General features: G+C 72.0%; 54 protein-coding genes and 1 pseudogene (1 of these 55 cut by a window edge). 32 read left to right on the top strand and 23 right to left on the bottom strand.

Annotated features, from left to right (window positions below; all coding sequences use genetic code 11):
- The 5 genes in view from alr to EWH70_RS08655 are tightly spaced (at most 38 nt apart) and all read left to right on the top strand, a layout consistent with a single transcriptional unit that may run on beyond the window.
- Positions 1-77, top strand: partial view of an alanine racemase gene (alr, locus tag EWH70_RS08675; RefSeq protein ID WP_130474783.1) — the 3' end only. The gene continues 1051 nt to the left of window position 1, outside the view; only the last 77 of its 1128 coding nucleotides appear in the window; the start codon falls outside the window, past its left edge; it ends in the stop codon at positions 75-77.
- A gap of 38 nt (positions 78-115) precedes the next feature.
- Positions 116-1201 (top strand): alpha/beta fold hydrolase, encoded by a 1086-nt coding sequence (locus tag EWH70_RS08670; protein WP_130475148.1) that lies wholly within the window; start codon positions 116-118, stop codon positions 1199-1201.
- Positions 1198-1677 carry a tRNA (adenosine(37)-N6)-threonylcarbamoyltransferase complex ATPase subunit type 1 TsaE gene (gene tsaE, locus EWH70_RS08665; protein ID WP_165436209.1) on the top strand — a complete coding sequence of 160 codons (480 nt, stop codon included), beginning with the start codon at positions 1198-1200 and terminating at the stop codon, positions 1675-1677. Before EWH70_RS08670 ends, tsaE begins: the two co-directional genes overlap by 4 nt.
- 9 nt (positions 1678-1686) lie before the next feature.
- Positions 1687-2379, top strand: a complete 693-nt coding sequence (locus EWH70_RS08660; RefSeq protein ID WP_130474781.1) for an HAD family hydrolase — start codon at positions 1687-1689, stop codon at positions 2377-2379.
- Positions 2379-2774, top strand: a complete 396-nt coding sequence (locus EWH70_RS08655; protein WP_130474780.1) for an NUDIX domain-containing protein — start codon at positions 2379-2381, stop codon at positions 2772-2774. Before EWH70_RS08660 ends, EWH70_RS08655 begins: the two co-directional genes overlap by 1 nt.
- Positions 2775-2815: 41 nt before the next feature.
- On the opposite strand, the gene EWH70_RS08650 is transcribed toward EWH70_RS08655, so the two are convergent.
- Genes EWH70_RS08650 through EWH70_RS08635 form a run of 4 tightly spaced genes read right to left on the bottom strand, consistent with a single transcriptional unit; the run spans position 2816 to position 8225 of the window.
- Positions 2816-4231 (bottom strand): amidase, encoded by a 1416-nt coding sequence (locus EWH70_RS08650; protein WP_240686881.1) that lies wholly within the window; start codon positions 4229-4231, stop codon positions 2816-2818.
- Complete coding sequence (locus EWH70_RS08645; RefSeq protein WP_130474778.1) at positions 4228-5526, bottom strand: carboxyl transferase domain-containing protein; 1299 nt, start codon at positions 5524-5526, stop codon at positions 4228-4230. The genes EWH70_RS08650 and EWH70_RS08645 overlap by 4 nt, the downstream gene beginning before the upstream one ends.
- Positions 5519-6958: an acyl-CoA synthetase gene (locus tag EWH70_RS08640; RefSeq protein WP_130474777.1), complete on the bottom strand. Its 1440-nt coding sequence runs from the start codon at positions 6956-6958 to the stop codon at positions 5519-5521. Before EWH70_RS08640 ends, EWH70_RS08645 begins: the two co-directional genes overlap by 8 nt.
- A 22-nt stretch (positions 6959-6980) precedes the next feature.
- Complete coding sequence (locus tag EWH70_RS08635) at positions 6981-8225, bottom strand: SLC13 family permease (RefSeq protein ID WP_130474776.1); 1245 nt, start codon at positions 8223-8225, stop codon at positions 6981-6983.
- A gap of 136 nt (positions 8226-8361) precedes the next feature.
- On the opposite strand from EWH70_RS08635, the gene EWH70_RS08630 reads away from it, so the two are divergent.
- The 4 genes from EWH70_RS08630 to tsaD are packed head-to-tail and all read left to right on the top strand — an operon-like array spanning position 8362 to position 11278.
- The gene (locus EWH70_RS08630) at positions 8362-9072 is read left to right on the top strand and encodes a FadR/GntR family transcriptional regulator (RefSeq protein ID WP_130474775.1); all 711 of its coding nucleotides are present in this window, start codon (positions 8362-8364) and stop codon (positions 9070-9072) included.
- 30 nt (positions 9073-9102) lie between these two features.
- On the top strand, positions 9103-9753 hold the full coding sequence (gene tsaB / locus EWH70_RS08625) for a tRNA (adenosine(37)-N6)-threonylcarbamoyltransferase complex dimerization subunit type 1 TsaB (RefSeq protein ID WP_130474774.1): 651 nt from the start codon (positions 9103-9105) through the stop codon (positions 9751-9753).
- Positions 9750-10235, top strand: a complete 486-nt coding sequence (gene rimI / locus EWH70_RS08620) for a ribosomal protein S18-alanine N-acetyltransferase (RefSeq protein WP_130474773.1) — start codon at positions 9750-9752, stop codon at positions 10233-10235. The genes tsaB and rimI overlap by 4 nt, the downstream gene beginning before the upstream one ends.
- On the top strand, positions 10232-11278 hold the full coding sequence (tsaD, locus tag EWH70_RS08615) for a tRNA (adenosine(37)-N6)-threonylcarbamoyltransferase complex transferase subunit TsaD (RefSeq protein ID WP_130474772.1): 1047 nt from the start codon (positions 10232-10234) through the stop codon (positions 11276-11278). The genes rimI and tsaD overlap by 4 nt, the downstream gene beginning before the upstream one ends.
- Here the strand turns inward: tsaD and EWH70_RS08610 are convergent.
- The 3 genes from EWH70_RS08610 to EWH70_RS08600 form a co-directional block, all read right to left on the bottom strand.
- Positions 11275-13188, bottom strand: coding sequence for an N-acetylmuramoyl-L-alanine amidase (locus tag EWH70_RS08610; protein ID WP_130474771.1), 1914 nt, complete (start codon positions 13186-13188; stop codon positions 11275-11277). The two genes, tsaD and EWH70_RS08610, sit on opposite strands and share 4 nt — an antisense overlap.
- Positions 13189-13258: 70 nt before the next feature.
- Positions 13259-14827, bottom strand: a complete 1569-nt coding sequence (locus EWH70_RS08605) for an alkaline phosphatase D family protein (protein ID WP_130474770.1) — start codon at positions 14825-14827, stop codon at positions 13259-13261.
- Between the two features lie 94 nt (positions 14828-14921).
- Positions 14922-15320 carry a KOW domain-containing RNA-binding protein gene (locus EWH70_RS08600; RefSeq protein WP_130474769.1) on the bottom strand — a complete coding sequence of 133 codons (399 nt, stop codon included), beginning with the start codon at positions 15318-15320 and terminating at the stop codon, positions 14922-14924.
- A gap of 200 nt (positions 15321-15520) precedes the next feature.
- Between EWH70_RS08600 and groES the strand changes: the two genes are divergently transcribed.
- A complete protein-coding gene (gene groES, locus EWH70_RS08595) occupies positions 15521-15814 on the top strand; it encodes a co-chaperone GroES (protein WP_026360373.1) in 294 nt (97 codons plus the stop codon).
- Positions 15815-15900: 86 nt separating this feature from the next.
- Positions 15901-17508: a chaperonin GroEL gene (gene groL / locus EWH70_RS08590; protein WP_130474768.1), complete on the top strand. Its 1608-nt coding sequence runs from the start codon at positions 15901-15903 to the stop codon at positions 17506-17508.
- A 186-nt stretch (positions 17509-17694) separates the two neighbouring features.
- On the opposite strand, the gene EWH70_RS08585 is transcribed toward groL, so the two are convergent.
- Positions 17695-18471 (bottom strand): SDR family oxidoreductase, encoded by a 777-nt coding sequence (locus EWH70_RS08585; RefSeq protein ID WP_130474767.1) that lies wholly within the window; start codon positions 18469-18471, stop codon positions 17695-17697.
- A gap of 102 nt (positions 18472-18573) precedes the next feature.
- Here EWH70_RS08585 and EWH70_RS08580 point away from each other — a divergent pair, with 102 nt between their 5' ends.
- Positions 18574-19419 carry a helix-turn-helix transcriptional regulator gene (locus tag EWH70_RS08580; RefSeq protein ID WP_130474766.1) on the top strand — a complete coding sequence of 282 codons (846 nt, stop codon included), beginning with the start codon at positions 18574-18576 and terminating at the stop codon, positions 19417-19419.
- A 16-nt stretch (positions 19420-19435) separates the two neighbouring features.
- Here EWH70_RS08580 and EWH70_RS08575 read toward each other — a convergent pair whose 3' ends face one another.
- The gene (locus EWH70_RS08575; protein WP_130474765.1) at positions 19436-20176 is read right to left on the bottom strand and encodes an SDR family NAD(P)-dependent oxidoreductase; all 741 of its coding nucleotides are present in this window, start codon (positions 20174-20176) and stop codon (positions 19436-19438) included.
- Between the two features lie 92 nt (positions 20177-20268).
- Between EWH70_RS08575 and EWH70_RS08570 the strand changes: the two genes are divergently transcribed.
- On the top strand, positions 20269-20874 hold the full coding sequence (locus EWH70_RS08570; RefSeq protein ID WP_130474764.1) for a TetR/AcrR family transcriptional regulator: 606 nt from the start codon (positions 20269-20271) through the stop codon (positions 20872-20874).
- Between the two features lie 77 nt (positions 20875-20951).
- Here EWH70_RS08570 and EWH70_RS08565 read toward each other — a convergent pair whose 3' ends face one another.
- On the bottom strand, positions 20952-21260 hold the full coding sequence (locus EWH70_RS08565; protein WP_130474763.1) for a WhiB family transcriptional regulator: 309 nt from the start codon (positions 21258-21260) through the stop codon (positions 20952-20954).
- Between the two features lie 327 nt (positions 21261-21587).
- Between EWH70_RS08565 and EWH70_RS08560 the strand changes: the two genes are divergently transcribed.
- The 5 genes and pseudogenes from EWH70_RS08560 to EWH70_RS08540 all read left to right on the top strand — a co-directional run bounded on the left by EWH70_RS08560 (position 21588) and on the right by EWH70_RS08540 (position 25823).
- Positions 21588-22526: a MerR family transcriptional regulator gene (locus EWH70_RS08560; RefSeq protein ID WP_240686911.1), complete on the top strand. Its 939-nt coding sequence runs from the start codon at positions 21588-21590 to the stop codon at positions 22524-22526.
- A gap of 4 nt (positions 22527-22530) precedes the next feature.
- Positions 22531-23475 carry a hypothetical protein gene (locus tag EWH70_RS08555; protein WP_240686880.1) on the top strand — a complete coding sequence of 315 codons (945 nt, stop codon included), beginning with the start codon at positions 22531-22533 and terminating at the stop codon, positions 23473-23475.
- Positions 23472-24068, top strand: a pseudogene (locus tag EWH70_RS08550) (response regulator transcription factor). Before EWH70_RS08555 ends, EWH70_RS08550 begins: the two are co-directional and overlap by 4 nt.
- 333 nt (positions 24069-24401) lie before the next feature.
- Positions 24402-24974, top strand: a complete 573-nt coding sequence (locus EWH70_RS08545; RefSeq protein WP_130474761.1) for a sigma-70 family RNA polymerase sigma factor — start codon at positions 24402-24404, stop codon at positions 24972-24974.
- Positions 24975-25823 (top strand): anti-sigma-D factor RsdA, encoded by an 849-nt coding sequence (locus EWH70_RS08540; protein ID WP_130474760.1) that lies wholly within the window; start codon positions 24975-24977, stop codon positions 25821-25823.
- Between the two features lie 53 nt (positions 25824-25876).
- Here the strand turns inward: EWH70_RS08540 and EWH70_RS08535 are convergent, their stop codons facing one another.
- Positions 25877-26308, bottom strand: a complete 432-nt coding sequence (locus tag EWH70_RS08535) for a DUF5319 domain-containing protein (protein WP_130474759.1) — start codon at positions 26306-26308, stop codon at positions 25877-25879.
- Positions 26309-26364: 56 nt separating this feature from the next.
- Between EWH70_RS08535 and guaB the strand changes: the two genes are divergently transcribed.
- The 5 genes from guaB (at position 26365) to EWH70_RS08510 (ending at position 33340) form a co-directional block, all read left to right on the top strand.
- On the top strand, positions 26365-27873 hold the full coding sequence (gene guaB, locus EWH70_RS08530) for an IMP dehydrogenase (protein WP_130474758.1): 1509 nt from the start codon (positions 26365-26367) through the stop codon (positions 27871-27873).
- Between the two features lie 116 nt (positions 27874-27989).
- On the top strand, positions 27990-29123 hold the full coding sequence (locus EWH70_RS08525; protein WP_130474757.1) for a GuaB3 family IMP dehydrogenase-related protein: 1134 nt from the start codon (positions 27990-27992) through the stop codon (positions 29121-29123).
- Between the two features lie 54 nt (positions 29124-29177).
- Complete coding sequence (locus tag EWH70_RS08520; protein WP_130474756.1) at positions 29178-30890, top strand: FAD-dependent oxidoreductase; 1713 nt, start codon at positions 29178-29180, stop codon at positions 30888-30890.
- A 4-nt stretch (positions 30891-30894) separates the two neighbouring features.
- Positions 30895-31851: an MBL fold metallo-hydrolase gene (locus EWH70_RS36115; protein WP_130474755.1), complete on the top strand. Its 957-nt coding sequence runs from the start codon at positions 30895-30897 to the stop codon at positions 31849-31851.
- Positions 31844-33340: an FAD-dependent monooxygenase gene (locus tag EWH70_RS08510; RefSeq protein ID WP_240686879.1), complete on the top strand. Its 1497-nt coding sequence runs from the start codon at positions 31844-31846 to the stop codon at positions 33338-33340. The genes EWH70_RS36115 and EWH70_RS08510 overlap by 8 nt, the downstream gene beginning before the upstream one ends.
- A 64-nt stretch (positions 33341-33404) precedes the next feature.
- On the opposite strand, the gene EWH70_RS08505 is transcribed toward EWH70_RS08510, so the two are convergent.
- A complete protein-coding gene (locus EWH70_RS08505; RefSeq protein ID WP_130475147.1) occupies positions 33405-34844 on the bottom strand; it encodes an aldehyde dehydrogenase family protein in 1440 nt (479 codons plus the stop codon).
- A gap of 72 nt (positions 34845-34916) precedes the next feature.
- Between EWH70_RS08505 and guaA the strand changes: the two genes are divergently transcribed.
- Positions 34917-36464: a glutamine-hydrolyzing GMP synthase gene (gene guaA / locus EWH70_RS08500; protein WP_130474753.1), complete on the top strand. Its 1548-nt coding sequence runs from the start codon at positions 34917-34919 to the stop codon at positions 36462-36464.
- Between the two features lie 24 nt (positions 36465-36488).
- Here the strand turns inward: guaA and EWH70_RS08495 are convergent, their stop codons facing one another.
- Together EWH70_RS08495 and EWH70_RS08490 are read right to left on the bottom strand one after the other, a co-directional pair.
- Positions 36489-36683, bottom strand: coding sequence for a hypothetical protein (locus tag EWH70_RS08495; protein ID WP_130474752.1), 195 nt, complete (start codon positions 36681-36683; stop codon positions 36489-36491).
- Positions 36676-37941 (bottom strand): PspC domain-containing protein, encoded by a 1266-nt coding sequence (locus tag EWH70_RS08490; protein WP_130474751.1) that lies wholly within the window; start codon positions 37939-37941, stop codon positions 36676-36678. Before EWH70_RS08490 ends, EWH70_RS08495 begins: the two co-directional genes overlap by 8 nt.
- Positions 37942-38111: 170 nt before the next feature.
- Here EWH70_RS08490 and EWH70_RS08485 point away from each other — a divergent pair, with 170 nt between their 5' ends.
- A complete protein-coding gene (locus EWH70_RS08485; protein ID WP_240686910.1) occupies positions 38112-39404 on the top strand; it encodes an ATP-binding protein in 1293 nt (430 codons plus the stop codon).
- A 40-nt stretch (positions 39405-39444) separates the two neighbouring features.
- Complete coding sequence (locus EWH70_RS08480) at positions 39445-40119, top strand: response regulator (RefSeq protein WP_130474749.1); 675 nt, start codon at positions 39445-39447, stop codon at positions 40117-40119.
- Positions 40120-40149: 30 nt separating this feature from the next.
- Here EWH70_RS08480 and EWH70_RS08475 read toward each other — a convergent pair whose 3' ends face one another.
- Complete coding sequence (locus EWH70_RS08475) at positions 40150-41061, bottom strand: DMT family transporter (protein WP_130474748.1); 912 nt, start codon at positions 41059-41061, stop codon at positions 40150-40152.
- 82 nt (positions 41062-41143) lie between these two features.
- On the opposite strand from EWH70_RS08475, the gene EWH70_RS08470 reads away from it, so the two are divergent.
- On the top strand, positions 41144-42061 hold the full coding sequence (locus tag EWH70_RS08470) for a LysR family transcriptional regulator (protein ID WP_130474747.1): 918 nt from the start codon (positions 41144-41146) through the stop codon (positions 42059-42061).
- A gap of 8 nt (positions 42062-42069) precedes the next feature.
- On the opposite strand, the gene EWH70_RS08465 is transcribed toward EWH70_RS08470, so the two are convergent.
- The 7 genes from EWH70_RS08465 to EWH70_RS08435 form a co-directional block, all read right to left on the bottom strand.
- On the bottom strand, positions 42070-43089 hold the full coding sequence (locus tag EWH70_RS08465; RefSeq protein ID WP_240686878.1) for a serine/threonine-protein kinase: 1020 nt from the start codon (positions 43087-43089) through the stop codon (positions 42070-42072).
- Between the two features lie 96 nt (positions 43090-43185).
- Positions 43186-44769, bottom strand: coding sequence for a serine/threonine-protein kinase (locus EWH70_RS08460; protein ID WP_130474746.1), 1584 nt, complete (start codon positions 44767-44769; stop codon positions 43186-43188).
- A gap of 156 nt (positions 44770-44925) precedes the next feature.
- The gene (locus tag EWH70_RS08455) at positions 44926-45807 is read right to left on the bottom strand and encodes a hypothetical protein (RefSeq protein ID WP_130474745.1); all 882 of its coding nucleotides are present in this window, start codon (positions 45805-45807) and stop codon (positions 44926-44928) included.
- A 163-nt stretch (positions 45808-45970) separates the two neighbouring features.
- The gene (locus EWH70_RS08450; RefSeq protein WP_130474744.1) at positions 45971-47125 is read right to left on the bottom strand and encodes a hypothetical protein; all 1155 of its coding nucleotides are present in this window, start codon (positions 47123-47125) and stop codon (positions 45971-45973) included.
- Positions 47126-47424: 299 nt separating this feature from the next.
- A complete protein-coding gene (locus EWH70_RS08445; RefSeq protein ID WP_205669069.1) occupies positions 47425-47742 on the bottom strand; it encodes a hypothetical protein in 318 nt (105 codons plus the stop codon).
- Positions 47743-47946: 204 nt separating this feature from the next.
- Positions 47947-48216 carry a chorismate mutase gene (locus tag EWH70_RS08440; protein ID WP_130474743.1) on the bottom strand — a complete coding sequence of 90 codons (270 nt, stop codon included), beginning with the start codon at positions 48214-48216 and terminating at the stop codon, positions 47947-47949.
- Between the two features lie 171 nt (positions 48217-48387).
- Complete coding sequence (locus EWH70_RS08435) at positions 48388-48807, bottom strand: DUF1707 SHOCT-like domain-containing protein (RefSeq protein ID WP_130474742.1); 420 nt, start codon at positions 48805-48807, stop codon at positions 48388-48390.
- Positions 48808-48918: 111 nt separating this feature from the next.
- Between EWH70_RS08435 and pcrA the strand changes: the two genes are divergently transcribed.
- Positions 48919-51297: a DNA helicase PcrA gene (pcrA, locus tag EWH70_RS08430; RefSeq protein WP_130474741.1), complete on the top strand. Its 2379-nt coding sequence runs from the start codon at positions 48919-48921 to the stop codon at positions 51295-51297.
- A gap of 272 nt (positions 51298-51569) precedes the next feature.
- Here pcrA and EWH70_RS08425 read toward each other — a convergent pair whose 3' ends face one another.
- Entirely contained in the window at positions 51570-52400 is an 831-nt protein-coding gene (locus tag EWH70_RS08425) for a M23 family metallopeptidase (RefSeq protein ID WP_130474740.1), read from the bottom strand.
- Positions 52401-52802: 402 nt separating this feature from the next.
- Here EWH70_RS08425 and EWH70_RS08420 point away from each other — a divergent pair, with 402 nt between their 5' ends.
- From EWH70_RS08420 to EWH70_RS08405, 4 genes are all read left to right on the top strand, one after another.
- Positions 52803-54620 (top strand): hypothetical protein, encoded by a 1818-nt coding sequence (locus EWH70_RS08420; protein WP_130474739.1) that lies wholly within the window; start codon positions 52803-52805, stop codon positions 54618-54620.
- A complete protein-coding gene (locus EWH70_RS08415; RefSeq protein ID WP_130474738.1) occupies positions 54617-54973 on the top strand; it encodes an ANTAR domain-containing protein in 357 nt (118 codons plus the stop codon). Before EWH70_RS08420 ends, EWH70_RS08415 begins: the two co-directional genes overlap by 4 nt.
- Before the next feature lie 129 nt (positions 54974-55102).
- The gene (gene sucC, locus EWH70_RS08410) at positions 55103-56269 is read left to right on the top strand and encodes an ADP-forming succinate--CoA ligase subunit beta (protein ID WP_130474737.1); all 1167 of its coding nucleotides are present in this window, start codon (positions 55103-55105) and stop codon (positions 56267-56269) included.
- Position 56270: 1 nt separating this feature from the next.
- The coding region (locus tag EWH70_RS08405) for a CoA-binding protein (protein ID WP_205669068.1) at positions 56271-56740 on the top strand (470 nt) is incomplete at its 3' end.

The raw sequence follows: 56740 nt of genomic DNA, 5'->3' as shown, positions 1-56740 counted from the left end.
GCACCATCGACTACGAGATCGTCACCGGCATGTACCGGCCGCGCGTCGCCCGCCGGTACGTCGGGGGTACCCCGTGACCGAGCCACCGCAGGCAGGCTGGCGCCCGTCGCGGCGGCTGCTCGCGATCGCCGGCGGAGTGGGTGCCGTCGTCACCGGAACCGCGGCAGCGGCCATCGCGGTCGCCACCCAGCAGCGGCACAAGCGCGAGGACCCCTACGTCGACGAACCGCTGGGCAACCTGAAGGCCGACCGGGTGTCCACTGTGGCCGCCGACGACGGAACCCCGCTCGCGGTGTCCGAAGTGGACCCGGCCGGTGGTGGCAAGCCGGCGCTCACCGTCGTCGGCGTGCACGGGTTCGCGTTGTCCCAGCGATGTTTCCACTTCCAGCGGCGCGACCTGGCGGCGCTGCGGCTGCCCCGGGTGCGGCAGGTGTACTTCGACCACCGCGGCCACGGACTGTCCGGTGCCGCGTCGAAGGAGACCAGCACGATCGAGCAGCTGGCCGAGGACACCCACGCCGTGGTGCGGGCGGTCGCGCCGGACGGGCCGATCGTCCTCATCGGACACTCCATGGGTGGCATGGTGATCATGGAGCTGGCGCAGCGGCACCCGGAGCTGTTCGCCGACCGCGTTCCCGGTGTCGCGTTGATCGCCACGGCCGCGGGCGAGGTCGGCGCGCGGGGGCTGCCGCGCAGCCTGCTGTCGAAGTACAACCCGCTGACCCGCGGGGTGGGGGAACTGGCCGAGTGGCAGCCGGGCCTGGTCGAGTTCGTCCGTGCCGCCGGTGGGCAGCTGACCCGGCAGGCGGTGCGGCGGCTGGCGTTCGGCAACCGCGACGTGAGCCCCCGCATCGTGGACTTCATGCTGGAGATGCTGGAGGTCACGCCGGTGTCCGGGCTGGTCAACTTCGTCGACACGCTGGGCAGCCACAACCGGTACGCGGCGCTGGCCGGGCTCAAGCACGCGCAGGTGCTGGTCGTCGGCGGTGACACCGACCGGATCACGCCGCTGTCGCACGCCGAGCGGATCGCCGCCGAGCTTCCCGACGCCGAGTTCCTGCGGGTGCGCGGCGCCGGTCACATGGTGCAGCTTGAGCAGCCGGAGCTGGTCAACAGTCACCTGATCGATTTATTGCAACGGTGCGCCGGCGTGGACGGTGACACCTCGTCCCGACGACGCTGGCGGTGGTTCACCCGATGACGTTGCTGCTGTCCACCCCCGAGGAGACCGTCGAGTTCGGCAGGCGGCTCGGCACGCTGCTGCGGGCGGGCGACCTGGTGTTGCTCGCCGGTCCGCTCGGGGCCGGTAAGACCGTGCTGACCAGGGGGATCGCGGCCGGGCTCGGCGTGTCCGGGCGGGTCAGCTCGCCGACGTTCGTGCTGGCGCGGACGCACCCGGCCGGGGAGCGTGGTGTACCGCTGGTGCACGTCGACGCGTACCGGCTGGGCGGCGACCTGGCGCAGCTGGACGACCTGGACCTGGACACCGACCTGGAGGCGGCGGCCGTCGTCGTCGAGTGGGGCGAGGGCAGCGCCGAGCGGCTGTCGCCGGATCACCTGGTCGTGCGGCTGGACCGGCGGGAGGACGACGTGCGGGAGGTCCGGCTGGAGCCGCACGGTTCGTGGGTTTCGCGGGTTCAGGAAATCCAGTCGGCATCGGGCCGTTCGGGTGGTTAGCCTGCGGCCGTGAGGCGAGACGCGCAGGTTCTGATCTTCGACGCCGACGACACGCTCTGGGAGAACAACATCCTGTTCGAGCGGGTCATCGACGACTTCCTGGACTGGATGGCCGACCCCACGCTGGGCCGCGCCGGGGTGCGGGCGATCCTGGACGACATCGAGCGCGCCAACGCGGTCACGCACGGTTACGGCAGCGTGATGTTCCTGCGGAGCCTGCGTGACTGTGTCGAGCGGCTGCGGAACCGGCCTGCCAACGCGGAGGAGATCGCGCGGCTGGACCAGCTGGCGGCGGCGCTGATCACCGACCGGCCGGAGCTGATCCCCGGCGTCGCCGAGACGCTGGCCGAGCTGGCCGCGCGGCACCGGCTGCTGGTGCTGACCAAGGGGGCGGTGGACGAGCAGCGGCGCAAGCTGGCGGCGTCCGGCCTGGAGGTCCACTTCGGCGGGGTGCACATCGTCGCGGAGAAGCACGTGGAGGTGTACCGGGATCTGGCCGCCTCGTTGGACCTGCCGCTTGCGTCGACGTGGATGATCGGCAACTCGCCGAAGTCGGACATCCTGCCGGCGCGGGCGGCCGGGCTGGGGGCGGTGTTCATCCCGAACGCCAACACCTGGGTGCTGGAGTCGGACGAGCTGGACGCCGGCGACACCGGGGTGCTGACGCTGGCGAAGTTCCCCGAGCTGCTGGAGCACTTCTGATGAACGGTCCGTCGGTGTCGGTGGTGTTCGTGTGCCACGACGGTGCCGGCCGGGTGCTGCTGGCGCGGCGGGCGGCCGGGGCGCGGGACGAGCCGGGGACGTGGGACTGCGGCGCCGGGGCGCTGGAGTTCGGGGAGACGTTCGAGGCGGCCGTCGCGCGCGAGGTGCGGGAGGAGTACCGCGCCGAGGCGCTCGAGGTGGAGACCGCCGGGGTGCGCAACGTGCTGCGGCCGGGGTCGCACTGGGTGGCGGTGGTGTTCCGGGTCCGGGTGGACCCGGCCGCCGTCGCCATCGGGGAGCCGCACAAGTTCGACCGCCTGGACTGGTTCACCCCCGACGCCCTCCCCACGCCGCAGCACTCCCAGCTGGCCCCCACGCTGGCTTTAGCGCGCTAAAGACGCCTCCCGCCGGGTCCTGACCCCGCCCCGGACCGGCTTTAGCCCGCTAAAGACGGCTCCGGGGGGTGGGCGGTGGGGTAGTGGGTGACCTGCTCGTAGGCGTGGGCCAGGCGCAGGACGGCCTGGTCGGCGCGGGGCGGACCGATCAGCTGGACGCCCATCGGCAGCCCGCGGGCGTCGAAGCCGGCGGGCATGCCGAGTGCCGGGACACCGGCCAGCGACCAGGGCGCGACCGTCTCCATCCACCGGTGGTAGGTGTCCATCGCACGGCCGCCGACCTCCCTCGGCCAGGTCAGCTCGACGTCGAACGGGAACACCTGCGCGCTCGGCGCCAGCACGAAGTCGTAGCGTTCGAACAGCTCGAGCACCGCCGCGTACCAGGCGTCGCGCTCGGCCACGGCCAGCGTCAGCTCGTCGACCGTCAGCTCCCGGCCCCGGTCCAGCTCCCAGCGAAGCTCCGGCTTGAGCTGGTCCACCTGCGCCGCGGTCAGCGACCCCAGCTTGCTGACGGCGTTCCACGCCCGCCACGCCAGCACCGACCGCCACACGCGTTCGGGTGCGAAGTCCGGCAGGGCGTCCTCGACGACGCAGCCCAGCCCGGCGAGCACGTCACACGCCCGGCGGCAGACGTCCAGCACGCCCGGTTCGGTCGCCAGATAACCGCGCCAGTCGCCCACCCACGCCACCCGTGTGCCGCGAACGTCCCGCTCGCCGGTCTCCGCGGGCGCGGACTCCAGCGACAGCGGATCCTCCAGGGCCGGCCCGGCCAGCACGCCGAGGAACGCCGCGACGTCGGCCACCGTCCGGCCCATCGGCCCGGCCGTGCTCAGTTGCGGCAACCAGCCCGGCGACGGGACCCGGCCCGCCGACGGCCGCAGTCCGAGCACGTTGCAGAACGCGGCCGGGTTACGCAGCGACCCGAGGTAGTCCGACCCGTCGGCCACCGGCAGCAGCCGCAGCGCGACGGCGGCCGCCGCGCCGCCGCTGCTGCCGCCCGCGGTCCGGGAAAGGTCGTACGGGTTGCGGGTCACGCCGTACACCGGGTTGTAGGTGTGCGAGCCGAAGCCGAACTCCGGCACGTTGGTCTTGCCGATGACGATCGCGCCGGCGTCGCGCATCCGCCGGACGAACAGGTCGTCGGCCTCGGCTACCTGGTCGGCGAACACCGGCGAGCCGTGGGTGAGCGGGAACCCCGCCGCCGCGGCGAGGTCCTTGACCGCCAGTGGAAAGCCGTGCATCCAGCCGCGGTAGCGGCCGTCGCGCAGCTCGTCGTCCCGTTCGCGGGCCTGGGCCAGCAGAACGGACCGCTCGCGCAACGCGACGATGGCGTTGACGGCGGGGTTGTACGCCTCGATCCGGTCGAGGTAGGCCGTCATCACCTCGGCACAGGACACCTCGCGGCCACGGATCAGCCGGGCCAGCTCCGTGGCGTCGACATCGACGATCCCGCTCACACGATCCCCTCCGCGACACCGAGTTCCACCACGTCCCACGGCCGCAGCCGCAGCCGGTCTGCCACCGACGGCACGTCGGCCGGGTCGAGCTTCAGGATCGCGGCGACGGCCTCCGGCGAGGTCACCGAGAAGTAGCTGTCCGCCGTCATCCAGGTCCGTCCCGGGGCGGCGAACGCGAGCGCGCCGCCGGACCCGCCCTCTCCGATCACCAGGCTGGTCACCGGCACCCGCGCGGCCGCGATCGCGCCGAACAGCTGCCCGATCGCGGGGCCGATGCCGGCCCGCTCGGCGGCCGCGTCGTTGGCCGCGCCCGGCGTGTCCACCAGGGTCAGCACCGGGATCCCCAGCCGGTCGGCGAGCCCGACCAGGCGCGCCGCGGTGCGGAACCCGGCGGCCGTCGTGGGAGTGCCGCACTGCGCGGCGAACGCCACCGTCGCCCCCTCCCGGGTGCCGAACCCGCACAGCACGCCGTCGTCGACGCCACCACAACGGTCGCCGCTGACCAGGCGGTACGAGTCGAGGTAGGCGTCCAGGTAGGCCCTCGCCCTCGGCCGGTCCGGAGCACGGGCGGCCTGTACCGAGGCCCAGCCGGAAACCGGCTTTAGCCCGCTAAAGCCGCCGGGCGGCGGGACGTGGGCGGCGGGAGTGGTCAGCAGGGTCAGCCAGTGGGCCAGCACCGACGGCAGGTCGGCCTCGGTGACCAGCTCGTCGGCCGATCCGCAGGCCACCTGGGCGGCGGCGGTGTAGGCCGAGTGGTCGCCGTGCGGGCGCACCCGCGACCCGGCGAACCCGACCTGCGCGCCCTCCAGTGCGACGACCACGTCACCACCCGAACCGAGCGTGGCCCAGCCGCCGCCGGTCGTCGGGTTCCGCAGCACCGACAGCTGCGCCAGCCCGGCCGCCCGGTGCCGCGTGCTCGCCCCGGCGATCCGCTGCAGCTGCGACAGCGCCCGCATGCCCTCCTGCATCCGGCTCCCGCCGGTCGCCACCAGGGACACCACCGGCAACCGCCGCCGGACGGCCTCGTCGAACGCCGCCTCGATCCGCGCACCGGTCCGGCCGCCGACCGATCCGCCGAGGAAGCCGAACTCGAACGCCACCAGCATCGCGGCCGTCCCGCCGACCGTGCCGGTGCCACACAGGACAGACTCGGTCTCACCGGTCGCCCGGACGGCCCGTTCGCGCGACTCGGGGTAGCCCGGCCAGCCGATCGGATCGTCCGGTGCGGAGTCGTCGGGCAGGCCGGCGAAGTCCGCGGCCAGGCCGGTCAGCAGGCTCCGCGCGGACTCACCCACCGAGTGCTCGCTTCATCACCTTGCCCATGTCGTTGCGGGGCAGGGCGTCCAGGAACCGGACCACCCGGGGCCGCTTGTGCGGTGACAGCAGCCCGGCGACGTGGTCGGCCAGCTCCCGCTCCTCGGGCAGCGGCGCCCCGGCCGCCGGCACCACCCAGGCGACGATGCGTTCGCCCAGGTCGGGGTCGGGTTCGCCGGTTACCGCCACCTCGGCGACGCCGGGGTGGTCCAGCAGCGCGTTCTCGATCTCGCCGGCGCCGATCTTGTACCCGCCGCTCTTGATCAGGTCGGTGGCCTTGCGCCCGACGATGCGGACGTAACCGTCGGCGTCGCGGGTGGCCACGTCGCCGGTCCGGAACCAGCTTTCGCCCGCTAAAGCCGCCGCGGTGGCGTCGGGGCGGTTGAGGTACTCGGTGAACAGGTTGGGGCCGCGGACCTGGATCTCGCCCACCGCGTCGGGGCCCTCGACGGGCTCACCGTCGTCGCCCACCAGACGCAACTCGACGCCCGGCAGCGGCACGCCGACCGTGCCCGGCCTGCGTTCGCCGTCGGCCCGGACGCTGGTGTTCATCAGGGTCTCGGTCATGCCGTACCGCTCCACCACCTGCTGGCCGGTGGCCGCGGAGATGCGCTGGTGGTCGTGGACGGGCAGCGCCGCCGAACCGGACACCAGCAGCCGTGCCCGGCCCAGCGCGGACGCCAGCTCCGGGTCGCCGCCGTCGAGCCGTTCGGCGATGCGGTGGTACATGGTGGGGACGCCGAACATCATCGTCGCGCCGCCGTTCAGCTCGGCGGCCAGTGCGCCGGTGTCGAACCGGCCGAGGTGACGCAGGGTGCCGCCGCGGCGCAGCGGGCCGAGCACTCCCAGGATCAGGCCGTGCACGTGGAACAGCGGCAGGCCGTGCACCAGCACGTCCTCGCCGGTCCATTGCCAGGCGTCCTCCAGTGCGTCCAAAGTGGACGAGATGGCACGACGGGGGAGCACGACGCCCTTGGGCGGGCCGGTGGTGCCCGAGGTGTAGACGATCAGCGCGGGCGCCTCGGGGTCCGGCTCCGGCAGCGGCTCGGCCGGGCCGCGGGTCAGGTCGACGTCGAGCCGCGGCACCGTGGCCAGCGCGGCAGGCACCTCGGTACCCGCCGCGGCGAGCAGCAGCGCGGGCTCGCTGTCGGACAGGATGTGCTCCAGTTCACGGGCGCCGACCTTCGGGTTCAGCGGCACGGCCGGGACACCGGCGAGCAGCGCCGCGACGACCGCCACGCACGTCTCCAGTTCCGCCGCCGCCCACACCGCCACCCGGGCGCCCCGGGGAAGCTCCCTGGCCAGCCGGCCGGCCACCTCGGCGAGCCCGGCGTAGTCAAGGGACCGTTCGCCGAAGCGGATGGCCTCTTTGTCCGGCGGCGCGGCGAGCGCGGGGAACAGTCGTTCGGGCACCAGTTACCTCCTCGGGTTCCGGTCAGCCCCAGCCGGGGACGACCAGGGCCAGCCAGACGGCGACGGGGACGACGGCCACCATGATGCCGCCGTAGACCATGAGCTGCCGGAAGAACGTGTCGCGGTCCACGTCCTTGGCGTTGGCGAGCACGAGCGCGCCGTTGGTGGAGAACGGGCTGACGTCGACGACCGTCGCGGCGACCGCGAGCGCCGCGATCATGCCGACCGGCCCGACCGTGCCCTGCGCGAGGAACGGGACGGCCAGCGGGATGAGCGCGCCCATGATGCCCACCGAGGACGCGAACGCCGACACGATCGCGCCGATGTAGCACAGCAGCAGCGCGGCGAGCAGCGGAACGCCGACGCCGGTGACCGCGTTGCCCGCGTAGTCGATGGTGCCCATCTCCTGCAGCACGCCGACGTAGGTCAGCACACCGCAGATCAGCAGCACCGTCGGCCAGGTGACCTCGCCGACCGCTGCCCGGCCGGTGTCCGGCCAGACGACGCTGAGCAGCACGGCGAGCGTGATGGCGGTGAGCCCGACGTCCAGGTCGAACACCAGCGCGGCGACCACCAGCACCACGAGCGCGGCCAGCACCGCCACCCGCGGTGCGGTCAGCCGGGGCACCTCGGCCTGCTCGGCGTCGGTGTGCGCGGTGGTGCGGCTCAGCCGCAGCCCGCCGAGCACGACGAACAGGATCGCGGCGATCACCAGGTTGACGCCGAGGCTGGCCAGGAACAGCACCAGCTCGTTGCCAGCCAGGTGCTCGCGGTCGACGATGCTGTTGACCGTCGATCCGTAGATGCTGATCGGGGAGAACCCGCCGGCCTGCGCGCCGTGCACCACCATGGCGCCCATCAGCAGCGGCTTGATGTCGTAGCGGGCGGCGAACCCCAGCGCGAGCGGGGCGACGATGGCGACCGCGGCGGGACTGACCGCGCCGATCGCCGTGAGCACCCCGGTCACCCCGAACATCACCCACGGGATGAGCGCGACCCGGCCGCGGACCAGCCGGATCGACGCGTGGACCAGCCACTCGGTGGTCCCGGTCGCCCTGGCGATGGCGAACAGGTAGGTGACGCCCACCAGCACGACGAACAGGTCGCCGGGGAACCCTTCGAAGATCCCTTTCGCGTCCATCCCGGCCACCAGCGTCCCGACACCGAACGCCCCGGCGAACGCCAGCACGCCCATGTTGATCGACCGGGTGGTGGCGAGCACGAAGATCACCACGAGAACGAGGATCGAGATCAGCTCGGCCGACATGGGCGGCTCCCGTCGTTGGTTGCCCCGGCAGTGGACTACTGGCCTAGTGGATGAGTGGATCAGTGGACTAGTGGCTGAGTGGCTAGTCCACTTTGCGGGCCGGTGTGACGTGTGTCAACCCTGTTAGTCTCGACCGGTGTCCGACGCACTGCGCCCCGTGGCCCGGCCCCGGCTGTACGAGCAGGTTGTCGAGCGAATCCGCGAGTACGTCGCCGACAGTGGCCTCGAGGTGGGCGACAAGTTGCCCGCCGAACGTGACCTGGCCCAGCGGCTCGGGGTGAGCCGGGCGTCGGTCAAGCAGGCGATCGTGGTGCTGGACGTCCAGGGCATCGTCGAGGTCCGCCACGGCGGCGGCACCTACCTGGCCAGCGCCAGCCTGGACGCCGAGCCGGTCGAACAGCTCGTGGAGCGCCGTCGCAGGCTGCCCGACGTGCTGGAGGCCCGCGAGGCGGTGGAGACCAAGCTCGCCGAGCTGGCCGCGCAGCGCCGCACCCGCGAGGACCTGCGTGCCATGGAGGCGGCGCTGGAGCACATGGCCGAGGAGGTCGCCACCGGCGGGCACGGCGAGGAAGGGGACCGCCGGTTCCACGCCGCGATCACCGCCGCCGCACGCAACCCGCTGCTGGCCGAGTTCATGACCTCGATCGCCACGCAGATCGCTGAGAGCCGCGCCGAGTCGCTGCACCAGCCCGGCAGGCCTAGCCGCTCACTGGCCCAGCACCACAGCATCCTGGAGGCCATCCTGCGCGGTGACCCCAGGGCGGCGTCCGCGGCCATGCGCCGTCACCTGCGCACCGTCGCCAAGGTGCGGCTGCTCTCGTGGGATCCGGAGAACCCGGAGGAGTAGCCCGCACGCCGGGTCGTAGGCTGGACAACCGTGCTGGTCCTGGCTCTAGACACCTCGACTCCCGCGGTCACCGCGGGGGTGGTCACCGTGTCCGCCGACGGCGTCACCGTGCTCGCCGAGCGGGTGACGATCGACGCGCGGGCCCACGGTGAGCTGCTCACCCCGCACCTGCTGGCCGCCACCGAGTCGGCCGGGGTGACGCTGCGCGAGCTCGACGCGCTGGTGTGCGGCGTCGGCCCCGGGCCGTTCACCGGCCTGCGTGCCGGAATGGCGACGGCCGCCGCGCTCGGGCACAGCCTCGGCATCCCGGTCCACCCGGTGTGCAGCCTGGACGCCATCGCCGCCGAGGTCACCGCCGGCGAGCCGTTCCTGGTGGTCACCGACGCCCGCCGCCGCGAGGTCTACTGGGCCGCCTACGACGCAGGCGGCACGCGGACCCGCGGCCCCGAGGTGTCGCCGCCCGCCGACGTCGACGACCCCGCCCGCGTCGCCGCCGGGCAGCAGGCACCGGCCGTCGGCCGCACGGTCGCCGAGCCCGCCTACCCGACTCCGGCCGGCCTGGCCCGCGCCGCTGCCGGCCGGCTCCTGTCCGGCGCGACGCCGGACCTGCTCACCCCGCTCTACCTGCGCAGGCCCGACGCCGTCGAGCCGGGCGCCCCGAAACGGGTGACCACGCCGTGACCGAGCAGGTCGAGCTGAAACCCTTGCGGCACCGCGACATCCGCCGCTGCGTGGAGATCGAGAAGGTGCTCTTCCCCGGCGACAGCCCGTGGAGCGCGGCGGCGTTCCGTGCCGAACTGGACTCCGGCGCCTACTACGTCGGCGCGTTCACCATGTCCGGTCTCGTCGGCTACGCCGGGCTCGCTGTCGTGGGCAGGCCGGGTGAGTACGAGGCCAGCCTGCACACCATCGGCGTCGACCCGCGCCACCAGGGCAACGGCATCGGCACGTTGCTGCTGGAGGCGATCCTGGACCGGGCCGACGAGCTACGCGCGCCGGTCTTCCTGGAGGTCCGCACGGACAACGCGGTCGCGCTGGCGCTGTACGAGAAGTACGGCTTCAGCAAGCTCGGCGTACGCCGCCGTTACTACCAACCCTCCGGTGCCGACGCCTACACCATGGGCAGGCCACCGGTCGCCGTCGCCGGGGAGGCCGCCCGATGAGCCGCATCGTGCTGGGTATCGAGAGTTCCTGCGACGAGACCGGCGTCGGCCTCGTCCGCCTGGCCGACGACGGCACCGTCGAGCTGCTGGCCGACGAGGTCGCCTCCAGCGTCGAGCAGCACGCCCGCTTCGGCGGTGTCGTGCCCGAGGTAGCCAGCCGCGCGCACCTGGAGGCCATGGTCCCGACGGCCGAGCGGGCGTTCGCCAAGGCCGGGCTGACGCTGTCCGATGTGGACGCCATCGCGGTCACCGCCGGCCCTGGCCTGGCGGGGGCGCTGCTGGTCGGCGTCGCGGCTGCCAAGGCCTACGCCGCGGCGCTGGACGTGCCGCTGTACGGCGTAAACCACCTCGCCGGGCACATCGCCGTGGACACCCTGCAGCACGGCCCGCTGCCCAAGCCGTGCCTGGCGCTGCTGGTGTCCGGCGGGCACTCGCAGCTGCTGCGGGTGGACGACGTCGCGTCCGGAATCGTCGAACTCGGGTCCACTGTGGACGACGCGGCCGGTGAGGCGTACGACAAGGTGGCCCGGCTGCTCGGCCTGCCCTACCCCGGTGGCCCGCCGATCGACAAGGCGGCGGCCGACGGTAACCCGGAGGCCATCGCGTTCCCGCGCGGCATGACCGGGCCGAGGGATGCCAAGTTCGACTTCTCCTTCTCCGGCCTCAAGACCGCCGTCGCCCGCTGGGTGGAGGGCGCGCGCCGGCGTGGCGAGGAGATCCCGGTCGCCGACGTCGCCGCCTCGTTCCAGGAGGCCGTCGCCGACGTGCTGACCGCCAAGGCCGTCCGCGCCGCCACCGAGTCCGGGATCGGCACGCTGGTCATCTCCGGCGGTGTCGCGGCCAACTCGCGGCTGTCGGCACTGGCCGCCCAGCGTTGTGCCGAGGCCGGTATCGAGCTGCGTGTGCCCCGGCCCCGGCTGTGCACCGACAACGGCGCGATGATCGCCGCGCTCGGTGCCCACGTGGTGGCGGCGGGCCGCAAACCGTCCGGTTTGGACATCTCGGCGAACCCGGCGCTACCCGTGGACACGATCGTCGTCTAGGGAGCGAACGACGGTATTACCCGCACGTCGTCGGCGTTGACGAACGCCACCCGGTGCCCGAACTGCACCTGCAGGTACCGGGTCTTGCCCTTGATCACCCGGTGGTTCGCCGGGTCGAACGTGGTCGCCGAGAAGTACTCCGAGCCGGTGGACAGCCCCGCGGCGTAGCGCTGGCCCGCCGGCAGTGTGTACTGCAGCGGCACGATGTCCTGCGGCTTGATCTCCGGCGGGTAGGCCGCTGCCTCCGGGTAGGCCCTGCCGTACACCGGCACCGACGCCTTGCCCGGCTTCGGCGTGACCACCATGCCGCGCGCGGGCTTGGCGGTCGCGCCGCCGGGGTTGTGGAACCAGCCCTTCTGGCCCAGGTACCACACGGCCGTCCAGTCACCGCGAACCTCGGCGACGGCGTACTGCTGCCCGGTGTCGACACGGCTGCCGATGTCGGAGACGTGCATGGTCGACGGTGAACCGTCCGGCCGCAGCCCGATGTCGGCCAGCAGCGGCGCGTCCGGCCGCGGCTCGGATCGCAGGATCACCGACGTCGACCCGCGCGATGGGCACAGCGGCACGCCCTGCTCGCAGCCGGTGAACGTCGGCCGGTTGGTGGCGAAGTCCGGCGAGATCGTCACCATGCCGGTGTTCGGCCGCGACGGCGGCTCCTCCGCACGGCCGAGCGGGGCGCCGAGCAGGTCGAAGTAGTGCGCCCAGTCCCAGTACGGGCCCGGGTCCCAGTGCATGTTCTTGACGGTCGGCGGCGTGGTGCCGGGCACGTTGTCGTGGCCGAGGATGTGCTGGCGGTCCAGCGGGATGCGGTACTTCGCCGCGAGATGCCGCACCAGCTTCGCCGACGTGCGGTACATCGCCTCGGTGTACCAGGTGCCCTTGGCCGCGAAGCCCTCGTGCTCCAGCCCGATCGACTTCGAGTTGACGTACCAGTTGCCCGCGTGCCACGCGACGTCCTTGGTCGGCACGTGCTGCGCGATGTGCCCGTCGGCGGAGCGCAGCGTGTAGTGCCAGCTGACATAGGTCGGGTCCTGGACGAGCTTCAGCACGCCGTCCCAGTAGCCCTCGGTGTCGTGGATGATGATGTAGTCGATCTTCTGGTCCCGCGGCCGGTTGGCCTTGTCGTGGTTGCCGTACTCGTTGTCCGGCAACTGCTGGTACGGCGCGGGAATCCACTCGCAGGAGATCCCCGAGGGGCACTCGACCGGGCCGGTGCCGGTGTCGCGCAGGCCCAGCCGGGCAAGCTGGTCCCGTCGCGGCGCGACGGGCGTCGGCGCGAGCCGCACCCGCATGCCGTCGTCGGTGACGCGGTCCGCGCCGGTGCCGATGGTGGCGAACACCTCGTCGGCGAACGCGGCGGCCGCAGCGGTGTCGGTGGCGCCGCTGTACCGTGCCACCGCGCCGTACCAGGCGGCCGGGTCCGAACCGCTCCCGCCCAGATCCCGCTGGTAGCGAGCCAGCAACGCGGCCCCGCCGCGGATGTTCTGCGCCGGGTCGGCGCGCAGTGCCGCGGTATCCGTGCCGGTCAGCCGGGCCGCCTCGTCCAGCGTCTGCAGGTTCGGCACGTCCGGCGGCGCGGCTGGGGCCTCGGGCCGCAGGGGTTTGCGGGCGTCGTCGCCACGCGGGTCCTCGGCGCCCTCGTCGTGATGGCTTCCGGAACCCGCCGTGCGCAGGTCGGTCAGGTGCATCGGCCCGTAACCCGCCGCCGTGCTCGGGGTCGCGCCGTTGACGTCCCAGCGCGACTGCAGGTACGACACGCCGAGCAGGACCGGCTCCGGGACGCCGAACTCCCGCGCCGCCTCGGCGAACGCGCGTTGCCGGTCGGACGTCTCGGCGACGGCTGGTGCCTGGACCAGCCCTGCCGCGGCGAGCGCGGCGGCGAGCAGAACCACGGGACGACGGGCCATGTGACCTACCCCCAGGGATGTCGGCAGGGTTGTGGACTCCTACCTAACACCCCTGGAGGCCAGGAACCAACTAGACGGGATTCAGGGTCGGGTCACGGTCCTCGACGACGAAGCTGGCCGCCGTCGACGCCGGGGCGTCCGGCTTGGTGACGAACGGCAGCACCCGGAAGTCGGCCTTCATCTCCTTGGCGCTGAACCGGGTACGCACGTAGCCGCGCCGGTTGCGGTGGAACTTCACGTGCGGGTTCTCGTCCAGCACGGCCTGGTTGGGGTCGTCGTTGCCGTCGCGGCCACTGGTGATCGACGTGGTGACCAGCTCGGTGCCGACCCCCTTGGAGTCCGGCTGCCCGTAGGTCCGCTTGACCTCGGCCGCCCAGTGGCGGTGGACGTCGCCGGTGAGCACGACGCCGTTGCGCACCGCCGACGAACCCATCGCCTCGGCGATGCGGTCCCGGTTGACCTTGTAGCCGTCCCAGGCGTCCATGTTGAAGCCCTCGGCGGCACCCGGCGTCAGGTCGATCTGGGAGAAGAACACCTGCTGGCCCAGTACGTCCCAGCGGGCGCGGGAGCGGTGGAAGCCGTCGACGAGCCAGCGTTCCTGCTCCTCGCCGGTGATCGAGCGGGTCGGCGTGAGCCGCTCCGCGCAGTTGGCCTTGACGCCGTCGCCGCACGCCTGGTTGTCGCGGTACTGCCGGGTGTCGAGCATGTGGAACGTCGCCAGCGCGCCCCAGCCGAGCCGCCGGTACAGGCGCATGTCCGCCCCGTGCGGCCGGGCCGTGCGGCGCAGCGGCATGTTCTCGTAGTACGCCTGGAACGCGGCCTTGCGCCGCTCCATGAACGCGGCGCCCGGGGTCTGCGAGGAGTCCTCGGGGATCTCGTCGGCCCAGTTGTTCTCGGTCTCGTGGTCGTCCCAGACGACCAGCCAGGGCGCGGTCGCGTGCGCGAGCTGCAGGTCCGGGTCGGTCTTGTACTGGGCGTGCCGCAGCCGGTAGTCGGCCAGCCGGATGGTCTCCGGGCCGACGACCTTGCGGACCTCGTTCGCGCCGGCGGCGTACTCGTACTGGTAGTCGCCCAGGTGCAGGATCAGGCCGGGCTCGTCCTCGGCCAGCCTGCGGTAGGCGGTGAAGTAGCCCTGGCCGTAGTGCGAGCAGGACGCGAAGCACATGGTCAGCTCGCCGAGCTGGTGCGGGGCGGGCGCGGTCCGGGTGCGGCCGACCGGGGAAATGTCGTCCCCGGTGCGGAAGCGGTAGAAGTACTCGGTGCCCGGGCGAAGGCCTGCCGCCTCGATGTGGACGCTGTGTGCCTCGCGGGGCGTGGCCCAGGTCTGGCCGCTGCGCACGACCTTGGTGAACCGCTCGTCGGTGGCGACCTGCCAGCGCACCGGGACGCCGCGCGCGGGCATGCCGCCCAGGCCGTCCTCGGCGAGCGGGTCGGTGGCGAGCCGGGTCCACAGGACCACACTGTCGGGGTACGGGTCGCCGGAGGCGACACCGAGGGTGAACGGGCTGCGGACCGGCTTGGCCAGCCCGGCGCCCCGCGCCGACTCTGCGCGGGCCAGGGTGCTGCCACCAGCGGCGATGGCAATCGCGCCGGCGCCGCCGAGCAGGACTGCGCGCCGGTTGAGATGACTTTCGGGCACGGTGAACTCCTCGTGGTGGGGTCGGGAGTTCGATCGCACTCCGGCGCTCGGAAACGAGACAACCTGATCGAGTGACGGCGGAGTGAACTTCTGGCTATCGCGTGTCCGGCAGGAGTTTCCCCGTCGGGATGTAGCGCTTCGCGCCCTCCTGGGCCAGCTGGACGCACACGTAACCCGGCTGCAGCCCGATGTCCGGCGCGACGATCGTGCCGTGGTCGCCCGCGTGCGTGCCCTCCAGCACGACCACGCGGTCGCCCAGCCGGAACTCCGGCTCGGATTCGGGCTCGCGCTCGGCACGCAGGTTCGCGACCTCGGAACGCAGCTCGGTGATCAGCTCCGTCTGCTGCCGTTGCCTGCGAAACGTGGCCCGCACCAGCATGGCCACCGCCACCAGGAACAGCACCAGCAGCAGGGCGCTGAACCACACCGCGGAGCCGAGCCAGTCGAACAGCTCGGCATCCGGCCGCTCATCGGTCGGTGGCGATGCCTGCACTCTCGGTAGCGTAACCCCGGTCACACTGTTTCGGCACGTCCCGCCGGGTGACGACCCTCCTTGCATCGCTGGCACTCGCGTGGCTAGAGTGCTAATTGCACGGCACCGCACACGCCCCGGCACCCGCGACGGCGGGGGTGGTAGGAGTCGTAAACCAAACAACCTGCCAACGCTTTCGACGACCCGTGGAGGTCAACCCGGTGAGCGTGAACATCAAACCGCTCGAGGACAAGATCGTTGTCCAGACGAGCGAGGCCGAGGAGACGACCGCTTCCGGCCTCGTCATTCCTGACACCGCGAAGGAGAAGCCCCAGGAGGGCAAGGTCCTGGCCGTCGGCCCGGGCCGGATCGACGACAAGGGCAACCGCGTCCCGGTGGACGTCAAGGAAGGCGACGTCGTCATCTACTCCAAGTACGGCGGCACCGAGGTCAAGTACAACGGTGAGGACTACCTGATCCTGTCCGCCCGCGACGTGCTGGCCGTCATCAACTGACGACCCGCTCCAGCGTGTAACGCCCCGGGCCCCGCTCATGCCGGGGTGCCGGGGCGTTTCGCTTGCTGAGCCTAGGAAGGTTATCCATGCCCAAGCAGATCAACTTCGACGAGGACGCTCGTCGGGCGCTGGAACGCGGGGTGAACAAGCTGGCCGACGCGGTGAAGGTCACCCTCGGCCCGCGTGGCCGCCACGTCGTGCTGGACAAGAAGTTCGGCGGCCCCACCATCACCCTCGACGGCGTGACCGTCGCCAGGGAGATCGAACTGGACGACCCGTTCGAGAACCTCGGCGCGCAGCTGGCCAAGAACGTCGCCACCAAGACCAACGACGTCGCCGGTGACGGCACGACGACCGCGACCGTGCTCGCCCAGTCGCTGGTGCGCGTGGGCCTGCGCAACGTGGCCGCCGGCGCCAACCCGACGGCCGTCGGCCGCGGCATCGAGGCCGCGGCGGAGAAGGTCGTCGAGGTGCTCAAGGCCAAGGCGACCCCGGTCAAGGGCCGCGACAACATCGCCCAGGTCGGCACCGTGACCTCGCGTGACGCCAACATCGGCGCGCTGCTCGGCGAGGCCGTCGAGCGGGTCGGTGAGGACGGCGTGATCACCGTGGAGGAGTCCTCCACGCTGGCCACCGAGCTGGAGATCACCGAGGGTGTCCAGTTCGACAAGGGCTTCATCTCGGCGCACTTCGCCACCAACCCGGAGGACCAGCGGGCGATCCTCGAGGACGCCTTCGTCCTGCTGCACCGGGAGAAGATCTCGTCGCTGGCCGACCTGCTGCCGCTGCTGGAGAAGGTCGTCGAGGCCAAGAAGCCGCTGCTGATCATCGCCGAGGACGTCGAGGGCGAGGCGCTGTCCACGCTCATCGTCAACTCGCTGCGCAAGACGATCACCGCGGTCGCGGTCAAGGCGCCGTTCTTCGGTGACCGGCGCAAGGCGTTCCTGGACGACCTCGGCGTCGTCACCGGTGCGCGGGTCATCTCGGCCGAGATCGGGCAGAAGCTGTCCGAGGTCGGCGTCGACGCGCTGGGCAAGGCCCGTCGCATCGAGGTCACCAAGGACACGACGACGATCGTCGACGGTGCCGGCACCAAGGCCGACATCGAGGCGCGGATCGCGCAGATCCGCAAGGAGATCACCACCACCGACTCCGACTGGGACCGGGAGAAGCTGCAGGAGCGGCTGGCCAAGCTCGGCGGCGGCGTCGCGGTGATCAAGGTCGGCGCGGCCACCGAGACCGAGCTGAACGAGCGCAAGCACCGCATCGAGGACGCGGTGGCCTCCACCAAGGCCGCCGTGGAGGAGGGCATCCTGCCCGGCGGTGGCTCGGCGCTGGTGCACGCGGTCAAGGAGCTGGGCGACCTCGGCCTGACCGGCGACGAGGCGACCGGTGTGGCGATCGTGCGCGACGCGCTGACCGCGCCGCTGTTCTGGATCGCCACCAACGCGGGCCACGAGGGTGCCGTCGTGGTGAACAAGGTGCAGGAGCAGGGCTGGGGGCAGGGCTTCAACGCCGCCACCGGTGAGCTGACCGACCTGATCGCCGCGGGCATCGTCGACCCGGTGAAGGTCACCCGCTCGGCGGTGGCCAACGCCGCGTCGATCGCCCGGCTGGTGCTGACCACGGAGAGCTCCGTGGTCGAGAAGCCGGAGGAGAAGGAGGCGGGCCAGGGGCACGGTCACGCCCACTGACCTCGCTCGAACGCCGGAACGGGGCGGTACCGCACACGCGGTGCCGCCCCGTTCTCGTGTTTTCTGCCCTTGCTTCGCTGCGGGCGCGGTCGGGCCCTTCAGTCGGCGTCTTCCCTCCTCGCCGTCGCTCGCTGCGCGAGCTTTGGGCTCGTCAGTCCAGACGCCGACGGCCCGACCGGTGCGGCTTTAGCGGGCTAAAGACGCGTCCCGGGAATGCGGGTCGGCGCCGTTGAGTGCCGCGACCACCTGGTCGTAGTCGCCGCGCGCCTCGCCGAAGCGGAGGAACTTCACCCGCTCGACGAGGACCTCCTCGGCTTCCGGGTCGGCTTCGAGCAAGGCGACGACTTCGTCGGCGAACTCGTCGAGCGGCATGGCGAAGTCGGAGGTCTCCTGGCCGGGAAGCAACGCGGTGCGGACCGACGGCGGGACCAGCTCGACCACCCGCACCCCGGTGTCCGCCAGCTGCAGGCGCAGTGTCTCGCTGAGCATGTGGATGGCGGCCTTGGTCGCGTTGTAGGTGGGCGTGACCCGCAGCGGGGCGTGTGCCAGGCCGGACGAGACGGTGACGATCGCGGCGTCCGGCCGCGTCCGCAGGTGCTCGATGAGTGCGGCGATCAGCCGGATCGGGCCGAGCAGGTTGGTGGTGACGACCTCTTCCGCGTCGGCGAGAAATCCCGAGGTGCGCCAGTCCTCGACGCGCATGATGCCTGCCATGGCGATCAGCACGTTCAGCTCTGGATGGCGGTCGAGGACCTCCCGGGTGGCCGCGGTGACCGAGACGGGATCGGCGGTATCGATGTACACAGTGGCCAGACCGTGCTCGGCGGACAGCTTCTCCAGCAGCCCGGTGCGCCGGCCGCCGACGACCACCGTGTTGCCCTTCGCCCGCAACCGCAGGGCGAGGGCGAGGCCGATCCCGGACGTGGCGCCGGGGATGAAGATCGTGTTACCCGTGATGTTCATGCCGCCAGCCTGTGCGCGACAGGGGAGGAACGGGAGAGACCTGGTGATCGGGGGACCGGCGGTCCCTGGTTGAGCGGCGCCGCGGGGCGCACCATGGACATCATGAACCGTGCCGCGCTCGCGGACTTCCTGCGCCGACGCCGGGAAGGACTGCGCCCGTCCGACGTCGGCCTGGTGCCGGGAGCACGCCGCCGTACCCCTGGTCTGCGCCGTGAGGAAGTGGCCGCGCTCACCGGTATGTCCGCCGACTACTACACCCGGATCGAGCAGCAACGCGGCCCGCAGCCGTCGGAGCAGATGCTGGCCGCGCTCGCACGGGCACTGCGGCTGACGGCTGACGAGCGTGACCACCTGTACCGGCTGGCGGGGCAGAACGTGCCGCGGCGCACGCCCGTGGACTCGCACGTGGCACCCGCCCTGCTGCGGGTCCTGGACCGGCTCGAGGACAGTCCGGCGCTGATCCTGTCGGCCCTCGGCGAGACGCTCGTGGCGAACCGGCTGGCGACAGCGATCTTCGGCGAGCATTCGCGGCTCACCGGCTGGGCGCGATACGACACGTACCGATGGTTCACCGACCCGGCGTCCCGCGCGATCTACCCGGCCGAGGATCACGAGCGTCAGGCGCGCAGCCTGGTCGCCTCGCTGCGTGTGGTGCACGGCGCGTCGGGACCGCGTTCCCGGGCGGGCGAACTGGTGCGAGTGCTGCTCGCGGAGTCGGACGAGTTCCGCGACCTGTGGGAACGGCACGAGGTGGCCCGCCGGTTCGCCGACCACAAGGTGCTGGTGCACCCCGAGGTGGGCCCGATCGAGGTGGACTGCCAGGCGTTGTTCACCGAGGACCAGTCCCAGGCGCTGCTGGTCCTCACTCCCGCTCCGGGCAGCCCGGCCGAGGACAAGATCCGCCTGCTCGCCGTGCTGGGCCCCCACGCGGCGGCTTTAGCCCGCTAAAGCCGCCCACGCTGGGTCAGGCGTTCAGGCCGCCGTCGACGGTGACCGCGCTGCCGGTGATGAACCGGCCCGCCGGGCCGGCGAGGTGGGCGACCGTGGCTGCGATGTCGTCGGCGTTCGCGTAGCGGCCCACGGCGCTGGCCGCGATCGAGGCCGCCGCCCGCTGTCCGTCCGCGGGGTTCATGTCGGTGTCGGTCGGGCCGGGCTGGACGACCACCGAGGTGATCCCGCGCGGGCCGAGGTCGCGGGCCAGCCCGCGGTTCAGTCCCAGCAGTGCCGCCTTGCTGGCCGCGTACCCGGCCAGCCCGGGCCGGTTCGCCCGCTCGGCCAGGTTCGAGCCGATGGAGATGATCCGGCCGCCCTCGCCCAGGTGCGGCAACGCGGCCCGCACCGCCGCGAACACCGCGCGGACGTGCACCGCGTACAGGTCGTCGAGGTCCTCGACACTGAACTCGTCGACCGGCCCGGCGCGGAAGATGCCCGCGTTGTTGACCAGGACGTCCAGCCTGCCCAGCGTGGCCGCCGCCTGGTCCACGGCGGCGGCCACCGCCGCGGTGTCGGCGCTGTCGGCCCTGATGGCCAGCGCCTTGCGGCCGTGTCCCTCGATCGCCGCGACCACCTCGGCCGCGCGGTCCTCGCGGCTGACGTAGGTCAGCGCGACGTCCGCCCCTTCGGCCGCGAGCCGGGTGGCGATGGCCGCCCCGATTCCCCTGCTGCCCCCGGTGACCAGCGCGACCCTGCCGTCCAGCGTGCCCATGTCAGTCCTTTCTTTAGTGATTGCTACATAAAAGGGCGACGTAGGATGTGGCGTCAAGAGTTTGTATATCGATCGCTACAAAAAGGTGGGCCATGTCACCACGGGGCAGGCCGCGCGCCTTCGACCGGGACGCGGCGCTGGACAGCGCCATGCGCGTGTTCTGGGAGCACGGCTACGACGGCACGTCACTGGCCGAGCTGACGGCGGCCATGGGGATCGCGCCACCGAGCCTGTACGCCGCGTTCGGCAGTAAGGAGGGCCTGTTCCGGGCGGCGCTGGAGCGGTACGGGCAGCTGCACGGGGGCTACCGCGCACTGCTGGACCGGGCTTCGGCGCGGGAGAGCATCGAGGCGATGCTGCGGGCGAAGGTCGACGAGTTCACCGAACCGGATCATCCGGCCGGGTGCCTGGTGGTGCTCGCGGCGACGACCTGCACCTCCGCCAATCGCGCCGTGTGGGACGAGCTGGCCGCGAGGCGGAAGCAGACCGCCGCGATGATCGCCGTCCGGCTGCGCCGGGGGAGTACCGACGGCGACGTCCCGCCCGGGACCGACTTCGACGCGCTCGCGCACTTCTACAACACCGTCCTGCACGGCCTGTCCGTGCAGGCCCGCGACGGTGCCGACCGCGCCACCCTGCACGGTGTCGTCGACCTGGCGATGGCGGCATGGCCCACCGAGGCGTCTTTAGCCCGCTAAAGCCGCCTCCCGGCACCGGACAGCACAGAGGGCGCCCCGCGGTGGGACGCCCTCTGTGGGTGACGGTCTCGAAAAGTTCAGCTCGCCGAGCCGGACAGGCTCAACGTCCGTTTGCTCGCCTTGATGATGTTCTCCCGCTCCGACTCCGACAGTCCGCCCCAGATGCCGTAGGGCTCGTGGACCGCCAGCGCGTGCCGCCTGCACATCTCCAGAACCGGACATGCCTGGCAGATCGCCTTGGCCTTCGCCTCCCGCCTCGCTCTTGCCGGACCCCTCTCCCCGTCGGGGTGGAAGAAGGACCCACTGTCCATCCCCCGGCACGACCCCTCCAGTTGCCAGTCCCACACATCGGCGTTGGGACCAGGGAGCCTGCGCGTGTCTGCCATATGACCGCCTCCGACTACCGGACTTTCGCAGTTCTCGCTACTCCATTCGGTGCAACGGCGGTAACGTTAGAAGCGCGCCAATACTTGTTCAAGAGATCCGGCCCAATTCAGCCGTTAGGCATCCCCCGGCTGTGTGAGGTGGCTCACCGCCTCCGGTTGCCGTCACCAGGGGTGGCCGGGATATTGGGTCGAGTGGGATCGGAGTCCGGCTCAGCTCCACCAGCCGACGCGCAGGCGCCGGCCGTATCACGGCATTCAGCCGACGGCGGTGAACCCACCCTCCCGGTCGCGTCCGTCGCCCGGCGGCTCGGCGTCGCCCCGTCCACGTTGCGCACCTGGGACCGCCGGTACGGCCTCGGACCCAGCAGGCACACCGACGGCAGGCACCGCCGCTACGGCCCGTCCGACATCGGCAGGCTCGAACTCATGCAGCAGGCGCTGCTGCGGGGCTGCTCCACGGCCGAGGCCGCCCGCTACGCGCTGGACCGCATGCCCAAACGCGACACCCCGCCCGTACCGGTGGACCGTTCGCGCAGGCAGGCAAGGCAGGCGCCGCCGCCACACACCTCCGTCCGGGTCGACACCCCGGACGGCGCGGTGCTGCTGCCCGCCGAGGAGGACCAGTCCGCCGGGCATTCCCGCCTCGCCCGCCGCCTCAGCACGGCCGCGCTGGCCATGGACTCCCGCGCGGTGCAGCGCATCCTCACCGAGACGATCGAGTCGGCCGGGGTGCTCACCGGCTGGGAGGAGGTCGTCGCGCCGGTCCTGTCCGCGCTCGGCACCCATCGCCGCGGCGGCGTCGTGCCCGCCGGGGGCGCCGAGGTCGAGCACCTGCTCGGCGAGGCCGTGCTGTCCGCCCTGATCCGCTCGACCCCGCCACCCGCCGAACCCCGCAACCACCGGCCGGTGCTGCTGGGCCAGGTGCCCGAGGAACGCGACGGCCTTCCGCTCTACGCCTTCGCCGCCGGCCTGGCCGAACGCGGCATCCACGCCCAGCTGTTCGGCAACCCGCTGCCACCCGACGTCCTCGCCGTGGCCGTGCGCCGCAGCTCGCCGGCGGCCGTCGTGCTGTGGGCACGCCGCCCCGGAGCCGACCCCCGGCTGTTCGCCAGGGTCTCCCGCGGCCGCCAGCGCGGGCGGCTGTTCGCCTGCGGCCCCGGCTGGGATCCGGCCGCCCTGCCGGCGAAGGTCGAGCTGCTCGGCGACCTGCGGGCGGCGGTGGACCGCGTGGAGTACGTCCTGCTCGGCGGCTCCCGGACAGAATGAGCGGGTGAGCGACGAGCAGCTGCGCCGCGCCGCCTTCGGCGACGACCCCGGTCACGACCCCGGCCTCGGCCGGCGTACGCCGAGGGCGCGCTGGCTCGCCGCGGTGGTCCTCGGCGCCCAGGGGCGGTACGCGGCCGCCGCGACGGCACTGCACGACCTGCTCCGCGACCCGGTGTTCGCCGCGCACGCCGCGGCCACCCTGGCCGCTCACCGCCGCCAGCTCGGCGGGCACGCCGCCGCACTCCGCTGGGACGCCCTCGCGCTCCGGCTCGCCGACGGCACCGAGGCCACCGACCCGGACGGCGCCGACGCCACCGGGGCGCGGTGCGACGCCCTGCTCGGCCTGGCCGCCGACAACCTGGGCGTCGGGAGGCTGACCGCGGCGAGACGCCTGCTCGACGCCGCCGCGGCGGCCGACGACCGCTGGCGTGCCCGGGTCCGCCACGGCTGGGTCACCGCCGAGGTCGCGCTGGCCTCCGGCGACGCGGCGGCGGCCGTCGGGCCCGCCGAGCGGGCGGTCGCCGAGGCGGCTGGCCGGGGCGCCGTCCGGCACCTGGTGAAGTCCCGGCTGGTCCTGGCGGCGGCACTGGCGGCGACGGGGGAAACCCGGAAAGCTCACGAGATGACCGTTGACGCGTACGGGGTAGCCGAAGAGCACGGTCTGCGGTCCCTGGAGTGGCCCGCCGCGCTCATCGCGGCCGACACCAGCCCCGGACACGCCGGACGGTATCGATCCAGAGCAGTGGCCACCTTGCACGCACTGTTACCACACGCGGACCCTGTGGGAAGGTGGCTGGCCAGCGAGTCGCCTTGGCTGCCGGTTTCCCGCCATACCGACATCTGGGCGAGGCTTTCTCAAAAAAAGCCACCGGATCGTGTCAAGGTCGGGCCTAAAGCGTCCGATAGGGGAAGTGGAATGTCACCCGGCTGCAGGAAGGAAACCCCGTGACGACGGTCTTGATCTGCGACGACCGACGCAGTGTCCGCGAAGGGCTCACCCGCGTGATGTCTGCTGTTCCAGGGGTCAGTCGCATCGACTGCGTAGCGCACGGTGACGAGTTGCTTGCCCGGTACTCCCGGCAGCCGGTCGACGTCGTGCTCGTCGGCACCCAGCGCGCGGTGCCGACCGGGGTGGAGGCGACCCGACGGTTGGTCTCCGCGAACCCCCAGGCGAACGTGATCGTGTTCGGCGCTCCCGACGACGCCGGCAGCATCGCGGCCGCCATCGCCGGCGGTGCCCGTGGCTACCTGCGCTGGGACGCCTCCCGGCCGGAGCTGGTCGCCGCGCTGGCGCACACGCTGGCCAGCACCTCGGTGCCGGCGCCGCGGCAGCCGTCCGACCCGGGCGTCCAGCTCACCGAGCGCTAGCTGCAGGTGCTGCGTGGGATGAGCCAGGGCAAGAGCAACGGTCAGATCGGGCGTGAGCTCTATCTCTCCGAGGACACGGTGAAGACCCACGCCCGCAGGCTGTTCCGCAAGCTCGGCGTGCGTGACCGCGCCCAGGCGGTGGCGCACGGCTTCCGCCGCGGTCTGGTTTCCTGAGCCCGTCCGGCGGCCGGGCGACTCGCCGTCAGGTCGCCGCTTCCCTTCCCCACCGGGTCTTTCCGAGCCTGACCTGCGCAAGCCTTGAATATTTCGCCCGAGTGGCCCAATCATGGCCACTCGGCGTATCCATCCGCCCGGAGCGTCGTTGATGCCGTTCAGGAGAGGTGGGAGGCTGCCGTTGGCGCGGTTCGCGTGGCGCGCCGTTGGCGACCGTGAGCGAACGCCCGCTGTGTCGGGCGGTACGGTGGGTATCACCGGCGTGAGGGATGTTCCAAGTCGCACGCCGTCATTTGTGCACACCTAGACGTAACACCGGGACTGTTGTCTGCGATGGCCACTGTGGGGGATGGACTGGACGAGCCAGTTGCCGCCGCTGTTGAGGGAGACCCCCAAGCGGTCGAGCGGCTGCTGGCCGCTATCCGTCCCCTTGTGGTGCGGTACTGCCGCGCCCGAGTAGGTAGACAAGAACGTTCGTTCGCTTCGGCAGACGATGTCGCGCAGGAGGTGTGTCTCGCGGTGCTCACGGCCCTGCCTTCGTACCGTGATCAAGGCCGCCCGTTCCTGGCCTTCGTCTACGGCATTGCCCAGCACAAGGTGGCCGACGCGCACCGCGCGGCGGCTCGCAACCGCGCCGAACCGGTCGCCGAGGTCCCCGACGAGGTCGAGGGCGGCGTCGGTCCCGAGCAGCGGGCGTTGCAGGGTGAGCTGAACGAGCGGATGGCCCAGTTGCTGCAGGTCCTGCCGGACAAGCAGCGCGAGATCGTCGTGCTGCGGGTGGTCGTGGGCCTGTCCGCCGAGGAGACAGCCGAAGCCGTGGGGTCGACACCGGGTGCGGTTCGGGTGGCGCAGCATCGTGCGCTGGCCCGGCTCCGCAAGGTTCTGGCCGCTGAGGAGGTGGTCTGAGTGACCGATCACGACAGCAGAAGCAGACGCGCGCAGGACGACAACGGCACACCGGACCTTTCCGCGGTCCAGGCCGACGACGCTCTGCTGGACGCCCTGGGCGGGCCCGACCCCAAGGTCGCGGACGCACTCGGTGACCACGAACTCAACGCACTGCTGCTGGCGTGGCGGCGTGACATCGACAGCGAGCCCATGGGCGAGCTGCTCGACACCCCGACCGCTGTCGCCACCGTGAAGACCGCCGCGCAGACCCACCGCAACGGTGGCCGCGCCCGCAAGCGCAGGCTCCTCGTCCCGGTGGCCGCCGCCGCTGCCGTGCTGGCCATCGCCTTCGCCGGCACCGGCATCGCGGCCCGCGACGCCCAGCCCGGCGACCCCCTCTGGGGCCTGACCAAGGTCCTCTACGCCGACCACGCCCGGTCCGTCCAGGCTGCCGCCACCGTGCGGCTCGACCTGGAGAAGGCCAACCTGGCGATCTCCGAGGGCAGGCTCGACGACGCCCGCCGCGCACTGGAGGAGGCCCAGCGAGCCCTGGAGGCCGCCGGTGCGTCGGAGGATTACCAGCAGCTCAAGGCCGAGCACAAGCACCTGACCGAGCTGCTGACGCCGCCCAGCCCCGGCGGCAACAACCCGCCGACCGGTCCGGGTACCGGCACCACGCTGAGCCCGACGCAGTCGCAGGGGCCGACCAGCTCGCCGGACCCGAGGACGACGACCACGTCCAGCCCGACGCCCCCGACCTCGTCGACGACCACCGCTCCCACCACGACGCCGTCGAACTCGTCGTCGGGTGGCGAGGAGACCAGCGGTGGCAGCAAGCAGCCTGCCGGTGTCGGCGAGACCCCCTGATCCGGACAGACGAAAGAGGCCCAGCCGGTCGGCTGGGCCTCTTTCGTCTGGACTCAGTAAGCGTTCTCGGTCGCGGTGACGCCGTCGGCGTAGCCGCGGCAGTAGTCCCAGCTGACGTAGTCGGCCGGGTTCGGGTCGTAGGCGGGCTCGTGCGGGCGCATCCGCCCGTCGGAGAGCAGCTGCTCGAGACTGGCCCTGAGCAGGTGCCAGTCGTGGTAGTGCGGCTCGTCACACTCGCCGCAGTCCACGACGATCCCGCGGACCCCCCGCGGCGCGAGCAACGCCTGGTAGACGGCGAGGTCGGAGAGGTCGGCGAGCAGCTCGGTGCGTTCCTCGGCGCTGATGGGCTCGCCGGGGTCGTCGTCGAAGCTGCCGATCTCCCTGGCCGGGTCGTCCGGGTCGTCGGCGAACGGATCTGGGGGCAACACGTCGTGCGGCACCCTGGCACGGTACCGGGCGGGCTCCGGCCACTGTCCAGATACCATCGTTTGAAGGGCCACCACCACTCGTTCACCCCGTTCAGGAAGGTCGCCAACCCGCTATGACCAGCGAGCTCTCCGCCGCCGTCCCCGACAAGTTCGCCATGCTCGGATTGACCTTCGACGACGTGCTCCTGCTGCCCGCCGAGTCGGACGTGGTGCCCAGCGCCGTGGATACCAGCACCCGCCTCTCGCGCAACGTCACGCTGCGGATCCCGCTGGTCTCCGCCGCCATGGACACGGTGACCGAGGCGCGGATGGCCATCGCCATGGCCCGGCTCGGCGGCATGGGCGTGCTGCAGCGCAACCTGCCCATCGAGGACCAGGCCACCGCCGTCGAGGTGGTCAAGCGGTCCGAGGCAGGCATGGTGACCGACCCGGTGACCTGCTCGCCCGAGGACACGCTGTCCGAGGTGGACGCGCTGTGTGCCCGCTACCGCATCTCCGGCGTGCCGGTCACCGACGCCGCCGGGACCCTGGTGGGCATCATCACCAACCGCGACATGCGCTTCGAGGTCGACCACAGCCGCCCGGTCAGCGAGGTGATGACCAAGGCGCCGCTGGTCACCGCCCAGGTCGGGGTCACCGCGGACGCCGCGTTGGGGCTGCTGCGCAGGCACAAGATCGAGAAGCTGCCGATCGTCGACGGTGCGGGCAAGCTGCGCGGCCTGATCACGGTCAAGGACTTCGTCAAGACCGAGCAGTACCCGAACGCCACCAAGGACCCCGACGGCCGCCTGCTGGTCGGCGCGGCGGTCGGCGTGGGCCCCGACGGTCACCAGCGCGCGATGGCGCTGGCCGACGCGGGCGTCGACGTGCTGATGGTCGACACCGCGCACGGCCACTCCCAGGCCGTGCTGGAAACGGTCTCCACCCTGAAGAAGGAGCTGGGGGACACCGTTGACGTGGTCGGCGGCAACGTCGCCACGCGCGCGGGTGCCCAGGCGCTGGTCGACGCCGGGGCCGACGGCGTCAAGGTCGGGGTCGGGCCGGGCTCGATCTGCACCACGCGGGTCGTCGCCGGTGTCGGTGTGCCGCAGATCTCGGCCATCTACGAGGCCGACCAGGCGTGCCGGCCCGCTGGTGTCCCGGTGATCGGCGACGGCGGCATCCAGTACTCCGGCGACATCGTCAAGGCCATCGCGTCCGGTGCGTCGACGGTCATGCTGGGCAGCCTGCTGGCCGGGACGGCCGAGTCGCCGGGTGAGCTGATCCTGGTCAACGGCAAGCAGTTCAAGACCTACCGCGGCATGGGGTCGCTGGCGGCCATGCAGTCGCGCGGGCAGGGCAAGTCCTACTCCAAGGACCGCTACGCGCAGGACGACGTGCTGTCCGAGGACAAGCTGGTCCCGGAGGGCATCGAGGGCCGCATCCCGTTCCGTGGTCCGCTGTCCACCGTGGTGCACCAGCTCGTCGGCGGGCTGCGGTCGGGTATGGGCTACGCGGGCGCGCAGACGGTCCCCGAGCTGCAGAAGGCGCAGCTGGTGCGGATCACCGCCGCCGGGCTGAAGGAGAGCCACCCGCACGACATCACCATGACGGTCGAGGCACCGAACTACACGACGCGCTAGCCCCCGCGCGCCGTCTTTAGCGGGCTAAAGACGGCGCGCGGTGGACCCGGGGGTGGGCGGCGAGGTCGCGGCGGCGAGAATGAGGCCGCAACGACGGTGGTGAGAAGGGACCTCACGTGCGCGACCTGGTCGAGATCGGCATGGGGCGTACCGCCAGGCGGGCGTACGACCTGGATGACATCGAGATCGTGCCCTCACGGCGCACACGCTCGTCGAAGGTGGTGTCGACTGCCTGGAAGATCGACGCCTACCAGTTCGACCTGCCGCTGGTGACGCACCCGACCGACGCGATCGTCTCGCCGGGCACCGCCGTCGCCGTCGGCGAGCTGGGCGGACTCGGCGTGCTCAACGCCGAGGGCCTGTGGGCGCGGCACTCGAACGTCGAAGAGGCGATGTTCCGTATCCTGCGCACGGCCGAGGACACCGACGACCCGGGCGCGCTGGTCCGCCTGCTGCAGGAGCTGCACTCCGCGCCCATCCGCGTCGACCTGCTCAAGGACGCCATCCGCACGGTGCGGGAGGCCGGGGTGACGGTCGCGGCGCGGGTCAGCCCGCAGCACGCCGCCGAGCTGACGCCGGACCTGCTCGCCGCCGGCGTCGAGATCCTCGTCGTGCAGGGCACGATGATCTCCGCGGAGCACGTCGCGCGCGACGACCACCCGCTCAACCTCAAGGACTTCATCGCCGACCTGGACGTCCCGGTGATCGCGGGCGGCGTCGCCGACTACCGCACCGCCATGCACCTGATGCGCACCGGTGCGGCGGGCGTCATCGTCGGCCACGGGTACACGCCGGGCGTGACCAGCACCGACCGCGTGCTCGGCATCGGCGTGCCGATGGCCACGGCCATCATCGACGCGGCTGCAGCCCGCCGCGACTACCTGGACGAGACCGGCGGCCGCTACGTGCACGTCCTCGCCGACGGCGGCATGAACGCCTCCGGCGACATCGCCAAGGCCATCGCCTGCGGCGCGGACGCGGTCATGCTCGGCGCGCCGCTGGCCGCCGCGGCCGAGGCGCCCGGCCAGGGCCTGTACTGGACGGCCGCCGCCGCGCACCCGTCGCTGCCCCGCTCGCGGGTCGCCGCCGGGCCGGAGTACGAGGTGGACCTGAAGACGCTGCTGTTCGGGCCGTCGTCGGACGCCGAGGGCGTGGTCAACCTGTTCGGCGCGCTGCGCAGGGCCATGGCCAAGACGGGGTACTCCGACCTCAAAGAGTTCCAGAAGGTCAACCTGACCATCCGACGATAACCCGCCAGTAACTTACTGGTAGTCAGGACGCGTGGCGCGGGTTACAGTTTTGGTGTGACTGCTCGTAACACCACCACTGAGCCGGACTACGACGTCATCGTGGTCGGATCGGGGTTCGGCGGCAGCGTCGCCGCGCTCCGGCTGACCGAGAAGGGCTACCGGGTCGCCGTCATCGAGGCCGGCCGCCGGTTCGCCGACGACGAGTTCGCCAAGACCTCGTGGGACCTGCGCCGCTACCTGTGGGCGCCGCAGGTCGGGTGCTTCGGCATCCAGCGCATTCACCTGCTCAACGACGTCATGGTGCTGGCCGGCGCGGGCGTCGGCGGTGGGTCGCTGGTGTACGCGAACACGCTGTACCGGCCGCTGAAGCCGTTCTACCGCGACCGGCAGTGGGCGCACATCACCGACTGGGAGTCCGAACTCGCGCCGCACTACGACCAGGCCAGCCGCATGCTCGGCGTGGTCACCAACCCGAGCGTCACGCCTGCCGACGAGGTGATGCGCAAGGTCGCGGCGGACATGGGTGTCACCGAGTCGTTCCACCCGACGCCCGTCGGCGTGTACTTCGGCGAGCCAGGCAAGCGGGTGGCCGACCCGTACTTCGGCGGCGCCGGGCCCGCGCGCACCGGCTGCACCGAGTGCGGTTCGTGCATGACCGGCTGCCGCGTCGGCGCGAAGAACACGCTGGTGAAGAACTACCTGTACCTGGCAGAACAGGGCGGCGCGAAGGTCATCCCGCTGACCACGGTGACCGGGCTGAGCGAGCGGCCGGACGGCACGTTCGCCGTCGACATCCGCAAGACCGGGACGACGTCGCGGCACTTCCGGCATACGCTGACCGCGTCGAAGGTGGTGCTGGCCGCGGGGACCTGGGGCACGCAGAACCTGCTGCACCGCATGCGCGACACCGGCGCGCTGCCCCGGCTCTCCCGCAGGCTCGGCGAGCTGACCAGGACCAACTCCGAGGCGATCATTGGCGCCGCGCGGTCGGCCGTCGACCCGGAACGCGACTTCAGCAGGGGAGTGGCGATCACGTCGTCCATCCATCCCGACGAGATCACCCACATCGAGCCGGTGCGTTACGGCAAGGGCAGCAACGCGATGAGCCTGCTGCAGACCATCGCCACCGACGGTTCGCTGCCGGTGCCGCGCTGGCGGCAGGCGGTGCGGTTCATGCTGCGGCACCCGATTCAGGCGGCGAAGCTGCTCAACGGTTACCGGTGGAGCGAGCGGACCGTGATCCTGCTGGTGATGCAGAGCCTGGACAACTCGATCACCACCTACACCCGGCGCGGGCTGTTCGGCCGCCGGAAGTACACCTCCAAGCAGGGGCACGGCGAGCCGAACCCGAGCTTCATCAAGGCGGGTCACGAGGCGAACCTGCGCACGGCCGAGCACATCGGCGGCACGGCGGGCGGCAGCTGGGGCGAGATCTTCGACATCCCGCTCACCGCGCACTTCATTGGTGGCGCACCCATCGGCACGGACACCGAGCACGGCGTGATCGACCCCTACCACCGGGTTTTCGGCCATCCCGGTCTGTCCATCGTGGACGGTACGGCGATCACCGCGAACCTGGGCGTGAACCCGTCGCTGACCATCACCGCGCAGGCCGAGCGGGCGTTCTCGTTCTGGCCGAACAAGGGCGAGGCCGACCCGCGGCCGGACCAGTCCCTGCCGTACCGGCGGCTGGATCCGGTCGCTCCGCGGCGGCCCGCGGTTCCGGCTTCGGCACCTGCCGCGCTGAGGCTCGACCTGGCACAGTGAGGGCGTGGCTTTCGCGTCGAGTGGTGACACCGCTGCCAAGCAGGAATCGTTCGTCGAACTGGCCGACGGCGTCTACGCGCTGACCGCCGAGGGCGACCCCAACGTCGGGGCCGTCGAGGCGGAGGACTTCCTGGTCTGCTTCGAGGCCAGGGCCACCCCGGTGGCGGCGCGGCGCTGGCTGGACCGGTTACGCGAGCGGACGTCGAAACCCGTGCGCTACCTGGTGTTGTCGCACTACCACGCGGTGCGGGTGCTGGGGGCCAGCGCGTTCGGCGCGCAGGAGGTCATCACGCACAGCGCGACCGCTGAGCTGATCGAGGAGCGTGGCGAGGCCGACTGGCTGTCCGAGTACGGCCGGATGCCGCGGCTGTTCGAGGAACCGGACTCGATCCCCGGGCTGACCCGGCCGACCCTGACGTTCACCGACCGGCTGACCATTCCGCTGGGCGGTGACCGGGGAGAGCTGGTGCTGGCGCACTGCGGGCGTGGCCACACCAGCGGTGACCTGGTGGCCTGGCTGCCGCGGCAGCGGGTGCTGTTCGCCGGTGACCTGGTGGAGGCCCAGGCCGCGCTGTACACCGGCGACGCGCACCACGACGAGTGGGCGACCACCACGCTGGACGCCGTCGCCGCCTTCGGCGCCGAGGCTTTGGTGGGCGGGCGGGGCGACGTCGCCCGCGGCAGGGATGCCGTCGGCGCGGCCATCGCGCAGACCCGGCACTTCCTGGACGGACTGCGGTCGGCCGTCGCGGGCGTGCACGGCGCCGGTGGTTCGGTCGCCGAGGCGTTCCGGGCGGCACACGCGCGGCTGGAACCGGAGTACGGGCGGTGGCCGATCTTCGAGCACTGCCTGCCCTTCGACGTGCAGCGGTACTGGGACGAACTGGACGGCGTCGACACGCCCCGGGTGTGGACCGCGGAGCGGGACCGGCAGGTGTGGGCGGAGTTGCGGGGTGAGTGATCGCCCCGTCGTCGTGGTCGGCGCCGGGCCGGTCGGGATGGCGGCGGCGTTGTTCCTGGCACGGCACGGGGTTGCGTCGGTCGTGCTGGAGGCCGCCGCACGGCGGGAGACGGTCGGCAGCCGGTCCATCTGCGTGCAACGTGACGTGCTGGACCTGCTGGAGCGGATCGGCGTCGGTGCCCGGCTGGCTCGGGCGGGCGTGACGTGGACGACCGGGCGGATCTTCTACCGCGAGCACGAGGTGGTGACGATGCGGCTGCCCGCGAGCGAGCCGGGGGCGTTCCCGCCGTTCGTCAACATCGGGCAGACCGAGGTCGAGCGTGAGCTGGAGGCCCGGGTACGTGCCGAGCCGCTGGTGGACCTGCGGTACGGGCAGCGGGTCGTCTGCCTGGAGCAGGACGGTTCCGGGGTGCGGGTGGAGACTCCCGGTGGGGTGGTGGCGGGCAGCCACTGCGTCGCTGCCGACGGGCACCGGTCGGCGGTGCGCGGGCTGCTCGGGCTGGAGTTCGCCGGGCGGTCGTTCGGCGACCGGTTCCTGATCAGCGACATCCGCGCCGACCTGGGGTTCGACGTGCCGGAGCGGCGGTTCTACTTCGACCCGCCGTGGAACCCGGGGCGGCAGGTGCTGCTGCATCCGCAGCCGGACTCGGTGTGGCGCATCGACTGGCAGGTGGCCGACGACGTCACGCTGGACCTGGACGCGATGGTGCGCAGGATCGTGCCGGGGCCGTACGAGGCGGTGTGGTCGTCGGTGTACCGGTTCCACCAGCGGCTGGCGGAGCGGTTCGTCGTCGGCAGGACGCTGCTGGCGGGCGACGCGGCACACGTGATGAGCCCGTTCGGGGCGCGCGGGATGAACTCCGGGCTGTTCGACGCGGAGAACGCGGCGTGGAAGATCGCGCTGGACCGGTGTGGCCGTGGCGGTCCCGGGCTGCTGGAGTCCTACGACGCCGAGCGGCGGGCGGCGGCCGTGGAGAACCTGCGTGTCACCGGGCGGACGATGCGGTTCCTGGTGCCGGCCACCGACGAGGAGCACGCTCACCGGCGGTCGGTGCTCGAACGGGCCGTCCGCGACGAGTCGGTCCGCGACCGGATCGACTCGGGCAGGCTGAGCGAGCCGTTCTGGTACGTCGACTCCCCGCTGACGACGGTGGCCGGTCCGCTGGACGACTTCCCCCGCGAGGCCGGCGCGGTGCGGCCGCCGGTGCCGGGCGTGTTGTGCCCGGACGCGGCGCTGCCGGACGGCACGCGGTTGCGTTCCCGCTTCGGCCCGTCGTTCACGCTGCTCACCGCGTCCGAGTCGGCGGTGCCGGGGATGTCCGTGCTGCGCCCGCCGGGGACGCTGGCGGCCGCCCTCGGCATCGGCGCCGAGGGCGCGGCGCTGGTCCGCCCCGACGGCTACCTGGCCGCGGTGTTCCCGTCCGCGCCGTCCCCGGCGGCCCTCACCGCCGCCGCCCGCCGCGCCAGCGGTTACGTCCCAAGCACGTGAAGGCCACCTTCATTACGTCTCGCGTGGTGAAGGTGGCCTTCACGAGCCCTGTGACGACACCCGCTCACCGGGCCGGCAGCACGGTCGTGCGCACGGCTGTGAAGTCGGCCATGGCCGAGCGGACCCCCTCGCGGCCCACCCCGGAGTCCTTCACCCCGCCGTAGGGCATGGCGTCGGCCCGGTAGGACGGGACGTCGCCGATGATCACGCCGCCCACCTCCAGTTCCTCCGACGCCCGCATCGCCAGCGGCAGGTCGCGGGTGAACACCCCCGCCTGCAGGCCGTAGCGGGAGTCGTTGACCGCCGCGAAGGCCTCGTCCGCGGAGTCGGCCACCGACACCGCCAGCACCGGCCCGAACACCTCCTCGGCCCAGACCTTCGCCGTCGGCGGGACGTCGGCCAGCAGCGTCGGCTCGACGGTGGTGCCCGACCGGGACCCGCCACACAGCACCCGCGCGCCCGCCGACACCGCCTCCTCGATCCAGGCGACGATCCGCTCCGCGGCCGCCTCGTCCACGACCGGCCCGACCGTCACCGTGTCGTCGTACGGATCGCCCGTTCGCAGCTCCCGCATCGCCTGCTCCAGCAGTGGCAGGAACCGCGACGCGACCGCACGCTCGACGATCACCCGCTGCACCGCGATGCACGACTGCCCGCCCTGGTAGGTCCCGAACGTGGCGATCCGCCGCGCGGCCCCGGCCAGGTCCGGCCAGTCGGCCAGCACGACCGCGGCCGCGTTGCCGCCCAGTTCCAGCACGACCTGCTTGCGTGGCACCGACTCCGCGATCGACCAGCCGACCGGCACCGACCCGGTGAACGACACGACCGGCAGCCGGGGGTCGGCCACCAGTGCCGAGGTGGCCTCGTTGCCCAGCGGCAGCACCGAGAACGAGCCGTCCGGCAGGTCGGTCTCGGCCAGGATCTCGCCGAGCACCAGCGCGGACAACGGCGTCCGGGGCGCGGGCTTGACGACGATCGGCGCGCCGACCGCCAGCGCCGGTGCGACCTTGTGCGCCACCAGGTTCAGCGGGAAGTTGAACGGCGCGATGCCCAGCACCGGCCCGTGCGGCACCCGCCGCACCATCGCCATCCGGCCCTCGCCCGCCTCGGTGGAGTCCAGCCGCCGCAGCTCGCCGTCGAACCGCACGGCCTCCTCTGCCGCGATCCGGAACACCGACACCGCGCGTTCCACCTCGACCGCCGACCAGGCCAGCGGCTTGCCGCTCTCCGCGGTGATGATCTCGGCCACTTCCTCGGCCCGCTCGGCCAGCGCCCGCGACACGTGGTCCAGCACGGCCGCGTGCTGGTGTGCCGGCCGCCGCCGGAACTCGCGCGCGACCGCCGCCGCGGTCGCCACGGCCCGTTCCACCTGCTCCGGCCCGGGCACGGCGACGGTGGCCACCTCGCTGCCGTCGTAGGGGTGGTGCACCACGAGCGTGTCGGTGCCCTGCTCGGGAAGACCGGCGACCCAGGCCGGCCGCGGCCGCGGGGTGAAGGAGTCCATACCCGCACCGTAGACGTCGTTGTTCACCTGCGACGATGGTGTCGTCGCAGGTGTACCCAGGAGGTTGGTTCGGTGGCTCGACCGGTGCTCGTCGTGGATTTCGGGGCGCAGTACGCGCAGCTGATCGCCCGCCGCGTTCGGGAGGCCCAGGTGTACTCGGAGGTCGTGCCGCACGACACCCCGGTCGCCGACCTGATGGCCAAGGACCCCGCGGCGATCATCCTGTCCGGCGGCCCGTCCAGCGTCTACGCCGAGGGCGCCCCGGGCATGGATCCCGCCCTGGTCGACACGGGCGTGCCGATCTTCGGCATCTGCTACGGCCACCAGCTGCTGGTGCAGGCGCTCGGCGGCACGGTCGAGCACACCGGCTCCCGTGAGTACGGCCGCACCGAGGTCACCGTCACCGACGACGCCGGGGTGCTGCACAACGAGCTGCCGCGCAGGCACCCGGCCTGGATGAGCCACGGCGACAGCGTCACCAAGGCCCCCGAGGGCGCCACGGTCACCGCCACGTCCGAGGGTGCGCCGGTCGCCGCGTTCGAGGACACCGGGCGCCGCTTCGCCGGGGTCCAGTACCACCCCGAGGTCGGGCATTCGCCGCACGGTCAGGAGGTGCTGCGCCGCTTCCTGCACGACATCGCCGGTATCCGTCCACAGTGGACCACGTCGTCCATTGTGGAGGAGCAGGTCGCGGCGATCCGGCGGCAGGTGGGCGACGGCCGCGCGATCTGCGGCCTGTCCGGCGGGGTCGACTCCGCCGTGGCCGCCGCGCTGGTGCAGCGCGCCATCGGTGACCGGCTGACCTGCGTGTTCGTCGACCACGGGCTGCTGCGTGCCGGTGAGCGTTCCCAGGTCGAGCGGGACTTCGTCGCCGCGACCGGGGTGAACCTGGTCACCGTCGACGCCCGCGAGCGGTTCCTCTCGGCACTGGCCGGGGTCACCGACCCCGAGCAGAAGCGCAAGATCATCGGCCGGGAGTTCATCCGCGTCTTCGAGCAGGCCGAACGCGACCTGAAGGCCCAGGGCGACTACCGCTTCCTGGTCCAGGGCACGCTCTACCCCGACGTCGTCGAGTCCGGCGGCGGCGCGGGCACCGCGAACATCAAGAGCCACCACAACGTCGGCGGGCTGCCCGAGGACCTGCAGTTCGAGCTGGTCGAGCCGCTGCGGCTGCTGTTCAAGGACGAGGTCCGCCGGGTCGGCCTGGAACTCGGCCTGCCGGAGACCATCGTGCACCGCCAGCCGTTCCCGGGCCCCGGCCTGGGCATCCGCATCATCGGCGCGGTCGACGCCGCCAGGCTGGAGACCCTGCGTGCCGCCGACGCGATCGCCCGCGAGGAACTGACCGCCGCCGGGCTGGACCGCGACATCTGGCAGTGCCCGGTGGTGCTGCTCGCCGACGTCCGCAGCGTCGGCGTGCAGGGCGACGGCCGCACCTACGGTCACCCGGTGGTGCTGCGCCCGGTGTCAAGTGAGGACGCGATGACCGCGGACTGGACCCGGCTGCCCTACGACGTGCTGGAGCGGATCTCCACCCGCATCACCAACGAGGTGCCGGAGGTCAACCGGGTCGTCCTGGACGTGACCAGCAAGCCCCCGGGCACCATCGAGTGGGAGTGACCCCCGGACGCCGTCCTTAGCGCGCTAAAGACGCTTCCCGCGGACGGACGCGACCAGCATCAGGACCCCGACCAGGACCGCGCCGACGGCGAGGATCCAGCGCAGGTCGAGCCCGCCGAACCAGCTCCCGCCGGACAGCACGAACCCGGCCACGCCCAGGGTCACGATCCCGCCGACCAGGCTCACGCCGTCGAACCTGCGGATTTCGTTGTCAGCCACGTCGCACCTGCACACTTCCCGCCGAACTGGACACATCCACGGTGATGACCGGGCCGCCGGGCTCACCGGCGTCGAACCCGGTCACCGGGTCGTTGCCGACGCCCGAGGTCTCCCTGCCGAGGCACTCGACGTCGCCCACCTTGCTCTCGCAGGTGAACGTCACGTCGGCGGTGGCGGGCACGATCACCGTGTTGGACCCGGCACCGGAGTGGACCCGGGTGCTGACGACGGCATCCGCCGGCAGCGCGGTCAGGTCGACGTCGATGTCGCCGAAGGCGTGCTCGTACACCGGCCGCACCTCGGCGGCGGTCAGCGGCCGGGCGTCCAGGTTGCCGACGCCACCGGGGATCTCGTGGAACGGGATGGCGGTGAGCGCCACACCGGCGATCGACAGCGGGATCGCCCAGCCGACCAGGCCGCGCGCCCCACCGGAGAACGCCCCGGCGACCAGGCCGACGCCCAGCACGCCCAGCGTCACGCCGATGATGTGCGGCGCGGTGAACCAGCCGCCCAGGGTGATGCCCAGCACCGTCAGCACACCGGCGATGGTGACCGCGACGGCCACGGTCGCCGCGGTGACCTTCGACCGCTGCCGCCGCACGACCGGCGGCTCCGGCTGCGGGCTCGGTACCGGCGGCGGCTGGGCCGGGTCGGGCAGGTCCCAGGCGAAGGGAGCGGCGCCCAGCGGGTCCCAGGCCCCCGGCGCGTCCTTGGCAGTGGTCACGGTGGTCCCCTCGTCGGAGTCGGAAAGGGAGAAGGCGGCGGGGCCGCGCTCGACGGCCGGGGAGACCGGCCGGTTGAGGTGCCCGCGCCCGCGATGCAGCAGATACAGCCCCAGCAACAGCAGGCCGAGGCCGAGGAACGAGCCGCCGTCGAACCCGATTCCGCCGAACGTGCCGGTCACCAGCGGGATCAGAGCCAGCCCGAGCACCACCGTGAAGGCCTTCGACGTCGAGCTGCGGCCGCGCCCGAACAACGCCTCGACGGGGGACACCTCGTCGTGCTCGTCGGGGAACAGCAGCCAGGCCAGGACGTACACCAGCAGGCCGACGCCGCCGAACACCGTCGCGGCCACCAGGGCCACTCGCACGACGACCGGGTCGATGCCGTAGCGCCGGCCGATCCCGGCGGCGATGCCTGCCAGTTTGCGGCCCCGCTTGACCCGGCGGGGACGGCTCGCCCAGAAGTCGGTGACCGTGTCCTCGACCGCGGCCAGACCCCCGCGACGCTTGGAAGCGTCCGTCGCTGCACCACTCATGGTGACCAGCATCCGTCACGAGCGGGCAGGTGACATCCGGGAACACCCCTGAACTTGCCGACGTTGATCAGGGGTTTCCCCGATGGATCGGCGGCCCCGGCCGTGTGACCATGGGTGACGTGCCAGAGCAGACCGAATCCGAGACCCTCACCACGGCGACACCGGACGCCATGGGGACAGTGCGGGACTCGGCAGACCTGGTCGTACCGGAGGAGCCGCCGAAGATGTACCGGCGGCGCCCCGGCAGGGCGTTGGCCGGTGTAGCCGGGGGGCTCGCCGACCACCTCGGGGTCAAGGTGCTGTGGGTACGGGCCGTGTTCGCCATGCTGGCCGCGCTCGGGGGAGCCGGATTGCTGGCCTACGGCCTGCTGTGGGTGTTCGTGCCACAGTCGAGGGAGGAAACGACAGCCCCGTCGAGCAGGGAGCGTCAGCAAGCCGCCGGCCTGCTGGCGCTGGGGGTGGGGCTGGCGGCCGTCAGCGGTGCGGTGACCGGGCTGTTCAACGGCTGGGTCGCCGGACCACTGGCGGTGGCGTTGATCGGTGCCGCGGTCGTCTGGCGGGAGGCGGACGAGTCGCAGCGCCGCCGCTGGCGCGCGGGGGCCAAGTCGGGGGTGACCGGCGCGTTGCTGGGGGGCGGCGGCTGGTCGGCCGCGTTCCGCATCCTGGCCGGGGTCGCACTGGTGATGACGGGGATCGCCGTCGTCGTGTGGCAGGGGGGCGATCTCGGCCAGGTGCAGTTCGCACTGGTCGCGGTGGTCGCGACGCTGATCGGCGTGGCGGTGCTGACCGTGCCGTTCTGGGTGCGGATGGTGCGCGACCTCGGCGAGGAGCGCCGGGCCCGCATCCGGACCGAGGAACGGGCCGAGATCGCCGCGCACCTGCACGACTCGGTCCTGCAGACGCTGGCGCTGATCCAGAAACAGGCCGACCAGCCCAGGGAGGTGGCGCGGCTGGCCCGCAGCCAGGAACGGCAGCTGCGGGGGTGGCTGTACGGGCCGGCGGGCTACGGCAACAAGGACCGGGCGGCCGAACCGCCGCCGCCCGGTGCCGCGTCGGGGCCGTCCGGGCAGCTGTCCGAGGCGATCGCGGTCGCCTGCGGCGAGGTGGAGGACACGTTCGCCATCTCGGTGCAGCAGGTCGTCGTGGGCGACACCGAGCTGGACGAGCGGCTGGCCGCGCTGGTGCTGGCCACCCGCGAGGCCATCGTCAACGCCGCCAAGCACGCCGGGGTGGACGAGGTCAGCGTGTTCGCCGAGGTCGAGCCGACGGCGGTCACGGTGTTCGTCCGCGACCGCGGCAAGGGCTTCGACCCGGACGCCGTCTCCGACGACCGGCACGGCCTGGCCGACTCGATCCGCGGCCGGATGGAACGCAACGGGGGGACCTGCAAGCTGCGCACCGCTCCCGGCGAGGGGACCGAGGTCCAGCTGGGGATGCCGCTCAAGGTGGGGAAGGCGGCGTGACCCCGTATCCTCGGCCACGGACACGTCTCGGGAGGCGGACATGACGCAGAGCGAACAGCGGCGCGGGCCGGTAGCGGTGTTCCTGGTCGATGACCACGCCCTGTTCCGCGCCGGGGTGCGCGCCGAACTGGAGTCGATCACCGAGGAGGTGAGCGTCGTCGGTGAGGCGGGCTCGGTGGCCGAGGCGGTCGCCGGGATCACCCGCACGCGCCCGCAGGTGGTGCTGCTGGACGTGCACATGCCCGACGGCGGCGGCGCGGAGGTGCTGCGCAGGCTGCGGCCCGAGCTGCCCGACGTCGTGTTCCTCGCGTTGTCGGTGTCCGACGCCGCCGAGGACGTGATCACCGTGATCCGCGCGGGCGCGCGCGGCTATGTCACCAAGACGATCTCCTCGAAGGAACTGGTCCGCGCGATCGTCCGGGTCGCCGACGGCGACGCGGTGTTCTCGCCGCGGCTGGCCGGTTTCGTGCTCGACGCGTTCGCCGACCGGCCGGGCTCCGCGCCGATCAGCGACCCCGAGCTGGACCTGCTGACCCCGCGCGAGCGCGACGTGCTGCGCCTGCTCGCCCGGGGCTACGCCTACAAGGAGATCGCCTCCGAGCTGTTCATCTCGGTGAAGACGGTGGAGACCCACGTGTCCAGCGTGTTGCGGAAGACGCAGCTGTCCAACCGCTACGAGCTGTCCCGGTGGGCTTCCGACCGCAGGCTGGTCTAGTGTCCCGCACCGGATTTCCGGTGCGGGACATTAGCTTCGCGCGGGTTCCGCGACGGCTTCCAGTGCCGCCGACCGGCGTTTGACGCGGGTCAGCGCGACCCCGGCCAGCACCACCACCATTCCCGCGATCACCCGCAGGTCGACGTTCTCGCCCAGGAACACGGCGCCGAGCAGGACGGACACCACCGGCAGCAGGTAACCGACCGCAGACGCCGCCACCGCGCCCTCGGTGGCCAGCAGCTGGTAGTTCAGCGCGAACGCGACGCCGGTGGAGAACAGGCCGAGCATGGTCACCGCGATGATCGCGCCGATGTCCAGGTGCACCGGGGTCATCCCGCCGACCGGCATCGCCAGCGCCAGGAATCCGCTGGCCAGCAGCATCTGCGTGCCGGCGAGCGCCACCGGCGACTCACCGCTGCCGGACAGGAAACGCTCCTCGTAGACGAACACCACGCCGTAGCTCGCCGACGCCGCCAGGCAGGCCAGCGCGCCCCAGCTGACCAGGCCGGACGCCTGCCACGGCGCGAAGATGACCACGGTGCCCGCGATGCCCAGCAGCAGCCCGGTCAGCCGCGTGGCCGACAGGTCGCGGTCCATCCGCCAGAGCACCGCGGTGAGCAGCGCCCACAGCGGAGTGGTCGAGTTGATGACGCCGGTGATGCCGGAGTCGACGGTCTGCTCACCGATGGCGAACAGGGTGAACGGCACCGCGCAGTGCAGGAGCGCGGCGACGGTGAGGTGGCCCCAGATCGGACCGCGCCCTGGCAGGCGTCCCCGGCGCAGGTAGACCAGGCCGATCAGCACGGCGGCGCCCAGCGCGACCCTGCCGAGTACCAGCTGAACGGGGGAGAAGGCGTTCAGCGCGAGCTTGATCCACAGGAAGCTGGAACCCCACATCAGGGCCAGTGCGGCCATCCGCAGCAACGTCCGAACCTCGGTCACCTTCGCAGCTTCGGGCAGCGGATAGCTGAAGACAAGCGACTAAAACTGTAGGGATCGTTAAGCTGCGCTGTAAGATGGCCGTGTGCTGGACGTTCGCCGTCTTCAGGTGCTCAGAGCCGTCGTGACCAGCGGTTCGATCAGTGCCGCTGCCCGGAATCTGGGATACACGCCGTCCGCTGTCAGCCAGCAGCTGGCCACCCTGGAGCGGGAGGCTGGGATCGAGTTGCTGGAGCGCGCCGGCCGCGGGGTCCGGGCGACGGCGGCGGGTCTGCTGCTGTCCGGGCACGCCGAGGAGGTGACCGCGCAGCTGGCCAAGGCCGAAGCCGAACTGGCCGAGCTGAAGGCGGGCCGCACCGGCAGGCTGGCCATCCGCTACTTCGCCACGGCCGGCGCCGCGCTGCTGCCGCCCGCCGTCGCGGCCGTGCGTACCGAGTTCCCCGGCGTGCGGCTGGACCTGCGCCTGTTCGAGCCGGACGACCCGGTGCCGCAGGTGGTTTCCGGCGAGGCGGACGTCGCCATCGTCGTGTCGCCGCGGTTGCGGCCCGTTCCGGACGGCGTCGAGGTCGTCCACCTGCTCGACGATCCCTATCGTGCGGTCCTGCCCGCCGGGCATCCGCTCGCCGAGCGGGCCGTCGTCGACCTCGCCGACCTGGCCGAGGAGCCGTGGGTGGGCAACGAGCCGTTCGTCGGCCCGTGCCGGGAGCTGATCCTCAAGGCGTGCGGCGCGGCCGGGTTCGCGCCGCGGTTCACCGTGGAGGCCGACGACTTCGAGACCGCGCAGGGCTTCGTCGCGGCGGGCGTCGGCGTGACGCTGCTGCCGGAGCTGGGGCTGGACCGGCCGCACCCGGGCGTGGTGGTCCGCAAGGTGACCCGGCCGGAGCCGGTGCGAGCCATCGCCGCCGCGGTCTCCACCAGGGCCCGCGACCGCCCGGTCGTGCGCCGCCTGCTGGCCGAACTCGCCGTCGTCCGCCGCCCCGCCCCGGCGTCTTTAGCGGGCTAAAGACGCCGTCACATCAGGAAGAAGACCTCGACGACGCCGATGCCGACACTCACGGCCACGATGACGGCCAGCGCGATCAGGATCCAGCGGCGCACCAGCTGCGGGTCGAGCTGCTTGCGCGGCGGTACCGGAGCCTGACCGCCGACGGCGGTCGGCTGGTGCACCTGGGGCGGCTGCCCCTGATAACCGGGGTGCCCCGGCTGTCCGGGCGGCGGGAAGTGCGGGCGCGGCATGGCCGGAGCCGTCGGCGGGATGAACGCCTGCTGGTTGCCCTCGGTGATGGCGCTCAGCGACGCGATCGTGTCGGCCATCGTCGGCCGCAGGCCGGGTTCGGTACGCAGCAGCTTCAGCAGGGCGCCGGTCAGCGCGCCGGTGTGCTTCGGCGGCACCTGTGGCTGCAGCCCGTCCGCGCCGCACGGCGGCACTCCCTCGACGGCCGCGAACAGCGTCGCACCCAGCGAGTACGCGTCCGACGCGCTCGTCGGCAGCTCACCCCTGGCCACCTCCGGCGCGCGGTAGGCCGGGTCGGACCAGCCGGAGATGCCGATGTCGGTCAGCTTGACCCCGCCGTCGTCGGCCAGCAGGACGTTGCCCGGCTGCAGGTTGCGGTGCGGCACCCCGGCCTGGTGCGCGGCGGTGAGCGCCTTGCCCAGCTGGATGCCGAGGAACGCCGCCTGCTCGGGGGTGAGCGTCCCGTGCTCGGCGAGGAACTCGACCATGTTGCGGGAGGGCACGTACTCCATCGTCAGCCACACGTCCGGCCCGTCGCGGACCACGTCGTGGACGGTGATCGCACACGGGTGGTCGACGCGCATCGCGTCGTGGCCCTGCTGCAGCGCGACGGCACGGGAACGCTCGGCCTGGGCCTCGTCCTGCCCGGGCGGCAGGTACATCCGCTTGGCGGCGACCGTCCGGTGCAACCTGGTGTCGTAGGCCAGCCACACGATTCCACCGCGCCCTCGGCCGATCGGCTGATCCAGCCGATAGCGGCCGCCGACGAGCGCGCCCTGGGAGCCTGCTGCACCCACTGAATTACCCCGCGTCATACCGATGGTCATGGTCGATAACCCACACTAACGGGTGAGCGACGGTGCCCGCCGCAATGGTCGTGACCAGGCGGTTTGTCAGGCGTTGCCGCCCGGCGGCGGCGACTCGGTTGACGATTGTGTGGAGGTTGGCGTGTTGCGCGTCGGCGACGTCGTCTTGGTCGGCTCGTTGGTCTGCGAGTTACCGGGCCCTTCGTTCTCCGAGGTCCGGGTGTTGCCGTTGCCCGGGTTCGGCCGCCTGCTGCTGGTGGTCTCGTTCTCCGACGACTGGGTCGTGCTCTCGGTCGGGCTGATCACGCTCGTCGAGGCGTCCGTCGGGCTGCTCACCGGCGACTGGCTGGTCGACGGCGCCGGACCGGCTGGCTGCTCGGTGTTGCCCTGCGAGTTGCCGCTGAGCAGCCACACCGTGACCGCCGCACCCACGACGACCGCCGCGGCCGTCGCGATCGCCGCTGGCTTCTTCCAGCCGGCCTTGCGCTCCTCGACGGGCTCGGGCGGGTAGTCGTCGTAGTAGTCGTCGACGGCGGCCGGGGCGACGGCGCGGGTGGCGTCCGGGTCCGCAGGCGTGGCGGCGACCATCGTCGCGCCGTCCGCCCTCGGGTAGCTGTCGTAGTCGTCCTCGGGGTAGTCGCCCGCGGGCGGGTAGCCGTCCTCCGGCTCGTCGTCGTAGTAGCCGCCGACCGGGGTGGCGGCCTCCAGGGTGCCCGAGCGTGCCCCGGCGAGGTCGTCCTCGTCCAGGTCGCCTGCCAGGGCCGCGCCCACGGCACCACCGGCCGCCGCGGCACCGACCGCGCCGACGGCCCTGGTGCGGTCGTCGGCAGGCCCGCCGAGCGGCGTCTCGCCCCTGGCGACGGCGTCGAGCAGTTCCTCGCACTCCTCGGCGGTCGGCCGGTGCGCGACGTCCGGGTGCAGCATCACGGCGAGCACGCTGGTCATCGGGCCGGACTGGCGGGGCGGGTTGATCTGGCCTGCGGCGACGGCGTGCAGCAGGCCCAGCGTGTTCTCGCTCAGCCCGAACGGCGGCTGGCCCTCGCAGGCCGCGTACAGCGTCGAGCCGAGGGAGAACACGTCCGACTCCGGCCCGGGGTCGCCGCCGATGGCGACCTCGGGGGCCAGGTAGGCGGGGGTGCCGGCGATCATGCCGGTCTTGGTGACGGTGACGTCGTCCTTGGCGCGGGAGATGCCGAAGTCGGTGATCTTCACGTGGCCGTTGCCCGCGAGCAGGATGTTGCCCGGCTTGATGTCGCGGTGCACGATGCCGACCGCGTGCGCCTCCTTGAGCGCCGCCGCGATCTGCGCGCCGATCCTGGCGACCTCCATCGGCGGGAGGGTCCGGTGCTCCTGCAGTGCCTGGGCGAGGCTGGTGGAGTTGAGGTACTCCATGATCAGGCAGGGCTGGCCGTTGTCGTCGGTGACGACGTCGAACACCGTGATCGCGTTCGGGTGATGCAGCCGCGCCGCGATCCGGCCCTCGCGCATGGTGCGCTGTCTGGCGTCCTCGGCCTCGTGGTCCTCCAGCCCCGGTTGCAGCAGCAGCTGCTTGATCGCCACGGTGCGACCGAGCACCTCGTCGTGCGCCTGCCAGACGGCACCCATGGCGCCCGTGCCGATCCGCTGGACGATGCGGTATCGGTCGGCGACCAGGCGACCCTCGTCGCTCACGCGACCTCCTTCTGGGGGCTGGGTGTCCGGCGCGGCCATTCGCCCGAACACTGCCCTGGAGCGTATGCACATCGTGATGGTCTGTGGGCCGGTTTGCCGAGACCAATTCGCAACTAGGCTAGGCCCTCACTCTGTGCACACACATTCGGCACCGGGTCACGAAACGTGCTGGGCCGACAACAGTCGCGCGTCGATGATCGTCCCGGGCCGGCTTTCGGAGAACCGCAGCAGCTGGACGATCCGCAGGTGCCTGCCGTCCGGCTGGACCAGGGTGACCACGGCGCGGACGACGCCGTCCGCCTGCGTGGTGACGTCCTCGACGCGGACCGACTCCATCGCGCTCCACGAACGCACCAGCTCGCCGGTCTGGCCGCCGATGAGGCTGGTGGCGAGCATCCCCAGCGCTTCGGTCGGGGAGCGGTCGACGAGTTCGTAGAACCGTTCCACCAGTTCGACCGGGTTCGTCGAGTACGCCGAGGTCATGCCGGTGCTGCCCGGGGTGGTGCCGGTCGTGCCGGAGGTCGAACCGGCGATCTCCGTCTGCGCCGGGGTGCCGCCCGGCTTTTCGCCCGCCCCGGCCGGAAGTGTGCCTGTCTGGCTGGTCGTGGCGGTGGTGTCGTGGGGATGGTCGTGGTCGTGCGGCAGCACCTCGCCGGCGCCGGGCGAGGCGAAGCCACCCAGCGCGGCGACGCCGGTGATCTCCGGCGGCTGGGCGTTGTGGTGTGCGTGGCCGGGCGGGTTGACGAGTTCGCTGTCGGCCAGTGCGGCGGTGACCACCGCGGCCGACAGCAGGGTGGCCGCGCCCAGCAGCCCGATCAGCTTGGCCCGGCGCGCGAGCCTGCTCTCCGGCTGCTCGGGCTCCGGGTCGGCGGGTGGTGCTTCGTCGGTGCGTGGCGCGGGCAGGAAGTTCTGCGGGCTGCGCAGCACCTTCTCCAGGTACTCACGGTCGACGGCGGCGTCGTCCAGCAGGTCGGCGGGGACGACATCCTCCAGCCGGACGTCGTCCGGTGCCGGTCTCGTCGAGTGCGGTTCGTGCACGGGGCTGTTCGCCTTTGGGTCGCGGTAGGGACTTTCTCGCCTGGGGACAGGTAACCGTGTGAACACTCCCTGGAGCCAGGTTCGATCGGTGGAGGGTACTCCGCGAACGACGAGCGGCACTCACTGTCACCCACGTAGACCAGTCCCGCGTACGGCGAATGGCCTACGCGCGCTCGGTCTCGACCTTCGCTCCCTCGCCGAAGGTCAGGGTGCGCTTCTCGACCGACTTGGTGCCGTCCTTGTGCACGACCTCGACGGTGCTGACGGTCATGCCCTCGCCCTCGTACTGGTGCACGTCGACGTGCTTGACCTGGAAGTACGCGACGTCGGAGTAGCGTTTCTCCAGCCCGTCCGGGCCCTGCTGGCGCAGTTCGCCGCCGGTCATGGAGTGGGCGCCCTCGGGGTTCTCGGTGACCATGTCGTAGAACTGCTGCGACTGTTTGGCCAGTGTTTCCGGCTGGTTCACCGGCGCCGTCCAGTACCTGGTCTTGTCGGCCTCCCAGGACGCCCGGCTGGGGCCGGGTTTCTGCGGGACCGGCCTGGTCGTCGTGGACGGCGTGGTCGTCGAGCGGGGCCGCGAGGTGTCCGATCGGGAGCCGGTCAGCGACGAGGTGTCCGCCGGGATGCTGGTGGCGGTCGAGCCGGAGGTCTCCGACGACAGCGGTGTGCCGCTGTCGCTCGACTGGTCCAGCGGTAGCTCGCCCTGGATCAGCGGGGCGCCGCCGCCACGTTCTCCGGGCCAGCCGTTGATGATCTGCTGGCCCTCGGGCCGGTCGACCAGGAACGAGCCGGCCAGCAGCAGCGCGACGACCACGCCGCCGGAGGAGACGGTGGCGAACCAGGCCGCCTTGCGCCAGGTACGCGGCGGGGTGACCGACGCGGGCACCGAGCCGAGGTCGAACGTGCTCAGCCCGTCCGGCTGCGGGGCGACGTAGATGCGGGCGGGATCGTCGGCGTCCGGGCTCAGTTCGGCTACTTCGGTGAACGCGACCGGAGCGGGGACCGGCTCGGGTTCGGGAGGGGCGGGGATGAGCGTGACCTTGGTGCGCTTGGGGGGTTCGCTCGGCTGCTCGGTACGCGGGACCGGCAGCGGGTCGGCCTCGGGGAGCGGGAGCAGGCCGCTCGTGGAGCCGTGGCTGGGGTCGGGCTGCCTGCCCGCCTCCAGGATGCGGGAGATCAGCGGAGTCGGGAGCGACCCGGAGATCTGCTCGTGGTGGTTGTGCCGGGTCCCGCCGCTTTGCGCCGGAACGGTCGGTGTCCAGGTGCCTGCGCCGACACGGTGCCTGCCGCCGCGTGTGGAGTCGGTCCTGCCCGTCATGCTGACTGGACCCCTCCTCCCCTGCCTGCTGACGGCGTTGCCGGTCCGGTTAAGCCGAACGGACGAGCGGAGCACGGGGCATCTGCACGCCATTCTGCACGCGCATCGGCGGGTGCGCGCGAGGCCTCACCGGCCACGCGCGTCAATCCAGACGCGACGGTCCGCACCTGCCCAGCCTATGAGTCTCCGCCTGCAACGGAACCCCAAAACTGCAAGTTGCAGAAAATTCACTCCGACGGGTGTCGCTGAGGTGGGAGCGGGACTGACTCAGAGTGTCACTGGACCGTCGTGACGTGGACTCAGCCTCCGCTGCGGTACTTCTGCTGGGTGGACTGGAGAGCCTTGGTCGCTACAGCTCCGCTGCCCGCCGCGAGCAGGATGGCGAGGATGTCCATCGGCACGGCGTCGCTCGCGGTGATGAGCCAGGCCAGCAGCGAGGCCGCGGTGGTGCCGCCCGCGACCGCCCACCGGCTGCGGACGTACTCCGCGACCGGTGAGCCGCCCGCGCGCGTGTTGGCCGCCTTGTTCAGCAGTGCCAGATAACCGGCGTGGCCGAGCGCGGCCAGCACACTGGCGATCGCCACGATGACGGCGATCAGGTTGATGATGGTTCCCATGACTCCACTATCCCAGCGTTCCGAAGCGGCTTTAGCGGGCTAAAGACGTGTCCTTGGCCCTCGCTTCGCTCGGGCGCGGTCGGGCCCTTCAGTCGGCGTCTTCCCTCCTCGCCGTCGCTCGCTGCGCGAGCTTGGGGCTCGTCGGTCCAGACGCCGACGGCCCGACCGGTGCGGCGCAGGCGGCTTTAGCGGGCTAAAGACGGTTCACCTGCCCAGGCGGCCACGGCCGAGGTTCAGCAGCGCCATCGCCAGCTGGCGGCCCTCCGGGCCGAGTTCGCGGTAGCGGGCCAGGACGTCCATCTCGCGGTTGTAGACGATGCGCGTTCCGCCCGCGGCCATCCGCGCCTTGCCGATGGTCTGGGACACCTCGACGCGGCGTTTGACCAGCCGCAGGATCTCGGCGTCCAGCCAGTCGATCTCCTCGCGCAGCGCCGAGATGTCCTCGGAGGAGGGCAGGGCGTCCTGAGCGTTCATCGGGGCTTCTCCTTCTTCCGGAGGCCCGCCGGATCCCTGAGCCGACGAAGCCCCGGGTCCGTGGACTCCGGGGCTCGGGGTGAATGGGGTTTCTGGCACTACACCATCACGGGAGCCGGAGTCCGGGTCCCGTAGAAAAATCGCCTGGTGTGAGCGTGCACGACCCAGATACTACACAGCTCGCGCGGCGCGCACCCTCGCGTGCACGATCAGGCTGACCGCCAGCCAGAACATCGGCATGGCCGGCCAGAAGAACGGCACGCCGGAGATGACCCACCGCACCACCAGCAGCACCGCGATCACCGCGGCGACCGCCGCGTGCACCCGCAGCGCGGGATGGGCGGGCCACCTGACGGCACGGCGCCGGGACGGCCGGGCGTCGTTCCCGCGCTCCGGCAGATCTCCGGTCAGCCGCGCCAGTTCGTCGGTGTAGACCGCGGCGTACACGGCCGCGACCCGCTCGTCGGTCTCGGCGAGCGTGAGCCTGCCTTCGCTGCCCGCGGCCTGGATCCGCGTGGCCACCTGTTCGCGTTCGGCGTCCGACGCCCTGGTCCTGCCTGCCGGGATGTCGGGAAGTTCGGGAGTGGTCATGTCGTCGATGGTGCGCCGGGCGAACGGGCCACCGCGTCGGACGGCGAGCGGCAGTTGTGCCTACGCCTGGTGCGGTACACCGTCGGCCCCGGCGAGTAGCGTGGACACCTGATGAACACCCTCTTCGACCTCCCCGCCCAGACCCCGCCCGCAGGCAGGCACGCCGAGCTGCTCGACGACCTCAACCCGGCCCAACGCGAGGCGGTCACGCACGCCGGTGCGCCGCTGCTGGTGGTCGCCGGGGCCGGTTCCGGCAAGACCCGGGTGCTGACCAGGCGGATCGCCTACCTGCTGGCGGAGCGCGACGCGCATCCCGGGCAGATCCTGGCGATCACGTTCACCAACAAGGCCGCCGCCGAGATGCGGGACCGGGTGAGCGAGCTGGTCGGCAGGCGCGCCAACGCGATGTGGGTGTCCACGTTCCACTCCATGTGCGTGCGGATCATGCGCAGGGAGGCGAAGACGCTGGGGATGTCGTCCAGCTTCTCGGTCTACGACGCCGACGACACCAAGCGGCTCATCACGCTGGTGGCCAGGGATCTCGACCTCGACCCCAAGCGCTACCCGGCCCGCACGCTGGCCGTGCACATCTCGAACCTGAAGAACGAGCTGCAGTCGGCCGACGACGCCGCCGCGGCCGCGACCAACGACCTGGAGCGCCGGGTCGCCGAGGTGTACGCCGAGTACCAGCGCAGGCTGAAGCTGGCCAACGCGTTCGACTTCGACGACCTGATCATGCGCACCGTCGAGCTGCTGCAGGTGTTCCCGGAGACGGCCGAGCACTACCGCAGGCGGTTCCGGCACGTCCTGGTCGACGAGTACCAGGACACCAACCACGCGCAGTACACCCTGGTGCGCGAGCTGGTCGGCACCGAGGTCACCGAGTCCGGCGTCGAGCCGGCGGAGCTGTGCGTGGTGGGTGACGCCGACCAGTCGATCTACGCCTTCCGCGGCGCCACGATCCGCAACATCGAGGAGTTCGAGCGGGACTTCACCGACGCGCGGACGATCATGCTGGAGCAGAACTACCGTTCCACGCAAACGATCCTGTCCGCCGCCAACGCGGTCATCTCGCGCAACCCCAACCGCAGGGACAAGCGGCTGTGGACCGACGCGGGCGACGGCGAGAAGATCGTCGGCTACGTCGCCGACAACGAGCACGACGAGGCCGCGTTCGTCGCGGGCGAGATCGACGCGCTCGCCGACTCCGGTGCCATCCACTACTCCGACGTGGCGGTGTTCTACCGGACCAACAACCAGTCGCGGGTGTTCGAGGAGATCTTCATCCGGCTCGGGCTGCCGTACCGGGTCGTCGGCGGCGTGCGGTTCTACGAGCGCCGTGAGGTCCGGGACATGCTGGCGTACCTGCGGGTGCTGGCCAACCCGGAGGACACGGTCAGCTTGCGGCGGATCCTCAACGTGCCCAAGCGGGGCATCGGCGACCGGGCCGAGGCCGTGGTGGCCACCCACGCCGAACGCCAGCGGATCTCCTTCGCCGCGGCGCTGCGGGCCGCGTCCGCGGGCGAGGTGCCGTTGCTCAACCCGCGGTCGCAGCGGGCGATCAGCGGGTTCGTCGAGCTGCTGGACGGGCTGACCGGGCTGGTGGACGAGGGCAGGGAGGTCGCCGACGTCCTGGAGGAGATCCTCGACCGCACCGGCTACCGCCAGGAGCTGGAGGACTCCGACGACCCGCAGGACGCCTCCCGGGTCGACAACCTGACCGAACTGGTGACCGTGGCAAGGGAGTTCACCGAGGCCGCGGTCCAGGCCGCCGAGGCAGGGCCAGCCGACGAGGGGCTGCCGCAGCCGGGGTCGCTGCCCGCGTTCCTGGAGCGGGTCGCCCTGGTCGCCGACGCCGACTCCATCCCCTCGCCCGACGAGGAGGGCGGTGCCGACGCCGGTGTGGTCACCCTGATGACCGTGCACACCGCGAAGGGCCTGGAGTACCCGGTGGTGTTCTGCACCGGCTGGGAGGACGGCGTGTTCCCGCACCTGCGGGCGCTGTCGGATCCCAAGGAGCTGGCCGAGGAGCGCAGGCTGGCCTACGTGGCGATCACCAGGGCGCGGCAGCGGCTGTACGTGTCGCGTGCGCTGATGCGCACCGCGTGGGGCCAGCCGATGACGAATCCCGAGTCCCGCTTCCTCGACGAGATTCCCGCCGACCTGCTCGACTGGCGCCGGGCGGCGCCGAAGCAGTCCGGCTCGCCGAGGGCGGCGACCACCTGGGGCCGCCGTTCGTCGTTCGGAGCGGACTCCGCGCAGGCGGGCATCGCCGAGCGCGGGATGCGGACGACGTCGTTCAAGGGCTGGAAGGACACCGTCGCGCTGAAGCTGGAGGTCGGCGACCGGGTCAGCCACGACAAGTACGGCCTGGGCACCGTGGTGGCCGCGGACGGCACCGGCCCGAGGGCGACGGCGACCATCGACTTCGGCGCCTCCGGGAAGGTCAAGCTGATGCTGATCGGCAGCGTCCCCATGGTGAAGCTCTAGCCGCAGCCGCCTCCCGGCGGAGACATCGGGAGGCGGGCTCCACCTGTGGGTGATGGAAACTGTCGGACCGCCCTGCTATACCTGAGTCGAACAAGAGTTCGAAGGTTTACGACCCGGGAGGCAGGGGGTACAGGATGCGCGGGAGCGACGAGACGGGGCCGGGGGGCCGCGGCAGCAGGCTCACGCGCGGCACCAGGACCGCGCGGTGGGCACGACGTGTCGGCTGCCCACCGCGGCCGGGAGCGGCGCCGAAGGGCGCCGTACGGGATGAGTTACAGCGAGACGCCGCGCTCGCGCAGCCAGGACCGGGGGTCGATCTTCTTGCTGCCGCCGGACCAGACCTCGAAGTGCAGGTGCGGGCCGGTGGACTGGCCGCGGTTGCCGACCTCGGCGATCTGCTGGCCAGCCTTGACCTTCTGGCCGACGCGGACCGAGTAGTCGTTCATGTGCCCGTAGACGTGCACGGTGCCGTCGCTCATCTGGATGCGTACCCACAGGCCGAAACCGCTGGCCGGGCCAGCCTCGATGACGGTGCCGTCGGCCGCGGCCAGGATCGGCGTGCCGATCGGGGCGGCGAGGTCGATGCCGTTGTGGCTCGTGCCCCACCGGGCACCGAAGCCTGAGGTGAACCGGGCCGCGGGGCACGGGTTCACGACCTTGGGGCGCTTGGCCTCTTCCGCGGCCTTGCGGGCGGCTTCCGCCTCGCGCTTCTCACGGGCGTTGGTGACGCTCTCGCTGTCGGTGAGCTTCTCGACCTCGGCCGACGCGTCGGTGCTGCGCGACACCGGCAGCAGTTCCGGGGTCGCGGTGCCGACGACGCTGGTGTCGCCACCCACGCCGAAGGAGGCGCTGGCGTCCTGCGCGCTGGCCAGGGGCTGAACCTTGGTGTCGGACTCGCCCGAGGCCAGGGACTGGAGGGTCGATCCGGCTGCGGCGGCGGCGAACGCGCCGGCTGCCACGGCGGCAACCACGACCCGGCCACGCAGCGCTGAAGGCGGCGGGGGGAGCCGGTGGGTGCCCCGGACCCGAACGACCGCACCGTCCAGTGCGTCTTCGAGTGCCGGGGAAGGAGCTTGGCCGCCGGGGGAGCGGTGTCGAGCCAAGACAGGGCCTTCCGTACTCGGGGGTCAGATCGGCGGGACGTATCGGGCGGGGGATCCCGATGGGCAACCCCGGGGGTGGTTGCCCGCCATCCCATTCGTGACCTGACTGTAATGGGGACCGGGGGACAGTAACGAAGGGGCACCGGTGAGAGCAAGATCCGGCTGGCGTGTCGGCCGAATGATGCTTGCGCTTCGACGCTTCAACTGCAGGTATAACCCAACGTAGAGGAGGAATTACTCCGTCAGTGTGACTTGTGTTACAGCTGCGCAACCCTTGGGTAGTCCTTGAGGTTGCCCACGGCGGGTGTCGGGAAGGCGAAATCCAGTTGCCAGACCCGGCCGCACGGCTCGCCGTGACACGTGCGGGAAGGGGTCCGCCGGCGCTTGCTAGCGTCGCCCGCGATGACTTCCCGTCCGAGGACCCGCTCGTCCCGTCCGTCGTCCGCCGCACCGTCCGGTCCGGCGATCGGCGCCACGCTGGAGGAGCGCTGGTCCGCCACGCTGCAGGTGGCGACGGCGCTGCTCGTGGTGGCGACCGGCCTGCTGTGCGCCGGCTATGCCCTGCCGGTGCTCGAAGGCGCGGCTGATCGCGGGTTCGGCAGCGGACCGCTGCTGATCGCCCTGGCTCTGCTGCCGCTGGCTGTCTCGCTGCTGCTGGCGGCCCGGGGCCGGACGACGGCGCTGGCCGGCCTGATCGTGGGCGCCGCCGCGCTCGCACCCGGCCGGGCACTGGTCGACCTCCAGTTCGCGGTCGACGGCTCGGCCACCGCGCGGCCCGAGCTGTACCTGCCGACGACCCTCGGCTCGCCCGCGCCCGCCGCCGGATGGTGGCTGCTGATGGCCGGGCACGTCGTGTGGGTCGCGGCCGGTGCGTTCGCCGTGGCGCACAGCCGCGCCGAGACCGAGGCGCTGAGCGAGGGCGACCGCGAGGTGCGGGCCCGGGGCTGGGCGGTCGTCGCGCTCGCTGCGGTGCTGCTGGCCGTCGTCGGCCTGCTCATGGCGCCGGTGGGGTCCACCTCGGTCTACCTGGTGGCGGGCGGGGCGTTCGAGAGCTCGTCCCTGGTGCTCGCGGGCGGGCTGCTGATGGCCGCGACCGTGCCGCTGGCGATGGTGGTCGCGTTCATCTCGGGCTCGGCGTCGGTGGTCAGGGGCGTTCTCGTCGGCCTGGCCACGGTGCTGGTGGCGATCGCGGTGCCGAACCTGGTCAGCGCGGCCGTCGTGCCGGTGGTCACCCTGGCCGCCGGACCGGTCGTGCTGCTGGCCGCCGCCGTGCTGCTGGCCGTGACGGCCGCGACCCGGCTCGGCGACGTGTCCTCGCCCGCGGATCCGGCCGACGGACCGCAGCGGCTGCCCGGCAGTGGCCGGGTCGCCTGGGTGACGGCCGTGCTGGCCGTCGTCGCGGGGGCCGCCGCCGTGCTCGGGGGTACGACCGAGCAGCTCGCCGGCGTCGCCCTGGTCGAAGGGCTGCCGCCGGCGAAGGTGCCGGAGTCGCCCGCGACCGGCCTGCTCGTCACGGCCGGAGTGGTCGTCGGCCTGCTCGGCCTCGCCGTGTTGCTGCCGAAGGTGGGCCGGGCGTGCCGTCCGGTGCTGGCGGTGGCGTGGGTCGTGGTGCCGGTCGCCGGGACCGCCGTGCTGGACACCGCCGCGACGGCCACCGAGGTGAGCCGGCTGGTGACCGTCGGCCCCGGCGTGTGGTGGACCGTTGTCGCCATGGTCGCCGCTGCGTCGGCTGCGGTGGCGGCCGTGGTCGGCGGCATGATCGAGCGTGAGGAAGCCGACGACGCGGTCGCGAGCCGGGCCAGGCCGGCGTCCGGACGTGGCGGCGAACCGGTGCGATCCGGAACCTCGGGCCGCCACCTGGCGCCACTGGTCGTGACGGCCGTGCTGACCATCGCCGCCTTCGTGACCCCGGTCGTGTCGGCACCCGACTACACCGCGCCGACGGCCCTGACGCTGAAGGCCGTCTCCTGGGCGGGGCTGCTGCTCGCCCTGCTCGTCCTGCTGGGCGCGCAGCTGGCCGCCGCCTACACCCGCCCCGGGCTCACCACCGGTCTGCTGGCGGGTTCCGTCGTGGTGCTCGGCTTCCGGGCGGTGGAACTGCCGCTGGTCGGCGGCAACATCGCCGGCTCGGCTCCCGCGGTCGGCCTCTGGCTGGCACTGGCCGCGGTCGTCGCGCTGGTGATCGCCGCGGTGGCCGGCCGCGCCGGGGCGCTGCGGTGATCCGGGTCCTGCTCGCCGACACCGGCGCCGGCGGCCTCGGTGAACTGGCCAGGCGGTTGCGGGACGCGGGCGCCGAGGTGATCGTGCTCGGCGACGCGGGCCCGGTGCCGCACCTGGTGCGCGCGGTCGAGCAGGAGGACCCGGCGCTCGTCGGGATCGGCCCCGACCTGTCCGGCGCCGCGGAGCTGGCCGCGGCGCTGCCGGGCCGCGTGGTGTTCGGCTACGGCGAGGCCCCCGCGGGCACCGCGCTCACCCGGGTGTTCACCGACCCGGGGCTGGCCGCCGACTGGGTGACCACGGTGGCGGTCGAGGCGATCTGCACCACAGATCCCAGGTCGCGGGCACCCCGGTGACCGAGTTCACCGGGTGCGGAGTCCCCGCCTCCGGCGCCGGTCGCTAGGGTCGGGACGTCCCAGCAGCAGCACAGTGCAGCGCAGCGCTTCGCACGCAGCACCGCGGCGTGTCGTCAGGAGACTGGAGTAGTGGATCTCTACGAGTACCAGGCGAAGGATCTCTTCGCCGCCCACGGCGTGCCGGTTCTTCCCGGCTCCGTGGCGAGCAACACCGACCAGGCCCGCGCCGAGGCCGAGAAGATCGGCGGCAAGGTCGTCATCAAGGCCCAGGTGAAGACCGGTGGCCGCGGCAAGGCGGGCGGCGTGAAGCTGGCCGACACCCCGGCCGAGGCCGAGGAGAAGGCCGGAGCCATCCTCGGGATGGACATCAAGGGCCACACCGTCCACCGGGTGCTGGTGGCGCAGGCCTCCGACATCGCCGAGGAGTACTACTTCTCCTTCCTGCTGGACCGCGCCAACCGGACCTTCCTCGCCATGGCCTCCGCCGAGGGCGGCGTGGAGATCGAGCAGCTGGCCGTCGAGCGTCCCGAGGCGCTGGCCAAGGTCCCGGTCGACCCGATCGCGGGCGTCGACAAGGCCAAGGCCCTGGACATCCTGCGGCAGGGCAACTTCCCGGCCGAGGTGATCGACGAGGCCGCCGACGTGGTCGTCAAGCTCTGGGAGACCTTCGTCTCCGAGGACGCCACGCTGGTCGAGGTCAACCCGCTGGTGCGCGACCCGCAGGACAAGGTCATCGCCCTCGACGGCAAGGTCACCCTCGACGAGAACGCCGCGTTCCGTCAGCCGGGCCACGGGGCCCTGGTCGACAAGGAGGCCGAGGACCCGCTGGAGGCCAAGGCCAAGGCGAAGGACCTCAACTACGTCAAGCTGAACGGCGAGGTCGGCATCATCGGCAACGGCGCCGGCCTCGTGATGTCCACTCTGGACGTCGTGGCCTACGCGGGCGAGAAGCACGGCGGCGTGAAGCCGGCGAACTTCCTCGACATCGGCGGCGGCGCCTCGGCCGAGGTCATGGCCGCCGGCCTGGACGTCATCCTGGGCGACTCGGACGTCAAGAGCGTGTTCGTGAACGTCTTCGGTGGCATCACCGCCTGCGACGCGGTCGCCAACGGCATCGTCGAGGCGCTGAAGATCCTCGGCGACAACGCCACCAAGCCGCTCGTGGTCCGGCTCGACGGCAACAACGTCGTCGAGGGCCGGAAGATCCTGGCCGATGCCAACCACCCGCTGGTGACGCTGGTGGACACAATGGACAACGCGGCGGACAAGGCCGCCGAGCTCGCGGCGAGGGCGTGACATGGCGATTTTCCTGAACGAGAACAGCAAGGTGATCGTGCAGGGGCTCACCGGCTCCGAGGGCATGAAGCACGCCACCAAGATGATCAAGTCCGGTACCAACATCGTGGGCGGCGTCAACGCCCGCAAGGCCGGGCAGACCGTCACCATCGAGGGCAAGGACCTCACCGTCTTCGGCTCCGTCGAGGAGGCGATGAAGGAGACCGGCGCCGACGTGTCGGTCGTCTTCGTGCCGCCGAAGTTCGCCAAGGACGCCGTGATCGAGGCGATCGACGCGCAGATCGGCCTGGCCGTGGTGATCACCGAGGGCATCCCGGTGCACGACTCGGCCTACTTCTGGGCGCATGCCGTCGCGAAGGGCAACAGGACGCGGATCATCGGCCCGAACTGCCCCGGCGTGATCAGCCCGGGTAAGTCGAACGCGGGCATCATCCCGGCCGACATCACCGGTGCGGGCAGGATCGGTCTGGT

Origin of the sequence: Amycolatopsis suaedae (assembly GCF_004214935.1) — a bacterium.
GTDB lineage: Bacteria > Actinomycetota > Actinomycetes > Mycobacteriales > Pseudonocardiaceae > Amycolatopsis > Amycolatopsis suaedae.
The sequence above is the reverse complement of the archived record's forward strand: the minus strand, read 5'-3'. Positions and strand labels throughout refer to the sequence as shown.

Coding starts and splice junctions, on each gene's coding strand:
- tsaE (WP_165436209.1), top strand. CDS start 1,198: ATGACGTTGCTGCTGTCCACCCCCGAGGAGACCGTCGAGTTCGGCAGG.
- EWH70_RS08655 (WP_130474780.1), top strand. CDS start 2,379: ATGAACGGTCCGTCGGTGTCGGTGGTGTTCGTGTGCCACGACGGTGCC.
- EWH70_RS08635 (WP_130474776.1), bottom strand. CDS start 8,225: ATGTCGGCCGAGCTGATCTCGATCCTCGTTCTCGTGGTGATCTTCGTG.
- tsaD (WP_130474772.1), top strand. CDS start 10,232: ATGAGCCGCATCGTGCTGGGTATCGAGAGTTCCTGCGACGAGACCGGC.
- EWH70_RS08610 (WP_130474771.1), bottom strand. CDS start 13,188: ATGGCCCGTCGTCCCGTGGTTCTGCTCGCCGCCGCGCTCGCCGCGGCA.
- groL (WP_130474768.1), top strand. CDS start 15,901: ATGCCCAAGCAGATCAACTTCGACGAGGACGCTCGTCGGGCGCTGGAA.
- EWH70_RS08585 (WP_130474767.1), bottom strand. CDS start 18,471: ATGAACATCACGGGTAACACGATCTTCATCCCCGGCGCCACGTCCGGG.
- EWH70_RS08580 (WP_130474766.1), top strand. CDS start 18,574: ATGAACCGTGCCGCGCTCGCGGACTTCCTGCGCCGACGCCGGGAAGGA.
- EWH70_RS08575 (WP_130474765.1), bottom strand. CDS start 20,176: ATGGGCACGCTGGACGGCAGGGTCGCGCTGGTCACCGGGGGCAGCAGG.
- EWH70_RS08570 (WP_130474764.1), top strand. CDS start 20,269: ATGTCACCACGGGGCAGGCCGCGCGCCTTCGACCGGGACGCGGCGCTG.
- EWH70_RS08565 (WP_130474763.1), bottom strand. CDS start 21,260: ATGGCAGACACGCGCAGGCTCCCTGGTCCCAACGCCGATGTGTGGGAC.
- EWH70_RS08545 (WP_130474761.1), top strand. CDS start 24,402: ATGGCCACTGTGGGGGATGGACTGGACGAGCCAGTTGCCGCCGCTGTT.
- EWH70_RS08535 (WP_130474759.1), bottom strand. CDS start 26,308: ATGGTATCTGGACAGTGGCCGGAGCCCGCCCGGTACCGTGCCAGGGTG.
- guaB (WP_130474758.1), top strand. CDS start 26,365: ATGACCAGCGAGCTCTCCGCCGCCGTCCCCGACAAGTTCGCCATGCTC.
- EWH70_RS08505 (WP_130475147.1), bottom strand. CDS start 34,844: ATGGACTCCTTCACCCCGCGGCCGCGGCCGGCCTGGGTCGCCGGTCTT.
- EWH70_RS08490 (WP_130474751.1), bottom strand. CDS start 37,941: ATGAGTGGTGCAGCGACGGACGCTTCCAAGCGTCGCGGGGGTCTGGCC.
- EWH70_RS08485 (WP_240686910.1), top strand. CDS start 38,112: ATGGGGACAGTGCGGGACTCGGCAGACCTGGTCGTACCGGAGGAGCCG.
- EWH70_RS08480 (WP_130474749.1), top strand. CDS start 39,445: ATGACGCAGAGCGAACAGCGGCGCGGGCCGGTAGCGGTGTTCCTGGTC.
- EWH70_RS08450 (WP_130474744.1), bottom strand. CDS start 47,125: ATGACGGGCAGGACCGACTCCACACGCGGCGGCAGGCACCGTGTCGGC.
- EWH70_RS08445 (WP_205669069.1), bottom strand. CDS start 47,742: ATGGGAACCATCATCAACCTGATCGCCGTCATCGTGGCGATCGCCAGT.
- EWH70_RS08440 (WP_130474743.1), bottom strand. CDS start 48,216: ATGAACGCTCAGGACGCCCTGCCCTCCTCCGAGGACATCTCGGCGCTG.
- EWH70_RS08435 (WP_130474742.1), bottom strand. CDS start 48,807: ATGACCACTCCCGAACTTCCCGACATCCCGGCAGGCAGGACCAGGGCG.
- pcrA (WP_130474741.1), top strand. CDS start 48,919: ATGAACACCCTCTTCGACCTCCCCGCCCAGACCCCGCCCGCAGGCAGG.
- EWH70_RS08420 (WP_130474739.1), top strand. CDS start 52,803: ATGACTTCCCGTCCGAGGACCCGCTCGTCCCGTCCGTCGTCCGCCGCA.